Below are 53,657 nucleotides of genomic sequence, written 5' to 3' on the forward strand. Positions count from 1 at the left end.
ATAGCAAGAGTGAACCACCTGATCCCTTCCCGAACTCAGAAGTGAAACCTCTTAGCGCTGATGGTAGTGTGGGGTTACCCATGTGAGAGTAAGTCATCGCCAGCTCATTATTCTAAAAAGCCCCCTCACATGAGGGGGCTTTTTTTATGCGCAGGGGTTATATAAAATAATAGTTACTTTTAATAAATAAATTATTATATTGATTTTTCACTTATTTAAACTTCAGCTTATGAGCTGTATTTATAAAGCAGATAAATTGATAGGGATTATTATTAAATGAAAAGACAATTAAAATATGGCATAGGTATAGGTATATCACTTTTTATTTGTACTTCAATCAGTCATGCCGCCTCAGCTCAAGAATTAATAAAAGTAGCTGAGTCACAAAAGCAGCCTTTTTTAAATACTTTAAAAACTTTAGTAAATATTGAGTCTGGTAGCCGCGATATAGAAGGGCTGAATATAATTGCCAAGCAGGTAGCGCAACAACTTAAAAATACGGGTGCTCAAGTAGAAATTATTACTAATCACGATATTTATCGTATGGATGATACGCCCGAGCAAGTGGGACCAGTTGTGAAAGCAACCCATAAAGGTAAGGGGCAAACTAATATTATGCTAATTGCGCATATGGATACAGTTTATCCGAAAGGCTCGTTAGCAAAACAGCCATTTCGTATTGAAGGTGATAAAGCATATGGCTTGGGAATCATTGATGACAAGCAGGGAGTTGCATCGATTATTCATATTCTGTCTATACTTAAAAAATTAAACTATCAGGACTACGGCACCATAACAGTATTGATGAATTCAGATGAAGAAATCAGTTCGCCAGGTTCCCGTAAACTGATTAGTAAAATTGCTCAACAGCAGGATGTCATATTTTCATTTGAGGGTGGGGGAACAGATGGAAGTTTACGCTTGGCTACCAGCGGTATTGGCGCTGCCTATTTAGAGGTTAAAGGTAAGGCCTCTCATGCGGGTGTTAAGCCTGAAGATGGGGTAAATGCATTAACTGAGCTTTCTCACCAGATATTACAGCTGCAGGATCTGTCTGATGCTAAAACAGGTTTAAAATTAAACTGGACAGTTGCTACAGCTGGCAGAACCCGTAATGTAATACCAGAAGAGGCTCAAGCCCAGGCAGATGTACGTGCCTTAGACAATGCCGATTTTAAGAAAGTTGAAAGAATATTGGCTGAGCGGATAAAAAATAAAAAATTAAAAGACAGCCAAGTGGCAGTTAAATTTGAATTGCGCCGGCCTCCTTTATCTGCAAGTGAGCAAGCTCTATCAATTGCCAAGCAGGCCCAACAAATTTATTTGCAAGAATTCAAACAGCCGTTAAATATTCTAACTGAGGCAACAGGTGGAGGGACAGATGCTGCCTTTGCTGCGCTGGATTCCAAAGCAGCAGTCATCGAAGGAATGGGAGTTTCAGGATATGGAGCCCATTCCAATCAGGCCGAATATATTCTGGTAGAAAGTATTGTTCCACGTTTATATATGGCTACTCGGCTCATTATGGATATTTCAGAGCAGAAAAATAAATAGTTTTATATAAGACTAGAGTAAAGCCATGAATTCTTATTCATGGCTTTATTTAATTTAGGACATTTAATTGTCTGCGTGCGTGCTTTAATGCTGTTCTTAATCCTTCTTCCATAGTTGGGTGATAAAATGGTTTTGCAAGTAAGCGATCAACAGTTATATTTTCGGCCATCATCCAGTTTAGCAGATGGGCAAAATGTTCAGCATTGTTTACTAATAGTTCTGCACCCAGTAATTGTTTAGTCTGTTTATCTACGTATACCTCAACTTTGCCCATATTCTTTCCTAATACGATGGCTCTTCCCTGTTTCTCATAAAAAACTTCTCCAGTCACAAATTGAGAGCCTGCTTTAACCAGTTGTTGATAACTTTTTCCAACTATAGCCATTTCTGGTTGGCTAAATACAATAGATAGGGGCGTAAATAATTTTATAGGTTGAATATGGGGGTAACTTAAACAGTTATGTACAGCAAGCTTGCCTTCTTGTGCTGCCTCATGCTGAATGGGAGTATCTGTATATGCATCGCCTACTATAAAGATAGGGTACTCTGTAAGCTGTTTGGTTTCTGGATGAACAGGAAGATTTTTAATATCTTTAAAATCAGAGTGAATCTGGTCAAGTTTTAATGTATTTAGAAGACTTTTCCTTCCGGTAGCTACTAACAAATAATCAACTTCTAAGTCTTTAAATTTTCCATTCTGCTGATAACTTAACTTTACCCCATGCTCTGTTTTTACTACCTGTTCAGGTAAGGTGTTATATAAAATACATAACTCTTTAGCAAATTCCTGCTGGGCGATTTTCTGAAGTTCTGGACTGCTTAAATTACCTATCCGCTGACTACGTGCAAATATGGTTGTTTTTACATTTAAACGTTGCATGGCTTGTGCGAGCTCAAGGGCAATTACACCGCTACCCACTACGGCCAGTGAATTGGGTAGAGTCTCGAGCTCAAAAATATCATCTGATGTAATTAAACGATCCTGAAGTTCTTTTTTCCATTTAATATCGAAGCTTGGAGTTGAGCCAACTGCAAGAATAAAGCTTTTAGCCTGATAATGCTGGCTATTCACTTCTATGGTGTTGGCATTAATAAAATGTGCCTGTCCAGAGATTTTATGAGCTTCATTCCAGCTTTTTACATCCATCAGAGTAGCTTTTACAAATTGATCTCTGAGCCGTCGTACATGTGGCATGACGTGAGCTGTATTAATCTTACTTTTAGCTTTTAAGCCAACTTCATCTGCATGATGTATGTCATGCATCCGGTTAGCTGAAGAAATCAGAACTTTACTTGGCATACAACCTACACGGGCACATGTAGTATCCCAAGAGCCATCATTGATAATTAAAATATTTTGTGTATGTTTAATTGCCTCCTTATAGGCACCGATGCCGGCTGTGCCTGCCCCAACAATAATAAGATCGTACATTTATCTACCTATTTTAAAAGATTTTTTATATTCAAGGCTTCATCATATATTGTTGTAATTTTTGGTCTGTATCTTTTGTTAAAACTAATTAAAGAAAGGTATTAATAAAGAATCAGATTGATAAAAAATGTTATTTTAAGTAAATTTCACTTATAAGTAATCAATTTTTAAATGATTTGAATTTTACAAGAAATATAGGGTCTATAAATGTCTAACTATTTAATCAAATTAAAAAAACTTGGGGTAAATATAACTCTACTCACGAGTTCAATTGTATTGGTCGCTTGTGGTGGAGGTGGAAGTGACGGATATTTTAATCAAGATGGTGGGTCTGGAAATGGGTCAGGCTCGACCGATGGGGGGACTACAGCTGAAGTTCGTATAAGTAATATTGAGCTCTATGATACTAACAATTTATTGACCCGTACCGTTACAGTGCAAGGCGCTACAGCAAAAGTTAAAGTAACTAATGCTTCTGGTCAAGCTATAAGCAGTGCTTTAGTTACTTTTTCAGGTTCAGGTGTCACATTTGGCACCACTAATAATGCTGTCTTAACTAATGCTGAAGGTGAAGCCAGTATTTCTCTTAAACCATCAAATACTACAGATACAGGAAGTCACCAGATTTCTGCCACTGTAATTTATAATGGTATATCGTCAACTTCTTCTCCCTATTATTTCACTTTACAGGCTTCTAATATAACTTTAGCTAACATGACTGCAGAAAGTACACTATTGGAATCAGGTGCTTCTACAAATATTACTTTAAAAACTCAAGATGCAGTAACAGGTATTAATCAGAACGATGTAACTGTAAACTTTAGTGCAACTTGTGGAAAATTTGAACCAAGTTCTATGGTTTCTTCAAATCAAGGCGATATTACTACAACTTATACAGCAGTTAATGCAAATGGTAACTTGTGTGAAGGTTTACAGACTATCACTGCAACTGGCAGTAATACAGCTATAAGCAATAGTATTCAAGTTAATATTGCGAACATACAGGCTAACTCAATAGTTTACAGCTCAGATCCGGTAAATCTTGGCATACAAAGAAGTGGATCTGCATCTTCTGGCCAGATTGAATATACGATTTACTCTAATGGAAAACCGGCTACCAATCAGGATGTCAGAATTGAGCTTATGCGAGGGCCAGAAGATATAAGCTTCATTACGCCAGGTAATCGCTTAACTAAAATTGTCAAAAGTAACTCATCTGGTAAAGTAATTATTAATTTATATCCAGGTAATAAACCTGGGCCTGTAGAAATCAAAGCCTCATTAGCTTTAAATTCTAATATTTTTGCACTGTCTAAAAACGTTACTATCTCTACGGGGCGTGTGACTCAAGATGGACTAAGTCTCTCAGTAGATAAAAACTCGCTTCAAAATGATGTAGATGGAGATTCTGCTACAATTGTAGCTCGTATGGTTGATAGAGTCGGTAATCCTGTACCCGATGGTACGAGCATCAGTTTCGTTGCAGAAGGCGGAAGTATAATGCCTAATTGTTCTACAGTAGGGGGCGCTTGTACTGTAAAACTGATTACCCAGAATCCTCGTCCTGCTGACAATCGTGTGACTGTGTTAGCTTATGTAGAGGGAGATAAAACCTATGAGGATTTAGATGGCGATAACTTATATACAGCTGGCATAGATAAGCTTAGCTCTAATATTGGTGACTTCTTCCGCGATGATAATGAAGATAATATCTACAATTCTAACTTGGGCGAGTTTCTTTATAAACGCGGAGCTAGTGGTACAGCTTGTACTGATTCTAAATTTGTGCAACCTAATATACCTTCTACTTGTGACAATAACTTGGATGCAGTTATTCGTCAGCAATTATTATTTGCTTTTGCTACAGATACTCCTACTATTTCTGATATTAGTCTTTCAAATACGCAGTTCTCATTCAAGCTTTTTGGTAATAGTGCTAGATCAGTTCCGATGCCTACAGGAACCACAGTTGCAGTTAAAGTTGAGGATAATACTAAAAACAATGAGTTATCATGTTCAGCTGAATTAAGAGCAGGTGGAGCGACTGTACCTAATGTATTTGACTTAAAAACACCTTCAGCTTTTAGGAATAATGAACAAGTCAATTATGAATATCGCTTAAAAGAGTGTGCTGCAGGAGACACTATTATTCTGGGTATAACAGCTCCTAATGGAAAGATCAAATCAGTAGAATATACCATCCGTTAATTAAAAATAAAAAACAGCGCCTAGGCGCTGTTTTTTTATGAATGTCAGTATCTGAAAATTAAAGTGAGGTTCCCACACTTACCCCAACAGTTGGGCGTACATTCATAGAACTGCAGCCCATCAAGGTAAGTGAACATAAAAGAACGAGTAAAATTTTATTCACGTAATAATCCCTGTTGCTTGGCCTGATTAAATAGAGCAGTCGAGCGCCCCCCACTATGACAGATCAGCAGAATCGGTTTAGGCAGGCTATTATAATAACGAGCAAACTCAACAATATCCGGCTGTGAAACTTTTACACTTTCAACAGGCTGGTAAATCAGACTGACATGAGACTTTTCTGCAACAGTCCGGAGCTGATTTACGGTTACAGGATTGCCGAGCTCACCGTCGGGCCGGTTAACAATGACTGATTTAAAACCCTGCTTGAGTAACTGCTGAAACTTTACCAAATCCATCTGTCCGGCTACGCTAACCTCTTCATTTAAAGGTTTGCTGATGGCCTGGTCAGTAACAGCAGCATTGACTGAAGAGATGGCACTTCCACACCAGCCCAGACTGAGCAGAAGGGCGCATATGTATTTAGTCATCCAGCAGGTCCATCTGTTTTGCTAATTGATAGAGGTTATTTGAGCGATTGCCAGTACGGCAGAACATTAAAATAGGTTTTGGCAGTTCATTATAGTGATTTGCAAATGTGCGCACATCAAGTTCACTGATCTGGCCAGCAACAACAGGCTGATAGACATAATCTAGGCCCGCAGCTCGAGCGGCCTCTTCAATCTGTGCACTGGTAGGCTGTTCAGCACCACCTTCCATATCTGGACGGTTATTGATGATCGATCTGAAACCTTTTTCAACTACTTGGGACACATGATCAGGGCCAATCTGGCCTGCAAAACCTACATTCTCGCTCATTTTTTTACTCCATAGACTCATAAGGAATTTATGCAGACATGATAGCATTAAGCAAGATTATGCGTCGAAATCGGTAGAAAATTAATAAATTTTTCCCAACAAAATATTAATGGATCTGATGAATATTTTTGATTGGAAGGTTTTTTAATCATATATGGGCTGAGGGCAGATTTAGAGTTTCTGTTTTTATAAAATAATACCATTTGAAAAGTCGGGCATACTCGCATTAAAATTTTCATATACATTGACTGGATGAAAATGAATGATTCTTGTATGTCCAAGCTGTAGTGCAAAAAATCGTGTACCAGAGGAAAAGCTTGATGCAGCTCCGAATTGTGGACAATGTCATGCTGCCTTGCTTCCACGAGCACCAATTGAGTTAACTGAGCAGAATTTTAGTAATTTCATGAGTCATAGTGACCTGCCTGTACTGATTGATCTATGGGCCGACTGGTGTGGGCCATGCAAAATGATGGCGCCGCATTTTGCTGAGGCTGCCAAACATAACCCGCATGTTATTTTTGCCAAGATTAATTCCGAGACTTCTCCACGCTTAAGTGCTGCATTTAATGTCAGAAGTATCCCGACCCTGGTACTGATGAATAAAACCACAGAAGTTGCTAGAATAAGTGGCGCCCTTCGATCTGCCGAGTTACAACAATGGCTGGATCAGCAACTTAAAGTCCGGAGTTAATGTGTCAGATATTAATCTAAAACCTGAAGGGGTATTGTCTCTTCAAACAATTGCTATGCCTGCTGATACCAACTGGAGCGGAGACGTGTTTGGTGGCTGGATCGTTTCACAGATGGATTTAGCTGGTGCAATTCATGCTGAACGTTTTAGTAAAGGACGATGCGCCACTATTTCGATTAACCAGATGACTTTTCTGGTACCGGTTAAAGTGGGCGATGTAATTAGCTGTTATACCAAAATTTTAAAAGTTGGTAATACTTCAATCCAGATGCAGATTGAAGTCTGGGATAGCCATGATTCATCACGGCCAGCTAAACGTGTTACAGAAGGAGTTTTTACTTTTGTCGCTGTAGACGTAAAAGGTAATAAACGCATAATTCCAGAAGAGGTTAAGCAGAAGTTTTTAGAGTCACAACAGGTTTAAAATAAAAATCCCAGACATAATCTGGGATTTTTTATAATTGTCATTAAGACGGTTTAAGCCGATCTTTAGCGACCCAGGCCCACAGCATTTCACACTGAATGGGCTCTTCACCAGACTCGTCTACCACTGAGACTGTAACGAGCGTTTCGCCTTTCTCCGAGGTTTGCATCATCTGCTGCTGTTCAGCAGACAAAGTTGCTACAGCGGTCATCGCTCCTTGAGTGGGCCGTTTAAAGTCAATTTTAAAACTTTTAATCAGTACAATAGCATTTTGAGGAACATTCATTGCAGTTACAAAACCAGTAGCAGTTTCGGCAAGAAGTGTCATGGCACAGGCATGAATCTGACCAATATGGTTCTGCATGGTATGATGATTCGCCATAATGACTACCACTTTGGATGCGGTTACTTCAAGATAACGAATCTTTGCTGTACCTACCATTGGCACCACCCGACCAAATGCTCTACTCCACAAAGTACTGCGCAGGCCTTTAGGAAGCTTTGAGGTGGTCTTGATCAGTCTGGACAAGCGATTATTATGGGCCATGAGGTTTCTCTTGCAAGCAATAGTGTCTTAATCTTTGAAGTTGTTAAATTGTAGTGGCAAGCCAAACTGCTGCTCACGCAGAAAGTTCATTACCTGCTGCAGGGTATCGCGCTTTTTGTCTGTTACACGGATTTTGTCACCCTGAATCGATGATTGCACTTTAATCCCACTTTCTTTAATGGCTTTATTAATTTTTTTTGCCGTATCTGAGTCAAGGCCATCTTTAAGTTTGATCACCTGGACTACATTTTTTCCTGAAGCAGTCGCTTTTTGGGGATCGAGTGCCTGTACATCAATTTTACGTTTATAAAAGTGATTCTCTAACATGCTATACACTTGTTCACATTGGAAATCACTTTCTGTGATAATTTTAATTTCTTTATTTTTTTCATTTAGTTCGATGGAAACATCCTGGCCGCGGAAGTCAAACCGGGTTGCAATTTCCTTTTGGGTATTTTGAACAGCGTGATTAACTTCAAATAACTCTAATTCGGATACAATATCGAAAGATGGCATGGTTTAGACCTTTACAAAGGGAAAGAATATCTGAGATGCTAGGGATGTTTTCTTCATTTGCCAAGTATTGTTTACATCAAAGGAGTGCGCAATGATCCGTAAACAAGAAATTACTACATTTGAGTTCCCAGAAAATGCTGTTATCTGGGATGTCCGTGACACAGGTGCATATGCAGAAGGTCATATTCGAGGTGCGATCAATCAGCCTATCAATGATCTGAGCGCAGAAAGCTTGTCTCAGGTAGCAGCGGATCAACCGATTTATATCCTGTGCGGTGGTGGCAGTAAAGCCCCGCGTGCGGCTGAAATGCTTGAAAGCATTGATGACTCGCGTGAATACGTGGTATTGATGGGGGGGACCCGAGCAGCACGTGATGCAGGATTGCCTTTGGAACAAGAAGGATAGAAAAAAGCGCCCCAGAGAGGGCGCTTTTTTTCAGGCTATGAGTACTGTACTGTCCAGCTTCGCACAGGCTGGTTGATTCAAGAATTTCTTTGCTGTTTTAAACGTTTTTGAAACCGTTGAGGGTTGAGCTTCTGTACTACACTGGCCGGTACAGGGCAGGCTTCTTTAAATACCAATGCGGCCAGTATTTCACTGCATAAGGGTGCATACAGAAAACCTTTAGAGCCTAAACCGGAAAAAGTATAAATTTCTGTATCAGACTCTATTTTGCCGAGCAGGGGAAAGTAATCCATAGTTTGGGCACGAATAGAGGCACGGCCCTGCCAAGCTTCTATAGGTGGTAAAGTGGCTGCATATTCTGGAAATACTTTTGCAAGAAGTTCTGCATTATGCTGATGATCCTCAGCCAGGACTTCATCATCTTCACGGCCTGGTAAGAACGAAGCGCCAAGAAGCAGATTTTCAGGATCAAATTGCAGACAATAACCGCCATAACTGATGGCTTCCTGCATATTCAGAGGTTGTACCGTATTATTGACCCAGCTTACTTGCCCTCGAATTGGCCGTAGTTTCGGGCAATTGCTGAGCAGTGACTGGCTCTGTCGAGCACAGCACACCACCACATGGTCAAATTTACCCAGAGATTTACCGTTGGCATCATATAAGACGGTGTCTTGAGCTTGCGGAATAATACGTTCCACGGCTGCCTGCGCAAACTGGATCAGTGAATGTTCTAAAATCTGGTCACGTAACAGATGTGGAGAGACACCGCCAGCTTGATTAAGCCGTAGACTTTCAGACTGTGTAGAAAGCGGGTGACATTGAGCAGTTTGTACTGTAAGTAATTCATCCGGATATTGTTCTGCCAGACTCAAGAGCTGTTCGCCTTCTTTTAAAGCCATCTGGTGAATCTGTAATGGCCGGAAAGCTCTAAATTGCTGATAATAATTAAGTGCATATTGCCAAGTAACTGTCATTAAATGGGTATGACTTTTTTCGATCTGGCTGAGCTTCGGATTTAACAGGGCAAGTGGATTTCCAGAGGCACCAGCTAAAGGCGCATTGCGGTCAAACAGTTTAACCTGATGGCCACGCTGGGCAAAAGACCAGGCTACACTTAGTCCGGCAATACCTGCACCAATCACAGCGATCTGTTTTTGCCGATGAGTTGTTTTAACAGCTATTCGGGGGGGGAGTTGCCCTGAAGTCAGACTCTCTGGTTTTTCCTGCTTTTCAGTTGCAGCATCGGCAACGGACGGCTGCCAGATCGCTTTTAACATTTCACGCTTATGACCAAAACCACGTGGACGTGTAACCTGAATGCCGTGACTACGTAACCCCCGCTTGAGAACACCGGCGACGCTGAATGAAGCAAATGTAGTACCATGGTCAGATAAACGGATAATATGATTTAAAACCTGTTCTTCCCACATATCCGGATTACAAGAAGGCGCAAAGCCATCCAGAAACCAGGCATTTACAGATGCTGTCTTTTCCATAAGGGGGAACATATCATGTGCATCTCCCAGCCACAGGTCAAGGCTAAAGCGTTCTTCAGGAAATGACAGCCGGTGACAGCCTGCAATCAGTAAGGGATACTGCTGGAGCAGCTGCTCGGCTAAAGGAGCAAGTTCTGGCCAAGCTTTTAATGCACGGATCAGATCAGGTTTACCAAGCGGAAACTTCTCTACACTGACTGCATGCAGATGGCTATGATTATCAGGTCTGACCTGTTGCCAAAGTTGCCATAACGCTAGAATATTCAGTCCAGTACCAAAACCGGTTTCACCTACACAGAAATATTCAAAGTCGCTTAAGGTAGCGAGGCGTTCAGTCAAGTCATTGCCATTTAAAAAAACATGGCGTGTTTCCAGCAGACCGTTATCTTTAGAGAAATAGACATCTCCAAACTGTCGGGATACCGGTACCTCAATATTATCGATAAGTTGCCAGTCTAAAGCAGCTGTTTGAATCGGATAGGACAAACCATAAAACCCTTTATTTATGCAGAGAAAAAGTGGAAATTACCACTGACGCCGGCGCTTGGTGTATACATAACTTGCAATAAGAAAACCCATCAATACGCCTACAGCTAAAGTTGCTGCGCCGTAGAGAAACATCTGGGCACTACGTTCACTCTGTAAAACCTGAACCTGTACAGCAAGGCTATCATTTTTTAATTGCAGTTCCTGATTTTGTGCCAGCGCGTCCAGATTGGCTTTTTCCAGTTGTTGCAGGCGTATACCTTGATCTTTGATCAGTGTTTTAATCTTGGCATCTTGCAAGGCCTTATTTTTGGCGAGTTGTTCAGCTGTTAAAGGCCGGACTTCCTGAGGTTGGCCTGTAGGGGCAACTGTTGCAGCGACAGCCATAGCGGCTGGTCGGTTAGCCGTATTAGCATTTAGTGGGGCTGTTACAGGTGCAGCTGCTACAGGTTCACTGACTGCTTCAACAGCCCAGGCGGTAGAACAAAAAAATAGAATGCCCAGACAGCTTTGGACTACAACACGCATGAATTTATCCTTGAGGAAAGGCTTTATTGAAAGGCTTAATATCGATATGCGCATAAACACCAGCTTTTAGAAAAGGCTCTTCTTTAAGCCAGACATCCAGTGCTTCACGGCTATCAAACTCAACAATCATAGTACTGCCATAAAAACCTGCCTGAGGATCAGCAGGGTCTTTAGGCATCGCACCTGCTACGATCAGGCGGCCTTCGTCATTTAGCTTTTGTAACCGTTCAATGTGTTGAGGACGTGTGGCGAGACGTTTTTCAACTGTACCCTCGTGATCGGTACAGCTTAATACAAATAAAGGCATGAAATTTTTGACCTGTATGACACACCTTAAGCTTCGGGCGACTTAAAGTGTTTACGTAAGACTATGAACTGAATAATGATAAAGGAAAACATAACAATCATGTCACCAAATGCCGTAAATTCTCCCCAATATTTTCCATTCATCCAGATAAAGGCAAAGAAAATATGCAGGCAGGCCATGACTACAAACATGGCAGCCCAAGCAAAGTTCAGATTCTTCCAGCCTTTTTCGGTCAGGTTGAAAATAGGACCAAATAAACGCTGGATCAGGGGTTTACGTTCTTTACCGAAAAATGGCGACAAAAGGAAAGCTCCGGCAAAGACCAGATTCAAAATAGCTGCCTTCAGACGGATATAAAAATCATCGCTAAGCATTAAAGTGATACCACCAAAAATTACGGTCATAAACAGCACAATCCACTGCTGTTTATCCAGACGGAATTTTTGCATGACAAATAAAGCACCATACACCACCAACATGGAAATGATGAGTCCTGTGGTCGCCACCAGAATATTATTGTTATCTACACCGCCCGCAGAGCCGATCAGTTGTAAAAGTGGATGTTGGGTATCATCTGGTTCAACCGTCTTGTACAGATAAAAGAAAATAATCAGTGGAACAAAGTCCAGAAGCGCTTTCATGTTAGAGTATCAGTTCTGTTTAAATAAATAGCATAGTATAAGAGATGCACGGCATAGATTTACATACACACAGCAATATTTCTGATGGAACTTTGTCTCCAGAGGCGCTGGTGCATGCTGCTGTTGCAGCAGGTGTTCATACCTTGGCCCTTACAGATCATGACAATATGGACGGCATCCAGCGGGCTAAAGCCTGTAGCATGACACTTGAGGCTCCTTACTCACTCAGGATTATTCCTGGTGTAGAGATTTCAAGCCAGTGGTCACGCCCTGCCACCAAAAAGAGTTATGGTGTACATGTGGTCGCGCTGGGCATGCAAAATCCGGCCCCATTATTGCAAATGCTTGAGCAGCAAAAACGTATACGTGCAGCACGTGCCAGACACATTTGTCATCTGCTCACCGATATTATTCAGGTAGATATTTATGAGCAGGTTCTGGCGCTGGTTGAAGGTGAACCTGACCGGATTACCCGAACACATATTGCCAAAGCGCTGGTACAGCAACAGATTGTATCCCGGCCACAGCAGGCTTTTGACCGTTATTTAAAAGAGGGGAAAAAAGCTTTTGTAAATTTTGAAGGTCTAGGGCTGGCCGAAACCATTCAAGTTATACATGCCAGTCGTGGTTTTGCAGTTTTGGCTCATCCAACTCGTTATACCTTGTCGGCCACCAATATCCGTTATCTGGTCGAGTTATTTGCAGAGTCTGGCGGGGATGCCATCGAATTGCCACCGGCCAGTGACCCGACTTCTACTCGCCAGATGATTGACCGGCTGATTCAGCAGTATGCACTGAAAGTTTCAATTGGTAGTGATTATCATGGTGAAAACATGCCTTGGCTCAAACTGGGCAATGTACCTTCACTCCGCCCAGACCAGATTGGGATTTGGGAAAGTTTTTCGCTATAAACCTGTTTAAAGAAGATTATCGTCCTGTGCCTGAATTGGGGGAGGCGTAGGCTTACCTAAAGTGCCGAGCAGTTCAATTTCAATCAGTCGTACCATTGAGTCTAGCGGTAAGTCATTACTTTGGGTGCCAAACGGTTCTTCAAGTTCTGTACTCAGTGCGTCAAGCCCCAGGAATGTATAGGCCAGCAGCCCGACCAGAAATGGGGTAAGCAAACCTAAAGTCTGGCCCAGACTAAAAGGCAGCAAGAAACAGAAACAATAAACAGTACGGTTAAGCAAAACCGAATAGGCAAACGGAAGAGGCGTATTGGCAATCCGGTCGCAACCAGTCTGGACCTCACTCAGTGCTGCTACATTTTGATTCATCTGTGTATAGATGATGTCGGAAATTTCGCCTTCTTTTAAAGCCAGCAACAGTTCCCACTGAATCAGGCTCAAAGTATACTGCGGCGCATTATGGTGCTGATAAAGCTGGGTCAGTGCCTGTTGTGACATACCGCTGGTCTGCAAAAGTTCAGTAGGATTAGCAGTCTGATGACGCAAACGGTCACGTAATACATTGGCAAATACAATGACGTGCTGAATAATACGTTCACGACGTGCCTGTGGCAGTACACGGCAGTCACGGTCAAAATGGCGGGCATTGGCAATCAGAATACCCCAGAGACGCCGGGCTTCCCACCAACGGTCATAACAGGCGGTATTTTTGAAACCCAGAAAGATCGAAAGTACTACTCCAATTAAAGTAAAACCGGCTAAAGGAACTTCCGGAAAGCGATACAGATCAATATATTCAATTCCGCCTACAATGGCTGAGATGAGCATAACAATCCCAAGCGGCGGCAGAATTTTAGGTAGAATTGTACCGCGCCAAGAAAATAATAACTTTAAAACATCGGGTTGCTCGCGGACAATCATATCTGCTAAAACGTCACTGGGTTTAAGCTGATCTTTACGGCTTCAACCAGCTTTGTCAACCTTATTCTCGACCTGTTCTGAAGTATTGAATAAGCCCTGCTCAGCAAAGGAAAAACTGCATTCTGGAGAGATAATAAAATGATCAAGCAGGACAATTTCTACTAACTTACAGGCCTGAGATAATTGCCGTGTAAGTTCCAGATCAGCCGGTGAAGGTTGTGGCTGTCCAAAAGGATGGTTATGTGCAATAACCAGATGACAAGCATGCTGTTTTAAGGCATAGCGCAAAATCTGGTTGATAGATACGGCACAATGATTCAGTGAACCAAAAAATAATTTCTTGAAACTGAGCTTGCGCAGGTCATTATCCAGACAGAGCACTGCAAAAACTTCCTGCCGTTCTCCCAGCAGTTCGTAACGTAAATAGTCTAACACCTGAGCTGAAGAGTTAAGCTCGAGCTGGGGCTGGTGGAAATATTGCTGGAGGTAACGCCGTCCTAACTCTTTAACTGCCATGAGTTGTGAATATTTACTAGGTCCCATGCCATGGAACTGGCTTAGGTCACTTAGTTCGGCATCAAATACCGGACTCAGGCCACCAAAATGCTGAATCATCTGTCGTGCCAGCTCCACTGCTGAATGCTGTCTAGAACCGGAACGCAGGAAAATGGCCAGAAGTTCTGCATCGGAAAGGCTTTGTGCTCCTTGCTGTAATAGCCGCTCTCTGGGCCGTTCCTGTTCCGGCCAATGCTTGATTGAATTTTGCATAATAGTTCACTTTTCTTGTTTATTTTCGTTTTTATATTTCCAGCCGAGAGGCTTGGGTCAGCAGATATTTAATGCTATTGTGAGCGGCACTGCAACAGAGGATTACTGTTCGTGAGCTTTGATTTAAGTGTAATTTCAAATAAAAATATTATTGTCGCTGTCACGGGCGGAATCGCCGCCTATAAATCTGCTATTCTGGTCCGCCGGCTAAAAGACTATGGTTTTAATGTCAGAGTAGTGATGACGCATGGTGCCCAGGCTTTTATCACACCGCTGACTTTCCAGGCCCTCTCAGGTAATCCGGTATATACTGAACTTTTAGACCCTGAAGCTGAAGCAGGAATGGGGCATATTGAACTGGCACGCTGGGCAGATCTGGTTCTGGTTGCACCCGCCAGCTGCGATACACTGGCAAAATTCGCTGCCGGTCTTGCCGATGATTTGCTGAGTACCTTATATCTGGCGACTAAAGCTCCAGTCTGGGTAGCGCCAGCAATGAACCAGCAAATGTGGGCAGCAAAAGCTACACAACGAAATCTGGCGACACTGGTTGAAGATGGTGTTCATGTGGTTATGCCAGAAGCAGGTGCTCAGGCTTGTGGTGATGTCGGACTTGGTCGCATGCCGGAACCAGAAGATCTGGCCCGTCAGGTTAAAGACTATTTTCATAAAGCCCAGCGTGCCATTGCTGAAAAATTTGGTCTTCTGGCCAGCAAACATGTGGTCATTACAGCAGGTCCGACCCGCGAAGCGATTGACCCGGTACGCTATATTTCTAACCATAGTACCGGAAAGATGGGTTTTGCTCTGGCCGCGGCCTGCTATGCAGCAGGAGCTAGAGTTACCTTAATTGCTGGCCCGGTAAGTCTGGATACGCCTAATGGGGTAAGACGCATTAATGTATCTTCAGCAGTTCAGATGTTAGAACACAGTATGCAGATGCTGGAAGAAGGCTGTGATATTTTTATCGCCACCGCAGCTGTTGCCGATTATCGTGTAGCAGAAGTTGCTGAGCATAAAATCAAGAAAGCCGGCGATGAGCTGAATGTTTCCCTGATTAAGAATCCCGATATTGTGGCAACTATTGCCCAGCAGCAAAAGCGCCCATTTATGGTCGGTTTTGCAGCAGAAACCCGTAATGTAGAAGAGTATGCAGCTGGGAAGCTGATTGCGAAAAAGCTGGATATGATCGCTTGTAATGATGTATCACGGAATGACATCGGTTTTGCTTCCGATGAAAATGCCATGATTGTATTTTTTGCCGAGCAGTATCATCTGCAAAAACGTGAGCTGGAAAAGGCGTCTAAGCAGGAAATTGCCCAGCAGCTGGTTGAGGCTGTCGCTGATGCACTGCATCAAAATGCCGCTGTATCCTGATGTATAAAAAACAGTTAATAAAAAAGACCGCAGATTGCGGTCTTTTTTTTACAGGCTGGTAATTAAGCCTGACCTTCAGCATCGGCAGCCCGTTGCATATTAGCTTCAAACTCGGCATCAAAGTTGATTGGAGTTAAAAGCAATTGCGGGAAGCTACCTTTAGTAACCATATCATTTACAGCTTCACGCAGGAACGGAAATAGGATATTCGGGCAATAAGCACCCAGAATGTAAGGAAGACGCTCTTCCTCAACATTATCTACCAAAAAAATGCCTGACTGGGTTACATCGACAATAAACGCAGTATCGCCGGCATTGTTCGCTTGAACTACTACTTTGAGTGAAACCTCAAAATGAGTCGGATCAATTTTCTCTGCGGAAGAGGATAAATTGATATTCAGTTCAGGCTGCCATTCTTTAGTAAATACTTGTGCCCCTGGTACTTCAAAAGAAATATCCTTAGTATAAATACGCTCTAAGGCAAGTTGTGGTTGAGTTTGTTGTTCTTCACTCATTCTTTATATCCTTGATATGGAAACGGGTTAAGCTAAAAGACTATCGAGTTTACCTTCGCGCTCAAGAGCATAGAGCTGATCAAAACCACCGATAAACTGATCTTTAATAAAAATTTGTGGAACAGTACGATGATTAGTGCGCTGCATCAACTCCACACGTACTTCAGGTGCTTCATTTGATAAGTTAATTTCTTTGTATGCTACACCTTTACGCTCAAGAAGCTGTTTAGCACGTACACAGTACGGGCAGAAGGTGGTTGAGTAAATTGTTACTTCAGCAGCCATAAAATATCTCCTTAAGCTTTGGTGGTTTTATTACCTTTTACCAAGGGTAAACCTTGGGCTTTCCAGTTGCTAATGCCACCGTCGAGACGGTAACTGTCATTATGTCCAACTTTCTGTAGCGCACTACCTGCAACCTGACCCAGATTGCAGATAAAAACTAAAGGACGTTCTGTCGCTTTTAATTCATCAACATGATTGGCGATCTGGCTATAAGGGATATTTCGACTACCACTAATATGGCCTTCACGAAAATCTTTAGCATCACGCAGATCGATCAGCATGGCATTTTTTGCCTTGACCAGAATTCCAAGTGACTGCGGTGAAATTTTGCGGCCATTTCGCTGTCCTTCAAAAATGAAAAACAACACCAGCAAAACCCCTAACGTACCAAACAAAAAGGGGTGATTCCCCATAAATTCAAGCCAACGTTCCACAAGTCACCTAATTCAAATCAAAACTGATCTAGAGTATATCGTATATATATGGTGATCAAAATCATCCCTTCAAGGGATGGGCTTTAGAAAACCGTAATAAAACTAATTTTTTTGCTGAGCTTCAGCAATCTCATCCTGCAAGCGTAAATAGCTTTCCAGACGACGGGGCAGAATTTCTCCATTCTTCGCCGCCTCTCTAAGCGCACAATGTTTTTCATGTGTGTGAGTACAGTTACGGAACTGACAGTGCCCCAACAGATTTTCAATTTCAGGAAAACCGCGCTGAACCTTATCTGCATCCAGATGCCACAGGCCAAATTCACGAATTCCAGGCGAATCAATCAATGCGCCGCTAGTTCCAAAACGGATTAAACGCGTAGAAGTAGTCGTGTGCTGACCTAAAGCAGAATTCTCGGAAATTATATTGGTTTTCTGAGAGGCATCAGGAACAATTGCATTGATCAGGGAACTCTTTCCTACACCAGACTGGCCTACAAATGCGACAGTTTCACCATCCAGGCGTTGTGCCAAAGCAGACAGATCACCTTTAGACTGTGTTTGCATGACTTCATAACCCAGTGCTTCATATTCGGACACTAGCTGTAAAATAGGATCATTCTGACTGAGCAGATCAGTTTTGTTGAGTACTAGAAGCGCAGGTATCTCGGCATCTGCACATGCAACTAAATAGCGGTCAATTAGCATCGGGGCTGGTTCTGGCAAGACAGCAAAAACGACTACGATTAGAGAAATATTAGCTGCAACCGGTTTGACCTTATGATAGCGATCCGGACGGGTGAGTAAGGAAGACCGCGGATGAATCGCTGTGATAATACCTAAACCGGTATTGGGGTCGGCTTGCCATTTGACCCGGTCTCCTGTAACCAGTAATTCTAGATTGGTACGGGTATGGCAGCGCCAGATACTGCCCAGTTCCACCGGTTTCCAGAACGGCTCCGGTTCACCTGGCTGGGTCACAGGTTGTGGCGGATGTTCAACAGGAACAGACAAGGCTTCCACTTCAAGCTGGCGGCCATAATGCTGTACCACCAGACCTTCAAGGTCATTTGAAGTATCGATTTCTTCCTGACGTGTTTTTTGCTGTTTCTGAATCCGGCGTTGCTGTTGTTCAGTCAAGCGACGTTTACGAATTAATGCCATTCATATCCTGAGAAAAACCACCTGTTAAGGATGGCAAAAATAGCATGAAGCGGGGTTGAAGTTACAGCCAAGATACAAGAAATTTGCTACTATTATTGCTTTCCAAGTACATTAAGATGGTCTTTCATGAGTAGTACCCCAGATACACGGTTAATTTGGATTGACCTGGAAATGACCGGTTTAGATACCGATAACGATCAGATTATTGAAATTGCAACAATTATTACAGATGATCATTTAAATATTCTGGCTGAAGGTCCGGTACTGGCTATTCACCAGTCTGATCAGGTCTTAAATGCAATGGATGAGTGGAATACTCGCCAGCATGGACAATCGGGTCTGATTCAGCGTGTACGTCGTAGTACTTTAACTGCTCTTGAAGCAGAACAGCAGACAATAGATTTTCTAAAAAAATGGGTTAACCCGAAAACTTCACCAATGTGTGGTAACTCGATCTGTCAGGATCGCCGTTTTCTGCACCGGTTAATGCCAGAACTGGAACAATTCTTTCATTACCGTAATCTGGATGTTTCTTCAGTCAAGGAACTGGCGAAACGCTGGCGGCCAGAAATTATGAGTGGCCTTAAAAAGCAGGCATCACATCTGGCAATGGATGACATTCGTGACTCAATCCGTGAATTGAAATATTATCGCGAGTATTTCTTTATTACACATGATAACCAGCATTAAGATATTTTTAGACTCAAATATGCTGCTGAATTGAAATATCAGTCATAAAAAAACGCCTGAATTTACAGGCGTTTTTTTAGATATTGAATCAGGATTGTGATGTAAAGAACTCTTCACTAAATTCCATCACCAGGTCAGAGCCAGCATTAATCTTGGCAATACGCATAGACAGTTCAGGTAAAATGCGCTGTACAAAGTAATGTGCCAAGGTCAGTTTGTTCTGGTAAAACTCACCAGATTTATATTTTGCTGCCGCTGCAATACGTGCAAACATATAACTGAAGCTGAGCAGGCCAACTGCATGCAGGAAGTCAACTGCAACAGAGTTAGAGAAATCCGGTTTTTCTGATGCCTGTTCAATGATAAAACGACTTACCGCTTCAATATCAGTTGCCGCGTCTAGTGTTGCATCTTTAATGAAGTTGAGATGAGTATCCATATTGTTGGCAAAATCACGGATCTCTGCAATGTACTCTTCCAGGAAAGCACCATTATTTTTTATCAGCTTACGGCCAATCAGATCTTGTGACTGTACACCATTGGTGCCTTCATAGATCTGGGCAATACGCAGATCACGAACACATTGTTCCATACCCCATTCGCGAATATAACCGTGCCCGCCGAAAACCATTTGTGCATCCAGAGTTGCCTGGAATGCCGTATCCGTTAAATATGCTTTAGCAATTGGAGTGAGCAGGGCCACGCGATCATTGGCTTTTTTCACAGCTTCCGGGTCAGTAGAGAACTTGGTAATGTCCAGTTGCTGACCTACATACACCGCAAATGCACGTGATGCTTCATTGTTAGCACGAACATTAAGCAGCATACGGCGTACATCACCATGAACCAGAATACTGTCGGCAACCTTGTTTGGTGATTTTATACCTGAGGCGCTACGACCTTGAATACGGTCAGTAGCATACTGGGCTGCATTCTGATAGGCGAACTCGGAAGCTCCAATACCTTGAATGCCCATTGACAGACGTTCATAGTTCATCATAACGAACATGGCTGCCAAGCCTTCATTCTCTTTACCAACAATAAAACCTTTAGCGCCATCAAAATTCATTACACAGGTAGCGGAGGCTTTAATACCCATCTTATGTTCAATAGAGCCTGGTCCGACAGGGTTACGTTCACCTAGACTGCCATCTTCATTGACCAGGAATTTCGGAACAATAAAGAGCGAAATACCGCGTGAACCAGCAGGGGCATCCGGAGTTTTTGCCAATACCAGATGAATAATATTATCACTCAGGTCATGGTCACCACCGGTAATGAAAATTTTGGTACCGGTAATACTGTAACTGCCATCTTCATTTCGTTCTGCTTTGGTTTTAATAATACCCAAATCAGTGCCTGCATGCGGCTCAGTCAGACACATGGTCCCTGACCATTCACCTGAATAGATTTTTGGCAGATAGGTTTCTTTTTGTTCCTGCGAAGCATAACTGTTAAGTGCCATACCTGCACCTACAGAAAGCAGGGGATAGAGCATGAATGCCGGATTGGTCGCAAACAACATTTCATCTGCCAATACAGTCAGCATTTTTGGCATTGCCTGACCGCCCCATTCTTCATCGGCGCCCAAGCCAATCCAGCCACCTTCTGCATATTGGCGAAAAGCTTCCTTATAGCCCGCAGGAGTAGTGACTGCACCATTATTATATTGTGCACCTTCTTCATCACCACTGCGGTTTAATGGCAGAGTCACGTTCTGTGCAAACTTGGCCATTTCTTCAAGAATTGCTTCAGCAGTTGCTGCATCTACATGGTTTAGGTTTTCATTGGCTTGCCAGAATTGTTCTGCCTGAAAGACATCATTCAGAATAAAGCGCATATCTGCAAGAGGTGCATTATAAATTGGCATAGTTCACCTGTTTATTGTTCGAATCAGTAGATTTTAATCAAGTTAAGTAAAGTACCGTTATACCTTAACCGATTACGTACCAGATTTTGAGTATTTGATAAAAGAAAAGGACTGTCCAGAATAATGCTGTGCAGTCCTTTCCCATGAAAACTTGCTATAACAACGTTTTGTTAGAAGACGAAATGTTCAGCATCAAGTGCCATGAGTGAATCAAGGCCGCCTGCGATTACGTCAACATGTGAGCGTACACGTGGCAGGATTTTCTTGAAGTAGAACCGTGCAGTGGTAATTTTGGCATTGTAGAAATCAACTTCTGTACTGCCAGCTGCCAGCTGCTGCTGAGCCAGAAGCGCCATACGTGCCCATAGGTAAGCCAGTGTTACATAGCCCGAGAAGTACATGTAGTCAACTGCTGCTGCACCTACTTCATCCGGATTTTGCATTGCTTTCATACCAATTTGCATAGTCAGCTCACCCCACTCTTTATTAAGTTTGGCAAGTGGCTCGATGAACTCGGCAAGTTCTGCATTGTCTTTGTTGGCTTCGGCAAATTTATGAATGATCTTGGTGAAATCTTTCAGCATGGCGCCTTGAGTGCCCAGCACTTTACGGCCTAGCAGGTCAAGAGCCTGGATTTCAGTAGTTCCTTCGTACAGGCAGGCAATACGGGTATCACGTACAATCTGTTCCATACCATGTTCAGAAATGAAACCATGACCGCCATACACCTGAATACCTTTATTTGCAGCTTCCAGACCGGTTTCAGTCAGGAATGCCTTGGCGATTGGGGTAAGAAGTGACAGGATATTGTCAGAGAATTTACGCTCTTCTTCAGTTGCGCCTTTTTCAACAACATCAGCATGCTGGGCCAGCAGATAAACCAGTGCACGGCCACCTTCGGCAAATGCTTTCTGAGTCATCAGCATGTTACGTACTGCCGGGTGAACAATAATTGGATCAGCTTCTTTTTCTGGGGCTTTAGGGCCAGAAAGCGAACGCATCGCCAGACGGTCTTTTGCATATACAATAGACCCTTGGAACGCTGACTCAGATGCAGCCAGACCTTGTACTGCCGTGCCAATACGTGCCGTGTTCATGAATGTGAACATACAGTTCAGGCCGCGGTTTTCAGGACCGATCAGGTAACCGGTTGCGCGATCAAAATTGATAACGCAGGTGGCATTACCATGAATTCCCATTTTATGTTCAATTGAACCACAACGCACGGCATTACGCTCGCCAACTGAACCATCAGCATTTACATTGAATTTTGGCACAATAAACAGGGAAATACCTTTGGTACCTTTAGGCGCGCCAGGCAAGCGGGCAAGAACAATATGAATAATATTTTCTGCCATGTCGTGTTCGCCGGCAGAAATAAAGATTTTTTCGCCAGAGATTGCATAGCTGCCATCAGCATTTGGTTCAGCTTTGGTACGAATAATACCCAGATCAGAACCTGCATGTGACTCGGTCAGGCACATGGTGCCCGTCCATTCACCTGATACCAGTTTCGGCAGATAGGTCTCTTTTTGTTCATCAGAACCGTGATGCTCAAGAGTACGCACTGCACCATGAGACAGACCCGGGTACATGCCCCAAGCCCAGTTAGAACTACCTACCATTTCAGAAATAGCAATGCCCAGCGAGTTTGGCAGGCCCTGACCGCCGTATTGCTCTTCAGCAGAAAGAGATGGGAAGCCGAGTTCGATATATTTTTGATAAGCTTCTTTAAAGCCGGTTGGTGTAGTTACTACACCATCATTCCAGCTACAGCCTTCACGGTCACCAATCTGGTTTAACGGAGAGAGTTCGTTTTCACAAAAGTCTGCAGCCGCTTCAAGATACTGATCTACTAAATCACGGCTTACATTTTCCTGAAAAGCCGGTAATTTTGCATAATGTTCTTCGGCATTTAACAGTTCATGCAGAACAAATTGCATATCACGTAAGGGCGCTTGGTATTGTGGCATATCGGGTTCCTCAATACTGGTTAAACCAGATTTATAATCCTAATAAACGATTTACGTGCCAGCAGCGACACATATATTTGTATGCTTACATCGTGCAATAAGTTGCACTACCACACAAGCGTCGAAGGGGTATTGTTGGTGACTGTAAAGTCAAAGAAAAGGCTCTTGAAAAATCTAACCTGTTTGAGTGTAAACAGTTTTTATTATTTTAAGCTGACACAAATAGTCAAAATCGTAAGGGAATATGTATGGTATGAGCAAGGAATTAAATAAAAAAGACACCCGAAGGTGTCTTTAATAGTTTTACTTTCATGCTACCGGTTTAGCAGCAGGCTGCGGTGTTAATGGCTGAGCAGTTGAAGGCTGGGGCGCCACTGTTGCTGTCCGTTTAGGCTTAAAGCGCATTTCACAGGTGCCTTCAATGGTTTTGTCGGCCATCTTGAGCTGAACGGTTTGTCCGGCAGGCTTACCTGCGCAGGCCTGCTGGAGCTGCTGATAATGCATCTGCCGTTCAGTACGGCGCTTATCCCACTCTGCACGCTGTTCCGGTGTCATATTCCGATGATGGCGTTTCATATGATGACCTCTATCACCATCTTTGTGCATCATTGGGTGATGTGGTTTATCTTGTGGAGCTGTAGAGGATTGACAGGCAGTCAGACCCATAACAGCAGTCAACGCTGTACCCAATAATCCGGCCTTGATTAAAGATTTCATTATTATTACTCCTGAGCCAACTATATTTACCAATAGCTTAAGATTAAATAATAAAGATGTAGAAACAATGAAGAGTATTTTTGCCAGAGCTTGGTTACAATGATGAATCAGAAGAATAAATTGAGAAATTGTTTTGAAGATCCGCCGAGTTCCTATTGCCTTACGCCTGTTTCTGACCGTGCTGTTTACGACGTTATTCATTACGACGCTCAGCTTGGGGGTATTACATTGGACCATGCAGAAAAACTTTGCCAAGTATGTGGCAGATGTAGAAATGCAGAAGCTGGATCTTCTGATCAGTAATCTGGCTGGTGTATACGGTTTATATCAGGACTGGGGTAATGCTATTCAGGCGCAGATTTTACAGATTGAAGGTGAGGCTGCACCAGACGATTATGACCGTCTTTCGCGGTGGTGGCTGCGCCGTCAATACGATATTGCCTTGCAGCAGCGTTATTTTCAAGAACATTCCATGATGAATGTCGCTCCCCAGTTTCCGGCCAATGAACAGTTACGGCAAAAAATGGTGGATACTGAAGAACTGCGGTTTATTGAAGAAAATTTACCTTCCGAATATCAGCCTTTTGAAGGATTGCGTTTTCCGTTAAGTGCTAACCAGAGCATGACCCATAATCCGGAAAAGAAAACCAATCCCTCTACGCTTCAAAGCGTAGAAGCTCAAGCTGGTAAAAAACGGTTCATTTTTATGCCAGACCGTCTGGGGCTAAGTTCGCGGTTATCACTGTATGATGCCCAGCGGCAGTTTGTAGTCGGTGAGCCTTCTGATCAGGAAGTATCTTATCGTCCTATAGTGGTAGGTAATCAGGTAGTCGGCTATCTGGGCTTAAAACCTGTACTGGATCAGGATGATGCTTTAAGTATTAATTTCTTCAGTAACCAGAAGCGTTACCTGCTTTTAGTATATGCATTAACCATTTTGGCCAGTTTGATTGCTGCTATATTAATGGCAACCTATTTTAAAAAACCGATTCAGCGCCTGCTGCGTGCCACACAGGAATTAACTCGAGGTAATTATCTGCATCAGGTCAAAATTCGCCGTAATGATGAGTTAGGTGATCTGGCCAATGAGATTAACCAGTTAGCAATTATTCTTGACCAGCATGAGCAGTCACGCCGGCAATGGGTTGCAGATACTTCACATGAGTTAAAAACACCGTTAGCGGTACTACAGGCCCAGATTGAAGCCATGCAGGATGGCATCCGAAAAGCTACCCCTGAGCATCTTGCTGCCATGATGCGTCAGGTCAGCAGTCTGAAAAAACTTACTAAAGATCTGGCGGATCTGGCCCAGGCCGAGGCCCAGCAGCTCAAGTGCTATTTCTCTAATGTTGATCCGTGGTCTGTGGTACAGCAGGAAATTGAAAACTTCCGGCCGAACTTTGAACAGGCAGGACTCTCAGTACACTCAGAGGGAACAGGGGCTGAATTACAATTGGATGTAGACCGATTCAAACAAATTGTGGTCAACTTGCTTGGAAACAGTATTCGCTATACAGAAAGTGGTGGAGAAATCCGTATTCATACTGAACAGTCTGATACGCATTGGAGTCTGTATGTGGATGACAGCCCGTTTGGGCTCAGCGATGAGCAGCTGTCACGTCTGGGTGAGCGCTTTTACCGAGTAGATGATTCGCGTACGCGCAGTACCGGCGGAACCGGATTAGGTCTGGCCCTGTCCTGTAAAATTGCCCAAACCATGGGCGGAGAATTAACATTCCATCATTCACCACTCGGCGGTTTGCGTTGCAAGCTGACTTTTCCCAAATTAACCACTATATAAGGAAGCACACTCATGAAGCATGTCATGCTGGTAGAAGATGAAGTTGAACTTGCTGGACTGGTACGCGATTATCTTGAGGCTGGCGGTTTTGAAGTGAGCGTCTTTCATGATGGGCAAGAAGCCTATGACCATTTCCTTCAGCGCAAACCAAGTCTCATGATTCTGGATCTAATGGTACCGCGTATGGATGGGTTGACTATTTGCCGAAAAGTACGTGAACAGTCAGATATTCCTATTATTATGGTCACTGCCCGGACTGAAGAAATTGATCGTGTACTTGGCTTAAATATGGGTGCTGATGATTACATTTGTAAACCGTTTAGTCCTAAAGAGCTGGTAGCACGTGTACAGGCGGTACTGCGCCGTCTGGACTGCAAGGCTGAACCTGAACAAAATAGTCTTTTCAGAATCGATAAGGCGCAACAGCGTATCTGGTATCAGCAGAAATCCTTGAATCTGACACCCACAGAGTTCCGCCTGTTAGAGCTGTTTTTAGAACACGTGGGACAGGTATATTCACGTGCCCAGCTGTTAGATCATATTAATCCTGACAGTTTTGATGTAGCCGACCGTGTGATTGATAGCCACATTAAAAATCTGCGCCGTAAAATCACTGATGCAGCTAATACTGGTAACCGCCATGAGTGGATTCAGGCAGTTTACGGGGTAGGCTATCGTTTTGAATATCCAGATGAATAAATAGCACAGCTTTAATTTTCTCACTCAAAAGCGGAGAGCATATGATCCGCTTTTTTATTGATTAGCTCTGGTTAGAGGCTGTGGATGCTGAGGCTAAGAAGTTGTCTGATGATCAGTGCGGTGCAGAATATGATAAGTCTGCTAGCCATATATTATTCTCTTGTCTTTATACGACAAATACTCTATTTCTTATAAAACCCATTAGATAAATTGTTTTTAGAGAAATAGTTGCTGAACAAATACTTATAATTTCCTGTATTTTTTCTAATTAGTTGGCTCTAACCGGATTAGAGGTGTGGATAAAATGTATCTTATCCACACATCTACAGTTTCAGCTATGAAGAGCAGCTAACCATAATTTCGGGTATATCACTTGGTAGAGGCGCCAGGTCTTCTGATTTCTCGGTTTCTGGCTGAAAAACAAACGGCTGACTGAGTAAGGTGAATAAACGATCTACTTCAGAAAAGTCATCCTGTTCTGCCAGTTCAATCGCTTTTTGTGCCATGTGATTACGCAGAATATAGCGAGGATTAACCTGTTGCATGGCCTGATCCAGCTTATCTGTATCTTGATGCTCACGGATTTGCTGATATAGGGTCAAGAAGGTATCAAACTGCCGGATATCGAGGCAGTCATCACGAAGAGCCTTATATTCCTTTTGCTGTAAGCGGATAAAACTGTGAGTGTAGTCCAACTGTTCACTTTGCAGAATTCTTAAGAAGGCCATACCACATTCCATACTCTCTTTATGGAATTCGGGTAAGCCCATTTTCTGACATAAACCAAATTGATACTGTTCCAAAAAGGTCGGTTCAAACTGTTCCAGACATTTGGCAAGTTCTTCCTTGAATTGTTCCTTGTCGGTTTCTTCAGCCAAAGGAATAAGGTTATTTAACCAGATCCATAAGTTCCAGTGGGCAATACTTGGCTGGTTCTGGTAACTATAGCGCCCCTGATAATCCGAGTGGTTATTGATCCAACCCGGGCGGAAACGCTCCATAAAGCCATAAGGACCAAAATCAAGAGTTGAGCCAGTAATATTAAGATTATCCGTATTCATCACGCCGTGGGCAAAACCAACCAGTTGCCACTTGGCGATCATGCTGGCAGTTCTTTTAATCACTTCTTCAGCAAACGCCAGTACAGGTAATTGTGTTTTCAGACAATCCGGATAATGCCACTCGATACATTTATATGTGAAATCTCTAAGTAACTCTGGAGCATACTGGTTAATCCACTCAAAATGTCCGAAGCGGATATGGCTATCAGCAGTTCGCAGTAGCATGGCACCTGGTTCCAATGTCTCGCGCTGTATATTCTGGGTGGAACTGGTGAAACCTAGGGCATTGCTAGACGGCACACCCAAGGCATTAAGTGCATGACCAGCCAGATATTCGCGGATTACCGAACGCAATACCGCCCGGCCGTCACCCATGCGTGAATAGGGGGTAGGTCCTGCACCCTTAAGATGAAGATCAATCGTCTGGCCTTGTCGGTCAAGTACCTGTGCAATCAGCAGGCCGCGGCCATCTCCAAGTTGTCCGGCCCACTGCCCAAACTGATGTCCTGCATAGACCATGGCTAAGGGCGGACATTCCTGAAACGTTCTTTGTCCGCTGCAAATTTCAACCCAGCTTTGTTTTTCTTCTTCAGTCCATTGCAATTCTTCCGCCAGATGCAAGTTAAAGTGACCCGGCTTGGCACCTCGTAATGGTACAGGCTGTTGCTGATGATAAAGTCGGGAGTCGAGGGAAGAATATCTTGGATTAAACTGCATAAGGTACCAGACAAATAAAAATATAGATTTACTATAACAAATTTACTGTTCCTGCCTAGCACTAGTTAAGGCGTGATAAGAATTGGATACAAATACCTTAAAAACATAACTGCTTTAAAAGAAAAAAGGCTAAAACCCATTTCCGGTTTTAGCCTTTTTTAAAGTTTTAAAAATCAGGTGGTCTGTTTTTTCAGGCCACGCATAACTTCTTCTAACGATTTACGGTGATGAGCCAGACGCTCCTCTACCTGCTGGAATTCACCTTTTAGGCGGTTATCCATCTGGTGGATTTTTTCTGCTACAGCAGCTTTCTTGGCATGAAGCTCCTGTTCCTTGAGTTTAGCCCAGTCATTTAAGGTATGAGTAAAAGCTTCGTATTCCTGAGCAAGCCGCTGTTTAACAGTACTGATATCTGTATTCACATCATGGCCGTAGATAGCAAGATCTTGTTCAGCATATTTAAACTTCATTGCCAGTTCAGCTTTCTTGATATTAAAGCTTGGTATGCGGCGCAGATTTTTAGCAAGTCCCAGTTTTGAACAGCTCCAGATGAGCCACTTGGTAGGGTCGTATTGCCACCACTTTACACCATTACGATAGTCGTACTGGAAAATGTGGTGATAGTTATGATAACCCTCACCCCAGGTAGCAATTGCCAGCCAGAAGTTATCACGTGCTGTATTTTCATCTGTATAGGGACGTTTGCCCCACATATGACAAAGAGAGTTAATAAAGAAAGTCACATGATGACTTAGAACCAGACGTAACAACCCACCCAGTAGAACTACTCCCCAGATATCACCTACAGCCCAGCCAATCCCGCCCAGAATTGCAACATGTACGGCGATTACCAGCGGTACATAGTACTTGTGCTGAAACATAACCAGTTTGTCATTCAAGAGGTCAGGTGCATTTTTATAGTTAGGTGCTGCAGCCGGATAGTCACGAATCATCCAGCCCAAGTGGGCATACCAGAAACCATTATTGATGGAATACGGATCTTCTTCTACATCATCAACATGACGATGATGGGTACGGTGGCCAGAAGCCCAGTATAAAATACTATTTTGTACTGCAAACGTTCCACCAATCATCAGGAGGATTTTTAAAGGCAGGGAGGCTTCATAGGCACGGTGCGCCCATAACCGATGGTAACCTGCAGTAATACTTAAGCTACTAAATGCTAACAAGAAAAATAAGCTGAGCCATGCACTTAAGCTAAAATCATGATGATACGCGTAAAGCGGAATCAGAACAGCGGCAGCAATGGGAGTCCCAAGTAGAGTAATACTGGCGGTCCAGTTAATTGGGGCTTTGGTTAGGGGAGGATTATTCATCTCCAGTAACGCTCCTACAAGCCTTTGCAACAAAGGCAAAAACGAAACAGCGCAGCTATTTTTTGACAAAAATAGCCATAAGACCCGCATCTTAACATGTGAGTACAGCTGTTCACTAGCATTATTGTACGCTTGTACACCTTAAACCGTAACAGAATGAATGTTTGTTTTTCACGCGTAAGTAGCAGAGTACAATATGAAGAAATATACTGATAAAGCGTTTAAAAAATATACCTTTTTGAATCTAAGGCTTAGCGTGTTTACAGGCAGTTTAATGTTCTTGATTGGGCTTGCAGGCTGCCAGTCATCACAACCTTCCACTTCTCTAGAATCCCGCACAGTCTCAAAACAGAAAGTAGTGACTCAAGCGTCATCTAAGCAGCTCAGCCGTGACGGTGTTCAGGATGTAAATTGGCGTATTGTCAAAATTAAAAGCCAGCCAGCCAAATTTTTCAATCAGGTACCTTTTATCCGTTTAAACTCTGTATCAAGAACCGTGACCGGACATACAGGGTGTAATACTGTCTTTGGGCGTTATGACATTAATACGGCCCAGAAAACCCTGAACTTGACTATTAAGGCAGGACATCAGAGTTGTGATCAGGCACTGGCACAGGAAGCTGATCTGGCTGATGCTTTAGAGCGGATCAGCCGTTTCCAGCTGAATAATAAGCAGCTGTATTTGCAGGACCGGGCTGGCCAGATTCTGATTCAGGCCGAGAAAAACTAGTCGACTGGTTTAAAGCTGGCTCTGCATGGTTTTGGGAATGTCGGTAATAAGACCTTGTACACCTGCATCACGCAGGGCTTTTGCCCGCTCAATACTGTTGACTGTCCAAACACTAATATTCAGTTGAGCTAAATGAGACAGTTGAATCATTTCAGGAGTAGCCAACTGGTCCATCCAGCCAATATGCGAGCAGCCTAAATGATGGGCTTTTTCGATTGCCTTGCTTTTAATATCATCTTCTACCAGAAGGCCGCGTTTAAATCTGCTGCGTTGCTGCTGCAAGCTACTTAAGACTTTTTCATCAAAGCTGGTGATAGTAACCTGTTGCTCCAGACCCTGTAGCTGTTGTTCTAGGCTCAGTGTCAGTTTTTCTGCTTCTGGAAGTGTAGTAACCGGTTTAATCTCAACTTCAATATGCTCAAAGTCATTTACCAGACTAAGCACCTGCTGTAATTTTGGCGTGTTTTCCGTTTTAGGCCAGTTGGCCCACTGATGCCGGTGGTCATAACGTACCAGATCACTTTCAACACATTCATACAGGGGGTGAGGCAAGCCTGCAGTTCTCAGAAAGTTATCATCATGAATAACAGTAAGACAGTTATCCTTGAGCTGCCGTACATCAAACTCGACAGCACGGACTCCCAAATCACGTAAATACTGGAAGCCCCCTAGTGTATTTTCAGGAGCTTCACCACGGGCACCACGATGGCCAATAATTTTCATGAAACAACTCGAACGAGTTTTGAACTTAACTGAATATTATAAACCTAAATTGTGTCATTTATATTTTTTTGCCACAGAACCTCATTGCCACCCTCAGCCCGTTGCAAGGCACGTGAAGCCACGAACAACCAGTCCGATAAACGGTTCAGAAGTTGTAAGGACGTTGGTTGGATATTCTGGTCACGGCTATGTACAGACATCAGGGTGCGCTCGGCACGACGGCAAACAGCACGTGCCTGATGGGCATAACTACAGGCTAAAGTGCCTGCCGGTAAGATAAAGTCCTTTAACATCGGTAGATCTTCATTCATCCGGTCAATTTCCTTTTCAAGAAATTCCACTGAAACTTGTTGTAGCAGGTTGAAATTTGGAATACAGACTTCACCCCCTAAGTCGAACAGCCAGTGTTGAATTAAACTCAGAGATTTATCCCAGCAGCTTTTGTCTTTGATTGTACTCACTGCAATTTGTGCACGTAAGACGCCTATACATGCATTCAATTCATCCACATCCCCTAAAGCGTCTATACGCAGATCATCCTTGGCGACGCGTGAGCCATCTCCAAGGCCGGTAGTACCTGAGTCGCCTGTACGGGTATAAATTTTACTTAAACGGTGGCCCATAAGTTTTCCTTAAACTGAAAGCAATAAAAAAGGATAATGCCGGTCAGAACATTATCCATAAACTGCGCTGTTTTAAATATATTTTTTAGAGTTCAAATATTAATAACGGAATGTAACACCGGCTGAGGCGAGGCGGCCGCCATTTACATAATAGTAGCCTTGGTCTTGATAAGCTGTTTTATAATCGACATCTCCAATATTTTGAATATTGGTAAACAGTTTAATATTTGGATTCATATTCCAGTAGGCATTAACATCTACTGTTGCATATCCTGGATTGTGGTAGTTGCTATTCCAGTCTTTCGATTTTGATTTTGCAACGAGCGAAGCACTGATGCCGTAAATTTCATTTTGCAGACCTGTTGTTAGGGTCAAACCTTGACGAGGACGGCGATTTAAATCCTGATGAGTCTCTTCGTTCTCAGGTTTGACATAGCTATAAGTTGCTTTTGCAAATAGATCTTCTTTCTGCCAACCAATATAAAATTCACCGCCTTGGTAAGTTGCTTTATTAATATTGGTTAATTTACCGAAGTTCACTGAACCTATAAGGTCTTCAACTTCAGTATAATAAGCAGATAAACCTGTTTTAAAACCTAATGGTAGATTTTGATCTATACCAATTTCATAAGATGTACTTTCTTCTGGTTTTAAATTTGGGTTGCCATTAAATGAGTTAAAGAGTTCATTAAGCGTTGGTGATTTGAAAGCAGTGCCAATATTAGTATAGATACTTGTTTTATCTAGAATTTGGTAACGTGCAGCAAGCTGACCAACAGTATGCGAGCCGTATTTTTCATTATCTTCTATACGAACACCAACTTGAGTATTTAATTTACTACCATTAAATTGATGTTGTAGATAGTATCCTGTAGAGTCGACATTCTCATTATAAGGCGTTCCATAGGAGAGAATATCTCCGTCCAGTGAGCGGTGGGTAACGCCAGTTAAAAGTATTTGTTGCGGTAAAAAATTCCATTTACTATATAATTCTAGTTCTTGAGTTTTACTATGAACAAAGTCAGCAGAATCTTTTTGATTAACTTCATCTTTAAATTGAGATAAACGAGTATTTAATTCGAAGTTATCTGCTACATTTAAACGACTGCGTAAATTAATAATTTCATTTTCGAAGTCTTGTTTTAGTAATGCGCCATTAAATGTGTACGCATCATAAAGACTTGAACCTTCATTATGACTATAGTCAACAGAAATACCGTAATCTTTCTGCTTAACTCCAATCTTTGTACTAAAACCTTTTTGATCAAAGGATGCAGTGTCAGTCGTATCAGTTTTTTGGTTAGTTACTTTAGTTGCATCAGATTCTAAACGTTGTCCACGAATTTGAGCGTAAAAACCTTCCTCATATAAATCGGCACCAATAACTCCTTTATAAGTTTTATTTTCCCCAACTTCACCTGTTATAAAGGCACTATTTTTTTCTGGTATTTTTGATACAAGTTGAATAACACCACCAATTGCATCAGTACCGTATAAAACAGAGGCTGGTCCTTTTAGTACTTCAATCTGCTGAATATCTGTTGTATCAATAAATGCAAGACTTGCACTTCCTGAAGATGCATTATTTAGCCGAATTCCATCTCGTAATACAAGAATATGGTCGGATTCTGTACCTCTTAGATAAATCTCTGCAAGTTGGCCATAACCTCCGCTTTGTACCATATTGATAGCAGCATCTGTCTGTAATAATTGTGGTAAAGATGCGATGGGTGACTGTTCAAGAACCTCAGGTTCAATAATCGTAATTCGAGCGGGAACTTCACTCGCTTTTTCAGCACTTTTTGACGCAGTCACTACAATTGGGTCAAGTTGAGCCGATATAATCGTATCTTCAGCAAAAATGGCAGGAGAATACCCCATCGCAATAGCGATAGCTCCTACCAGACGGGTAGGTTGAAATAAAATAGACATGACTTTATGCTCCATACATTCACCCCCCGTGAATGATTGAGTTGACAGGCGCAACAAGCAGGTCTCCGGACTCAAATATAAATATTGCTTTGCAATATTGGCATATTCGCCTTCCCACACTTTATGCAGTGGCGTAAGTTAAAACTCAAATAATATGCGGTTCATTTTACCGTTGCGGGGGCAGTGTTGGATTTGCACCAACTTCCCTAAAGCTCTAAGCTAGACTTGTTGCAATCGCGCGCAGTATAAAGTTTGCCTGTCAATTAAACAATCCATATCAAGAATATTCAGGATGAACTTTACGCAAGCCAAAAAAATTGCATTACAATGAACGGCCCGTCATATTTATAGATGAACTATAAACCAGGCAGTCTAAGAGCCAGAACTGTATGCGTACCCGTGCTAAAATTTGTGGAATTACCCAAACTTCTGATATTCAGGCCGCTGTAGAGGCGGGTGCAGATGCTATCGGGCTGGTGTTTTATGCACCAAGCCCCCGATATGTCAATATCATACAGGCTAAAAATCTGATAAAACATATACCTGCTTATGTCCAGATTGTTGGACTATTTGTTAATGCTACTGCAAGTGATGTCTGTCAGGTACTGCATGACATTCCATTAGATGTGCTTCAGTTTCATGGTGATGAAACGCCTGAACAGTGCCAGAATATTGCAAAGCAGGCTAAACGGCGCTGGTATAAAGCAATTCAGGTCAAACCTGATCTGGATATATTGGCCCAGATCAGTCATTATCAGCAGGCAGGTGCAAGTGCTGTATTACTGGATGCCTGGCATCCTGTACTTAAAGGTGGTACAGGACACCAGTTTGACTGGTCAAAATTTCCTAAAATCGATGTACCTTTAATCCTGGCAGGCGGTTTAACGCCTGAAAATATTGAAGAAGCTATTCAGACTACCGGAGCATTTGCGGTAGATGTCAGCGGAGGCGTAGAGTCCGCAAAAGGTATTAAAGACCAGCAACTCATTGAACGATTTATGCAAGGAGTCCAACGTGGATCAGCAAAATAATGTGATTGACTACACCCGGTACCCGGATGCCCGTGGGCATTTTGGTATCCATGGCGGACGTTTTGTGTCAGAAACGCTGATGGCGGCTTTAGAAGATTTAGAAAATCTATATAACCGCATGAAAAATGATGAGCAGTTTCTGGCAGAATTCGACCGTGATCTTGCCTACTATGTAGGTCGTCCTAGTCCTTTATATTATGCTGAGCGATGGTCGAAAGAATTAGGTGGTGCGCAGATTTATCTGAAACGTGAAGACTTGAATCATACCGGCTCTCATAAGGTGAATAACACGATCGGACAGGCTCTGCTTGCTAAGCTTTCTGGTAAAAGACGGATTATTGCAGAAACTGGCGCCGGTCAGCATGGAGTAGCTACCGCTACAATTGCAGCACGTCTGGGAATGGAATGTATCGTTTATATGGGCGCAGAAGACGTTAAACGACAGGCCATGAACGTGTACCGTATGCGTTTGCTGGGCGCGACTGTAGTACCGGTAGAAAGTGGCTCTAAGACACTCAAAGATGCCATGAATGAAGCCATGCGTGACTGGGTTACCAATGTCGATTCTACTTATTATGTAATTGGTACAGTAGCGGGTCCGCATCCATATCCACAACTGGTTCGTGACTTTCAGTCGATTATTGGCCGTGAAGCCCGTCGTCAAATTCAGGAGCAGGCCGGACGTTTACCCGATGCACTGGTTGCCTGTGTAGGAGGCGGCTCTAATGCTATGGGACTATTTTATCCGTTTTTAAATGATGAAAATGTCCAGATGTATGGTGTAGAGGCCGCAGGACACGGTATCGAGACAGGCAAACATTCAGCGCCATTGAATGCTGGTCATGTTGGTGTATTGCATGGTAACCGTACTTATTTGATGTCAGATGCACAGGGCCAGATTATTGAAACCCATTCTATTTCGGCAGGTCTGGATTATCCGGGAGTAGGGCCGGAACACAGTTTTCTAAAAGACATGAAACGTGTGAATTATGTGCCCATCAATGATACAGAAGCCTTGCAAGGTTTTCGTGATCTGACCCAGATTGAAGGAATCATTCCTGCACTGGAAAGCTCACATGCCATGGCTTACGTTTCCAAGCTGGCACCGACCATGTCAAAAGACCAGATTATCATTGCAACCGTATCAGGACGTGGTGACAAAGACCTGATGACTGTTGCCCGTATTGACGGTGTAGAAATGGTTGAGATGTAATTCTCTTTTTTTTCTTACACCTAAAATAGCTCGTGCTGGATTAAACTCCAGCACGATTTTTTTTATTTATCAGATCAATTAATGCTTTTATCAATTTTAGAATATTAAAAATATTTATAAGTAGAATGGCTATTAATATAACTTGGTATTTCAATGATTGATTGCTAAAAATATAAGATCTTTTTCTGGTTGGTCCGACTTTATCAAGACAGGATAAAATTATGGCCAATACAGCTCATCTATAGATATTTTGACAGGAGTATCAATGCCTAGTCTATTTATTGTTATGCTTGGCGGACGACATGCACGTGCCAATACTGAAGTACATGATGTGGTGCTGGCAGTCGGGGATACACTTGAAGAAGTTTACCCCCAACTTAAGCAGTCGTGGTTTGGAGAACAGAAAGGCCTGCACATAGATGCATGGGCTAAAATCAATGGTATAACGTTTGAAGAAAAGAATTATCAGATCCATTTTACCCAAGCTCAGCCTCAGGCTTCTGAACAGAAACTCTATTTAATTAACCTTGGCGGTTACGATGCGCAGGAATTTGGGGAACTTCATCGTTATGTACTGGTCGTAGCACAGAACCATATGATAGCCAAACAGCGGGGGAAGCAGTATTTTGCCAGCCATTGGAAAAAACAGCATACAGACCGCGTATTAGATATTGATGACTGTATTGCCATTGATCAGGTTTATGGCCGTTACATACAATTGATAGAAGGTAATTTTTTTGGTAATTGTTGGGAAAATACCTATCTAACCATTTAATCAAAAAATTGGTAAAAGAAGTTCTGGATATTTTCTGGAAAAGCATAATTGACTGTTAAACCCAACTGTTTAATACTTGAACAGTGTTTTTTCTATATTGTTTTGAAATTTATGGAAGAGCCTCCTTAAGCTGTTTAAATGAGCAAAAAAAATAAAGGGAAATATAGAGAGTAAAATGATCTTAGTAGGCAGATTATAATTTTTAAAAGCTTGAATAAGCTGATATAGCTTAGGTTTGGGAGCAGGGGAAATAAAATGGATTTGATTCAGGCAAATGGACAGCCGCGTTATGGGCGATTTTCTCAATTGCCGAGTAGTATCAGCCTTGACCAGTACGAGTACAAAACACCTTATGGGGATGTGCTTCAAGGCTGGCGTAAAAAGCTAAAATATAAAAAGTTTAAATTCTGTAGTATTCAGCATGAACATTATTCAATTGGTCTGGCAATTGTTGATATTGGCTGGGCCGGCCATGCTTTTTTCTATATTTATGATCATGCAAATGAGCAGGTGCAGCAGTGGAATGCAATCCAGCCTTTTGGCTATAGAACCCATCTGGATGAGCAACCACTTTATAATCAGAGTCATTTCTACAAATCACCCTTCGCAATTGAAATCCAGCATGCCAATGGGGTGCGTTATATCCGTATAACCAGACATGGCGAAGTTAAATTAAGTGCACGAATGTTTTGTGCCGGTACCCAGCCCTTGAGTTTGTGTAGTCCAAATGGAATCAATGGGTGGACTTATACCCAGAAACTGACCACCTTGGCCGTAGAAGGTTATTTTGTTAATAAACAGAAACAGACCATTCAGTTTAATGAAACCAGTTTTGCTTCACTGGATGACACCTGTGGTTTTCTAAGACCGGAAACTGCTTGGTACTGGCTGTCATGCAGTTTCTGGGATGCTAAAAAACGGCGAATTGGATTGAATCTGGCCTCTGGGGTGAATGAAAGCTTTGGTAATGAAAACTCGCTCTGGATTAATGGTGAGCTTTTTGCTTTAAGTGATGTATTATTTGAACCGATTGATGACAAAAGCTGGAGTATCCGGGCATTAGATCAGCGTTTAAATCTGGTGGTCCAGACCAGCTGGCGTCGTTATGAAAGTATTAACTTACGAATGGTAGGAAGCCAGTTTAGCCAATGGCAGGCAAAAATAAGTGGAACAATCCGGACTGAAGAGGATGAAACTATAGAACTTCTATTTGAACATGGCTTATTAGAACAGCACTATGCAAAATGGTAATGTTCGCTTATTTATAGTGACTCAAAAATGAAAAGGCCAAGATGACTCAGCTTTTCCATTTTCTATATATAGCTTCAGTCTTGCGCTGCCTGCCAGAAAGCCTCTCCTGCCAGAACCGGATCACCCGTTTCTTCTAGTGTTTTTACCCATACATCATATTGCGCAATAATAGGATGCTGACTGGGATGAAAGTCTTTTTTAAACCAGTCCCGGTACTGTTTGCCCATACGTGTTAATGTACCGTGACGGCCAAAAAACCAGGGTAAACCCCGAACATTCATCTGCAAGCGTTGCCAGGCAGAAAAGCCGTCATGCCTTAACATGACGTTGGCACGATAAAGAGTAAAACCAAACATCAGGCCGGTAGTCCACGCTAAAGTAAATTTACGGGTCATTTCTGGCACATTGGCGATATCATGCATGACATCAAATGCAACATCACGATGTTCCATTTCTTCAATAGCATGCCAGGCAAACAGAGCACGGACATAGGGATGCGCATCTTTTAAAGTTGATTTGTATGCAAAAAAAGTCTCGGCCATTAACGCGGTGAGATGCTCGGCAGCAGCAGTCATGGCAATATTATATTCAGGAGAACGCTGTTCGAGTTCAAATTTGAAAATTCTGGTTAAACGCTGAATAAACTGGTCTACGGGCATACCCTGTGCTTTCATGAGCTGGTTCATCTGATCATGGGCAATTCCATGCTGTGCTTCCTGACGGATAAAATCAGCCACCCGGTTCTTCAGCTCAGGGTCGGTAATCTGATCACGAAACAGGCGTACACTCTGAATAAAATAACGCTCACCATCAGGAAAGGTCAGACTTAATGCATCAAACATACGGGTAATAAACGGATCACCGCCAAACCAGAAACGTGGTATCTCATTCAGTTTGAAATTCAGGTGAGAGCGTACCACCGGACGGGCTTGATACTGGACTACTGCATTCATATTATTTTACTTCATATAGCCATTTATACTGCTCAGTATGTCGGGCTTTATCGCTTTTGTTTTGACAGTTCTTGCCAATTTTTATACTTTTTACGACAGCAGGACAGTTAATGGATTAAGCTGCACATGTCAGTATTCAAAATATCAAATGGTTATTTCCATTTATGGAAAACCTGCTTGCAGAGCAAAAACCTGAACTGGCGCCAGCTGGACTTATCTGCTGAACAGCAGCAACAGCTTGAGCATATTTTAAGTCTGCCGATTGATACCCAGTCAGACATGCAGTTTTTTCTTGATTTGATTGAGGTAAGCCGGCAACAGTGGCTCCTTCCGAATCTGGTACTCGATATGGCCTACTGTATTAGCCCGGCAAATTTCGGTGTACTAGGCTATATGGCTTCCAATAGCGCTACCTTGGCACAGGCAATTCAATACGTGATGCGGTTTCATCGTTTAGTGATTGACAGTGAGCAGGTATTACCTCTGCATATTACCGAATATAAAAATAAAATCCGCCTCTATTGGCCTTTGGTTGATGAGCAGATGACGGTATTATGCGAACTGACTCTAGCTGCAATGGTACATTTGGCCCGTCAGATCATCCCTGAACAGCAGCTTTTTTTACAGGCTGTGGAGTTTGTCCATTTTCCAAAAGTTTCCTTTCTTAATTACCAGAAGTTTTTTCAGTGTACGCTAAAGTTCCAGCAGCCTTATTATGCTATTACCTTTGCACGGGAAAGTTTAAATAGCCGGCCATATCAGGCAGATTCTACCCTTATACAGTTGCTGGTCAGGCAGGCAGAAGAAGCGCTGGCCTCTAAATCGACAGCGCAGGATCTTACCCAGCAAATTCACTGGATTGTAGGTGAATATATGAAACAGCAGCAACGGGCACCTTTACTGGAATGGATTGCAGACGAGTTGCATCTATCTGTGCGAAGTCTGCAGCGCGCCTTAAAAAAGCAGGATACTTCCTTTAAGGAAATTGTAGACCTGCAGACGATGAAGCGCTGTGAGCTATTACTGGTACAAAATGAAAGTCTAAACCGGATTGCTGAGCAGCTGGGCTATTCGGACCAGTCAGCATTAGCACGCGCCTATAAACGGGTGAGAGGCTCTACACTGCTGGCATTTCGTAGAGCACAGCAATGAGACCATTTATATAATAACTGTTTACAATATAGGCTGATTCAGACTGTTTTCAGGCGTGGATAACGGAACAGGATGGAGAGGATGGCAAAAATTGCCAAGACCCAGCAGTAATAAATATGGCCAAGCAGCTCAACAGGCGACAGTTTGGCAATGGAGCAGGCCAATAGCAATTGAGCTCCATAAGGAATCAGACCCTGAACAACACAAGAAAAAATATCCATTAGAGCAGCCACACGTTTTGGATCAAGTCCATATTCTTTGCTGACTTCACGTGCCATGTCACCTGAAAGGATAATTGCTACGGTATTATTTGCCACAAACAGATTGGAGAAAACTACCAGAAAACTGACCCCCAGTTCACCGGCCCGTTCACGGCTAATCCTGAATAGACGCGTAACGCTATAGATCCGCTCAATCAGCCACTGCAGTCCGCCTTCCTTTTGCATGATGGCAGACAAACCGCCTAAAAACATAGACAGCAAGGCAACTTCAAACATGCCGACAAAACCGTCATATATTGCAGTGTTTAGCTTCAATAGATTAAATTCAGGCTGTACAAACAAACCGATAAGACCTGAAAGCAAAATTCCTGTACCTAAAGTAACCAAAACATGCAAACGGCTAAAAGCCAGCAAGAAAACAGCCAGATACGGTAAAATGAGCCATAAATTATAAGAAGTATGCTCAATGGTCTGGGAGTCATGCGTGGTTAGAATATAGATCATCAAAGTAATTACCGAAGCGGGGACGGCAATCCAGACATTCACCCGGAACTTATCGCGCAATTCAACATTCTGACTACGGGTAGCGGCAATTGTAGTATCTGAAATCATTGAAAGGTTATCACCGAACATTGCGCCACCTACCACTGCACCAATGGCGTAAACCACTTCAATATCGGTAACTTGGGCAAATCCAAAAGCAATGGGTGCACAGGCAGCAATTGTTCCCATTGAGGTGCCCATCGCCGTAGCGATAAAAGCTGAAATAATAAACAGCATGGGTAAAACAAAAGAAGGCGGAATAATAGAAAGTCCGAGCTGTACGGTTGCATCTACGCTGCCAATAGTACTGGAAACACTGGCAAAAGCTCCTGCAAACATAAACACCATGAACATGAGAATCAGGTTCGGATGACTGGCACCTTTTAGAAATTCTTCAATAGCTTCATTAATCTGGCCGCGATAGATCAGCAATGCAAGAATAATCGCTGGGAGGGCTGCAACAGGAGCTTTAACTTGATAAAAGGCAAATTCGGTTCCGATAATTGAATGGTAAATACCACTGCCTAAAAAGATGGCCAAAAATACAATAAGCGGAAGCAGTGCAAGCACGCGAGCCTGCACCTTGCTAGAAAGGTCGGAGGTCATAAAGTATAAGAGAGAATAAGAAAACCCTTATAGTATAAGGCAGGTTTCAATATTTCAGTAAATTTAAACAACCGTGCAGGAAAACTGCAAAATATAAAAAATAAAGGCTGTAAAAATTAGGTCTAACTCATTTAAGTTCATTTCAGACAGCCCAAAAATAGGAAGCTTTGATCATTGAGAAAAAAACGAAAATATTGATAAATGTAGACCTCGGGTTGTTCTGGAATAGATCGCCACAATGCGCTGCTTGCTTGCTCTATCTATTGAGTAAAAAATAGCGTTACAATGCAGCGTCTTGTATTTCTACAAAACCAAATTCTCAGTTTTCAATGATTCAAGGAATGCACAACCCTATGTCACGTTTAGCCACCCGTTTTGAGCAGCTTAAATCACAACAGCGTAAAGCTTTGGTTTCTTATGTGATGGCTGGTGATCCAGCACCGCATGTAACAGTCCCGCTGTTACATCGTATGGTGGAAGCAGGGGTAGACGTGATTGAACTTGGGTTGCCATTTTCAGATCCAATGGCGGATGGTCCAGTCATTGCTTTGGCTGCAGAGCGGGCACTGGCAGGCGGAACCAATACGCTAGATGCACTGAATATGGTAAAAGAATTCCGTGAGACAGATCAGGAAACACCGGTCGTACTTATGGGTTATCTGAATCCGGTCGAAGTAATTGGCTATGAGCAGTTTGTTTCAACAGCCAAAGCTTGTGGTGTAGATGGCATATTGCTAGTCGACTTGCCGCCTGAAGAATCTGATCGTCTGGTGACGATCCTGAAACAGCATGAGATGGATCAGATCTTCCTGCTTGCTCCGACTTCAACCGACCAGCGTATTCAGCACGTAGTAAAACAGGCTAGTGGCTTTATTTACTATGTTTCGCTCAAAGGTGTAACTGGAGCTGCCAGTCTGGATGTCACTGCAGCTGCAGAACGTATCGAAAAAATCAAAAAAGCCACCGATGTTCCAGTCGGAGTAGGCTTTGGAATTAGCGATGCGGCTTCTGCAAAAGCAATGGGCAGTGTGGCAGATGCAGTAATTGTGGGAAGCGCTTTTGTAAAAACTTTTGCAACTTTGGCCCCAGAACAAGCCGTTGAGCAAACGGTCAATAAAGTCAAGGAGCTTCGAGCAGCGCTCGATGAATTAGTATGAATCAAGAAGTGAAACCAGGGAAAATCCTTAGTACACCAACACCATGGACGGAACGTTCAGTTCCGGGTATTGAGGTACCTGACGAACAGCAGGCTTTAAAAGCCACCTTTACCGAGCCAACTATTGAGTGCCCGGAATGTCATGCCCTGGTTACACGTACGGCTATGTCTTTTAATGCGTATGTTTGTCCACAATGTGATGAACATTTGCGTATGAAAGCCCGCGAACGCCTGACTTGGTTCCTGGATCAGGTCACAGCTGAACTTGGCCAGGAATTTACTGCTAAAGATCCATTACATTTCGTCGACAGTCGTCCTTATCCGGAGCGTATGCGTGAAGCACAGGATAAGACCGGTGAAAGTGAAGCTCTGATTGTCATGCAGGGTACGCTTAAAAATCTTCCGCTAGTGGCTTGTGCTTTTGAGTTTGATTTTATGGGCGGTTCCATGGGTACGGTTGTGGGCGACCGCTTTGTGCAGGCCGCTGAGCGAGCAATCGCACAACGTCAGCCGCTGATCTGTTTTGCAGCTTCAGGTGGTGCCCGTATGCAAGAAGGGATGTTGTCTCTTATGCAGATGGCTCGTACTTCTGCAGCGATCCAGCGACTTAAGGATGCCGGTTTACCTTATGTTGTGGTCTTGACTCATCCAGTATATGGTGGTGTTACTGCATCTCTAGCTATGCTGGGCGATGTACATATTGCTGAGCCTAAAGCCATGATTGGTTTTGCCGGTAAACGCGTTATTGAGCAAACTGTTCGAGAAAAGCTTGAAGAGCCGTTCCAACGTGCTGAATACTTGCTTGATCATGGTGTAGTCGATCAGATTGTCCACCGTCATGCATTACGTGATACTGTATATCGCATTGTAGCTAAACTGATGAACTTGCCTTGAACAATGCTCCATATGCAACCGATACATTAAACACATGGCTCGATTATTGGAGCCATGTTCACGTTACAGGGATTGATTTAGGTCTTGAACGGGTCATCCCTGTTGCTGAAAAACTGGAAGTCACCCAACCTATTGCCAAGGTATTTACTGTCGCTGGTACCAATGGCAAGGGATCAACTACCACCACTCTGGCCGCAATTCTCAATGCCCAGGGTTATAAGGTGGGTTTATATCAATCTCCTCATATTTACCGTTTTAATGAACGGGTCAAACTGGCTGGTCAGGAAGTTGATGACCAGACCCTGATCAATGCATTTGTAGCTGTAGATCAGGCCCGCCGTGAATGTGGACTGAGCCTGTCTTTTTTTGAAGCCACTACACTGGCCGCTTTTGTCATCTTTAAGCAGCAGCAATGTGATGTCTGGGTACTAGAAGTCGGGTTGGGTGGACGCCTCGATGTGGTTAATGTGGTTGATCCGGATATTGCTGTCATTACCAATATTGGACTCGATCATACTGACTGGTTAGGTGATACTATTGAAAAAATTGCCTATGAAAAGGCCGGGATTATCCGTCCCGGTATTCCTGTAGTATTTGGTGGTTTACAGACTCTGCCTCAAGCCATCCAGACAAAAGCCGAAAGTTCGCAGGCAACGCTATATACCGCTAATCGGGATTATTTCTTTAAATATAGTGAAGATGGACAGTACTGGTTTTTTGCTTCATCGGGCCTGACCGTGAAATTGCCAGTCGGCTCACTGGCACTGGAAAATATTGCGCTGGCTGTTGCGGCAGTTCTGCTGAGTGGCCTTGATGTTACTCAAACTGCTATTGCTCAGGGAATTCAAAAAGCTCGCCTGTCGGGGCGTTTTGAAATACGTAAATTGCAGGATCGCACTATAATTTTAGATGCAGGACATAATCCTCATGGTGTAGAATTTTTGTTAAAGCAATTGCGAAAATTTCTGGAATACAATAAACAATACACGGAAATTATAACTGTCTTTTCAATGTTGGCAGATAAAGATATTGAAACCGTGGTGGATATACTCAAACCTGCTGTTTTAAGTTGGAATATTGCCCCGTTAACCGTACCGCGTGCAGCTTCTTTGGAGCAGCTTGGCTTTGCATTACAGGAAGAGACAGTTAAACAGTTCAGCAGTGTGCAAGAAGCATTTCACTCGGCAGTGGCCGAAGCTCAACAGCACCAGCTGATTTTGGTTTGCGGTTCGTTTCATACCTTAGAAGCGGTTTGGGAGTATCTGGAAGAATGTCAATGAATAGCAAACAGCGCTGGATGGGAGGCGTTGTTTTATTAGGTGGTGGTGTTTTATTGGCAGCATTACTCTTAAAGGGTAAAGAAGAGATTGACCAAAAACATGTTCAGGTTCCCCCAACTGAACAAGTACAACAACAACGTAAAAATCCTGCTAACCAAGATCTGGTTCAGCTACAACCTTTAGCTGTAGATGTCGAAACTGAAAAGCGTCTGCTTGAGGAGCAACGTCGCGCGCGTGAGAGAGCAGTTGCCGAACAGGAAGCACGTGCTGCAGAATTTTTACAAATGCAACAACAGGCCGAAGCAGAGGCTGCAAGAAAAGCTGCTGAGGAATATGCAACGTTAAATGCCTTGCGTAATGGAAATCAGGAAAGTTCAGATAATATTCCACCTGAACTGGTTGATGAGAAAGCTAAATCAGCACCTAATACACAAAATAAACCACAGAATACTCTGAACGCACAGCAGTCAGAAGCTCAGAAGAAGGAAGCTCAGCGCAAGCAGGAAGCTGAGCGTCAGGTGGTTGAAAAAAAGCGCAGTGAGCTAGAGGCCAAACAAAAGGCTGAGGCAGAACGCAAAGCGACGGCAGAGAAAAAGGCCCAAGAAGAGCAAAAACGTAAAGCAGCAGAGAAAAAAGCTGCCGAGGAAAAAAACTTAAAAGCTGAAGCTGAAAGGAAAAAATCTCAGGAAGAGGCCAAGAAAAAAGCCGAAGCTGAAAAAGCTCGTAAATTACTAGAGGAAGGAGATGATGACCGGCAGTGGATGGTCCAGGTGGCTTTGGCAGCTAATGAAGCTAATGCAGATGCCATTGTCTCCAAATTACGTGCTAAAGGCTATAAAGTTACCCGTAGCCCAACTTCTAAGGGAATCCGGATTATGGTCGGACCGGCTAAAGACCGGGACACGGCAGATGAAGCCCGTAAAAAAATTGTTAATGATGCCAGCCTGAATATGAAATCTGCTTGGGTTATTGACTGGGTGCCACTCGATAAACGCTAATCCTATCATTATTTTTGTTCTGGACTCTGCAGCTGTTGCCGGGTCCATTGAATATTTTCTATACTAAAAAGTCTCTCTATATTCTTCCAGATAACATGGTAACCATAACCCCCATGCTTCATTTCAAGTAAAGCCTGCTCTGTGCTCCAGTTTTCAAATACAATACGGTACATTGCAATACTGGCACCAGTACGGTCTGAGCCGTGATAGCAATGAATCAGTACCTTCTGTCCAGAGTGTTGAGCTTGCTTTAGATATCGCATAATTCCCAGCAACTGTTCACGGTTCATTGCCCAGGTGCGAATGGGCAGATGTATGACTTGAATATTCTCTCCCTCTAAAATACCGCTATCCCGGTCGTGTGTACGCAGATTAATTACAGTCTTGATATTTTTCTGTTTTAATAAAGGTAATAAACCGGAACTGGGCTGTTCGCTACGGTAGACCCATGAACTGACCTGATAAAAATTATGTGCTGCTGAAAGCTGGTTGCCCCAGTGCTCAGGTCGCTGATGGTCAGGCAGCGCAGGAGCAGTCATGCATCCATTAAGTATCAAAATGCTGCTGCATAGACCTGTGAGAATGTATCTGTTTTCTATCATCCTGCTCTTCTTTAAATGGAGTAGCCATTTATAACAAAAAAGCCTATCTGCAAGAGATAGGCCTAAGAGAATATAAACAGATTAAATTTAGTCTTTATCAGGTTGTGGAGTTAAGCGTAGATAAGGTTTAACCGCCTTATAACCCTTTGGAAAACGTTCTTTCAGTTCGGTTTCATCCTGAAGAGATGGAACAATCACAACATCTTCACCTTGTTGCCAGTTTGCTGGAGTGGCGACTTTGTGATTGTCGGTAAGTTGTAATGAATCTACAACGCGCAGGATTTCATTAAAATTACGACCAGTAGATGCAGGATAGGTAATAATCAAACGTACTTTTTTATTCGGATCGATAATGACCAGAGAGCGGACAGTTGTAGTTTCACTGGCATTCGGATGCAGGAAACCATAAAGTTCAGAAACCTTGCGATCCTGATCTGCAATAATCGGAAAATTTACTGTAGTGTTCTGGGTCTCATTAATGTCATTGATCCAGCCTTTATGTGATTCCACATCATCTACAGATAAAGCAATCGCTTTCACTCCGCGGCGTTCAAACTCGTCTTTAAGCTTTGCAGTATAGCCCAGTTCAGTGGTACAGACCGGAGTATAGTCGGCAGGATGTGAAAACAGAATTCCCCAGCTATCTCCAAGAAATTCATAAAAATCAATAATTCCTTCACTAGACTGCTGCTGGAAATTTGGTGCGGTATCGCCTAGGCGTAATGTCATGATTATTGCCTCTAATTCTGATTGGTAAGTATAGTCTTTATATAATATGGAACAGATCTTTAGTATTGAGAACCACTGTTTACATATTTTCTTATGAAAATTTTGTATATGAATATTTTAATTTTCATCAGTAATTCTGATGGAAAACTCTTTTCTGTGCTAGGTGAAACTGTTGTAAGTTTGCTAAATTAGCAGCATTTTCGTGCAGCGATATGAAAGCCATTCAACAATTTTTTTTACAGGTTTTGTGCAAAGCCCTTGTACTTGTAAATTCTGGCATCATAATAACGACTGAGAAAAAATTACCATTTGACAAGCAAGATTTAGAGAGTCTATTACATGTTGGCAAGTCTGATCGGAGGTATCTTCGGTACAAAAAATGAGCGCGAACTCAAGCGGATGCAGAAAATTGTCGAGAAGATCAATGCGCTCGAGCCGACCATATCTACCTTAAATGATGCAGACTTATCTGCAAAAACCCAAGAATTCAAACAACGTTATAATAAGGGTGAAACGTTAGATAACCTTCTGCCAGAGGCTTTTGCTGTCTGTCGTGAAGCTGCAAAGCGTGTAATGGGCATGCGTCATTATGATGTGCAGCTGATCGGTGGTATTACCCTGCATGAAGGCAAGATTGCCGAGATGCGTACCGGTGAGGGTAAGACCCTGATGGGAACACTGGCATGTTATCTTAATGCCATCAGCAGTCAGGGCGTGCATGTTATTACTGTCAATGACTATCTGGCGCAGCGTGATGCTGAGTTAAACCGTCCTTTATTCGAGTTTCTCGGCTTGTCGATTGGTGTCATCTATTCGATGCAGAATCCGGTAGAGAAATCTGAAGCTTATAAAGCTGATATTACTTACGGAACCAACAACGAGTTTGGCTTTGACTATCTGCGTGACAACATGGTGTTCTCGCTGCAAGAGAAAAAACAGCGTGGTCTGGTGTATGCCATTATCGATGAAGTTGACTCAATTCTGATTGATGAAGCACGTACACCACTGATTATTTCTGGTCAGAGTGAAGACTCGTCACAGCTTTATGCAGCAATTAATACGATTCCACCAAAACTGCGTCCACAAAAAGAAGAAAAAGTGGCCGATGGCGGTCATTTTTGGATCGATGAAAAACAGCGCTCAGTAGAGATGACTGAAATTGGTTATGAAACGGTAGAGCAGGAACTGATCCAGATGGGCTTGCTGGCAGAAGGTGAAAGCCTTTACTCCGCAGCAAACCTGAACCTGGTACATCATATTACTGCTGCGATCCGTGCACATTACCTGTATCAGCGAAATGTACATTACATCATCAATGATGGTGAAGTAATTATTGTTGATGAAAATACTGGCCGTACCATGCCGGGACGCCGCTGGTCAGAAGGTCTGCATCAGGCAGTAGAAGCTAAAGAAGGTTTGGAGATTCAGCCGGAAAACCAGACACTGGCAACCACGACTTTCCAGAACTATTTCCGTCTGTATCAAAAACTTTCCGGTATGACCGGTACAGCTGATACTGAAGCTGCGGAGATGAAAGAAATTTATGGACTGGATGTGGTGATTATTCCAACTCACCGCCCAATGATCCGTAAAGATCTCAACGATTTAATCTATCTGAATCGTAATGGTAAATATAATGCCATTATCGGAGAGATCCGAAATATTCGTGAAGCTGGTGTAGCACCAATTCTGATTGGTACCGCTACCATTGAAGCCAGTGAAATTCTGTCTGAGAAATTAACGCAGGCAGGTATTCATCACGAAGTTCTAAACGCTAAGCAGCATGAGCGTGAAGCAGATATCATTGCGCAGGCGGGTTCACCAAATGCTGTTACCATTGCTACCAATATGGCAGGCCGTGGTACAGACATTTTGCTTGGTGGTAACTGGAAAGCTAAACTGGCAAAACTTGAAAACCCGACAGCAGAAGATGAAATACGGCTCAAAGCAGAGTGGGACCAGTACCATGAAATGGTACTAAATGCCGGCGGCCTGCATATTATTGGTTCCGAGCGTCACGAATCACGCCGTATTGATAACCAGCTGCGTGGTCGTGCCGGACGTCAGGGTGACCCGGGCGTGTCACGTTTTTATCTGTCACTAGAAGATGATCTGATGCGTATCTTTGCAGGTGACCGTGTAGTGGCAATGATGCGTGCTATGGGGTTGCAGGAAGATGAAGCAATTGAGCATAAAATGGTATCGCGCTCTATTGAAAATGCGCAGCGCAAGGTAGAAGCACGTAACTTTGATATTCGTAAAAATCTGCTCAAATATGATGATGTTAACAATGAGCAGCGTAAGATTATTTATTCTCAGCGTGACGATATTCTCGCAGAGAATAGTCTGCAAGATTATATTGAAGAGATGCATCGCGATGTCATGCAGGGACTGATCGGTAATTTTGTACCCCCTGAATCGATTCATGATCAGTGGGATATTGATGGTCTAGAAAATGCATTGCGTACAGATTTAGGAATTGATCTGCCAATTCAGCAATGGCTGGAAGAAGACCGCCGACTGGATGAAGAAGGTTTGGTTGCACGAATTACGGATGAAGTCATTAACCGTTACCGGGCCCGCCGTGAACAGATGGGTACTGAGTCAGCAGCAATGCTAGAACGTCATTTCCTGCTCAGTTCACTAGACCGTCACTGGAAAGAGCATCTTGCGGCAATGGATTATCTGCGACAAGGTATTCACTTACGTGGCTATGCCCAGAAAAACCCTGAACAGGAATACAAGAAAGAAGCCTTTAACCTGTTTGTAAATATGTTGGGTACCATTAAAGCTGACGTGGTAACAGATCTGTCACGTGTACATGTGCCGACTGCTGAAGAGCTGGCAGAAATGGAAGCACAACAACAGGCACAAGCGGAATCTATGCAGTTAAACTTCGCTCATGATGAAGTAGATGGCCTAACAGGTGAAGTAACTCATGAAGAGACTTCTTCTGTACCAGAGCGTTCACGTCCAGCTCAGGGGAATATTACTCCGCCAGCAAGTCGTAATGCTCCTTGTCCGTGTGGTTCAGGCCTGAAGTATAAACAGTGTCATGGTAAAATCTAAATATTAGCACGTTAAGCTTAAAGCAGAACTTCGGTTCTGCTTTTTTACAAGGTGTTACATATTATGTATTCGATTGCAGATGCTGCATTTAAATGTTATTTACTTGCTCATGATGAGTTGAAAAACTGGAAAAATATGAAAAAAGTACTCAACCTTTTAGTGGCTGCTACGCTCGCTTTACCTGCTCTAGCTTTTGCCGAAACGGGTCAATTAAGTCAAGCTACCCCTGCGCAAGTACAAGCTGCCCAAGGAACAGCTACGGCTCAGGCTGAATTAAAAAATGATACCATTACCCTGATCAGCCCTCGTACTGGTATTCGCTATACCATGAAAGCTACTGAACGCCCGATTATTTTGAGAACAGCGGCTATTGCAGCAGTAAATAACGTTACAGTGAACCGCATTGTAGCGTCAAATCCTGCATTATCGGCTGCCAGTCAGGAACAGGCCAAACAGTCACTTCTAGGTACAGAAACAGCTCTTGCTTCAAATTAATTTTATGATTCACATATTAAAAGCCGGATTCTATTCGGCTTTTTTGTATGTATTTAATAAAGCTTAATATAAAAATCACCAATTCATTTAGAGTCTCTCGATTTTTAGAAAAATTTGCACTAAGCTGTTGTGTTTTCAATAACCATATCACTGGAAATTCAAAAATGACTGTGGGTGACGTATCAATGCCACAAATGCATGTGGTGCAAGGCGTAAAAATTGGTTCAACTGAAGCATATATACGTTATCCGAACCGACGAGATCTGGTTATTTTTGAATTTGCAGAAGGGTCAAATGTTGCGGGCGTATTTACCCAAAATGCTTTTTGTGCTGCGCCAGTGCATATCTCTAAAGCGCATCTTTTAAAAAGTAATGCCCGTTACCTGGTGATTAATACAGGTAATGCCAATGCCGGTACTGGTAAGCTGGGGATGCAAAATGCGCTAGAGACCTGTAACAAGCTTGCCGAATTAGCTGGGGTTCAGACATCTGAAGTGCTGCCCTTTTCTACAGGCGTCATTGGTGAGCAGTTACCAATGCAGCGTTTACTTACAGGCTTGCAGCCTGCACTTGATAGTTTGAAAGCAGATGCGTGGCTGGATGCAGCAAGTGGAATAATGACCACCGATACTACACCTAAAGGTGCATCGGAACAGTTCGAACTTGATGGCATTACCTACAGCATGACTGGTATTTCTAAAGGTGCAGGTATGATTCGGCCCAACATGGCGACTATGCTAGGGTTTATTGCCACTGATGTACCTATTAGTTGTGAGCTGGTACAGCATCTGTTGAAAACTACTGTGGAACAGTCCTTCAACCGCATTACTATTGATGGCGATACATCAACCAATGATTCATGTATTTTGGTGGCTACCGGTCAGGCTGGCGGAGCAGAAATTACCAGTCTGGAAGATGAGCGCTATCAAACTGTACTTGAGGTTTTAACCCGCATCATGAAACGGCTGGCCCAACTCATCATTCGTGATGGAGAAGGGGCAACCAAGTTTATGACTGTGGCGGTCGAAGGCGGGGCAGATACCCAAGAATGTTGTGACGTTGCCTATAGTATTGCTCATTCACCTTTGGTAAAAACGGCTTTCTTTGCATCTGATCCGAACTGGGGACGAATTCTGGCCGCGATTGGCTATGCAGGTGTTAAAAACCTGGAGGTAGAAAAAATTCAGGTTTGGCTGGATGATGTCCAGATTTGTAAGGATGGCGGAGCTGCTGCTGACTATACCGAAGAAGCCGGAGCAGAAGTGATGGCGCAACAGGAAATTACGATTCGTGTTGATTTAGGTCGCGGCGAGGCGAAAGATACGGTTTATACCTGCGATCTGTCTTATGATTATGTCAAGATTAATGCAGATTATCGTTCTTAATATCATGAATAAAAAAAGCCCTCCATGTGGGGGCTTTTTTCTAAAATAAAGGTTTTTATCAACTGTATATTTAATATGGTTGAGATGATGGATCAAATGCCAGCGAAAAGGCTAGCAGCAAAAACAGAGAAGGCATGGTTATGACTGATGCGACATTAATTGCCAATGAAGCAAAAAATATTGTGCAGGCGCATTTGGACCGTTTAGGGGAACCCAAAAGTACTTCCCTGACTGAACAAGTGAAACAGGATAAATTTGAACAGATCAGGGCCGAACTGAACAAGCGTGATGCTGTACTGGTGGCACATTATTATTGCGATCCTGAAGTTCAGGAACTGGCTGAAATGACGGGCGGCTGCGTATCCGATTCACTGGAAATGGCACGTTTTGGTCGTGATCATGCTGCTTCTACCTTGGTAGTAGCCGGTGTAAAATTTATGGGTGAGACAGCTAAAATTCTGTCACCAGAAAAAACTGTGCTCATGCCTACACTGGAAGCTACCTGTTCACTGGATCTAGGTTGCCCTGAAGATGCGTTTACGCGGTTTTGCGATGAACACCCTGACCATACTGTTGTGGTATATGCCAATACTTCAGCTGCGGTCAAAGCACGTGCTGACTGGGTAGTGACTTCAAGCTGTGCAGTTGAAATTATTGAGCATCTAGATAGCTTGGGTGAGAAAATCATCTGGGCACCTGATCAGCATCTTGGTCGTTATATCCAGAAGAAAACCGGTGCAAATATGTTGCTCTGGGATGGGGCTTGTATTGTTCATGAAGAGTTTCGCGCACGTGGTATTGCCACCTTGAAAGCTCTCTATCCAGATGCAGCCGTTCTGGTGCATCCTGAATCCCCTGAATCGGTGATTGAGGTGGCTGATGCAGTAGGAAGTACATCACAATTGATTCAGGCAGCAAGGTCTTTGCCACATACCCATCTGATTGTGGCAACAGATCGTGGTATCTTCTATAAAATGCAACAGGTCGTGCCTGACAAGATCCTGCTTGAGGCACCAACAGCAGGTGAAGGGGCAACCTGCCGTTCATGTGCACATTGTCCTTGGATGGCTATGAATGAACTCGATGGAATTTTGCAGGTTTTACAAAAAGCTGACCAGAAAATAGAGGTTGACCTTGCACTTGCGCAGCGTGCAAAGTTGCCTTTAGACCGTATGTTAGCCTTTAGTGCCAGCTTAAAGCGTTGAAAATGATTAAAAAATGTCTAAAGTGCCTGATAAATATACATTTGAGGTGTTTTTTAATATTTTTTTAAATATAGGTGTTGACGTGACCATGCGTCACGCCTAGAATGCACACCGTACCGCACAAAGTGCGATACAATAAAAGCTGAGATGAATCGGAGTATGGCGCAGCCTGGTAGCGCATCTGGTTTGGGACCAGAGGGTCGTAGGTTCGAATCCTACTGCTCCGACCAATTTAAATCGGCGAAGTATCGCATGATATTTTTATCATCGGTCATGCGCCTGTAGCTCAGTTGGATAGAGCATCCGCCTTCTAAGCGGATGGTCACAGGTTCGAATCCTGTCAGGCGCGCCATTTGGTAGCTTGGTATTTAGAATCAAAGATGTTATGGTGGATGTAGCTCAGTTGGTAGAGCCCTGGATTGTGATTCCAGTTGTCGCGGGTTCGAATCCCGTCATTCACCCCATACTCGGAGTATGGCGCAGCCTGGTAGCGCATCTGGTTTGGGACCAGAGGGTCGTAGGTTCGAATCCTACTGCTCCGACCATTTAAAGAATCCGCGTCAAGCGGTTTTTTTATGCTTGAAATTTAGAAAAATAAATCATAATCTCTAATCTCTAATCTCTAATCTCTAATCTCTAATCTCTAATCTCTAATCTCTAATCTCTAATCTCTAATCTCTAATCTCTAATCTCTAAT

The 53,657-nt window shown here is 43.0% G+C and carries 51 protein-coding genes, 4 tRNA genes, 1 rRNA gene and 1 riboswitch; of the genes, 29 read left to right on the forward strand and 27 right to left on the reverse strand.

The window, feature by feature from the left end:
* Both rrf and N518_RS0109395 read left to right on the forward strand, forming a co-directional pair.
* Nucleotides 1–105, forward strand: a 5S ribosomal RNA gene (gene rrf, locus N518_RS0109390); the annotation flags it as partial.
* Nucleotides 106–276: 171 nt separating this feature from the next.
* Nucleotides 277–1,554 carry a M20/M25/M40 family metallo-hydrolase gene (locus tag N518_RS0109395; protein WP_005021312.1) on the forward strand — a complete coding sequence of 426 codons (1,278 nt, stop codon included), beginning with the start codon at nucleotides 277–279 and terminating at the stop codon, nucleotides 1,552–1,554.
* A 49-nt stretch (nucleotides 1,555–1,603) separates the two neighbouring features.
* Here N518_RS0109395 and N518_RS0109400 read toward each other — a convergent pair whose 3' ends face one another.
* Nucleotides 1,604–2,986 carry a dihydrolipoyl dehydrogenase gene (locus N518_RS0109400; RefSeq protein ID WP_005021313.1) on the reverse strand — a complete coding sequence of 461 codons (1,383 nt, stop codon included), beginning with the start codon at nucleotides 2,984–2,986 and terminating at the stop codon, nucleotides 1,604–1,606.
* 207 nt (nucleotides 2,987–3,193) lie between these two features.
* Between N518_RS0109400 and N518_RS0109405 the strand changes: the two genes are divergently transcribed.
* Entirely contained in the window at nucleotides 3,194–5,194 is a 2,001-nt protein-coding gene (locus tag N518_RS0109405; protein ID WP_005021314.1) for an Ig-like domain-containing protein, read from the forward strand.
* A 155-nt stretch (nucleotides 5,195–5,349) separates the two neighbouring features.
* On the opposite strand, the gene N518_RS0109410 is transcribed toward N518_RS0109405, so the two are convergent.
* Entirely contained in the window at nucleotides 5,350–5,784 is a 435-nt protein-coding gene (locus N518_RS0109410) for a beta-lactamase hydrolase domain-containing protein (protein WP_005021315.1), read from the reverse strand.
* Nucleotides 5,777–6,112 (reverse strand): TIGR01244 family sulfur transferase, encoded by a 336-nt coding sequence (locus tag N518_RS0109415; RefSeq protein ID WP_005018435.1) that lies wholly within the window; start codon nucleotides 6,110–6,112, stop codon nucleotides 5,777–5,779. Before N518_RS0109415 ends, N518_RS0109410 begins: the two co-directional genes overlap by 8 nt.
* Before the next feature lie 262 nt (nucleotides 6,113–6,374).
* On the opposite strand from N518_RS0109415, the gene trxC reads away from it, so the two are divergent.
* Nucleotides 6,375–6,806, forward strand: coding sequence for a thioredoxin TrxC (gene trxC, locus N518_RS0109420; RefSeq protein ID WP_005021316.1), 432 nt, complete (start codon nucleotides 6,375–6,377; stop codon nucleotides 6,804–6,806).
* 55 nt (nucleotides 6,807–6,861) lie between these two features.
* Complete coding sequence (locus N518_RS0109425) at nucleotides 6,862–7,230, forward strand: acyl-CoA thioesterase (protein WP_171071758.1); 369 nt, start codon at nucleotides 6,862–6,864, stop codon at nucleotides 7,228–7,230.
* A 43-nt stretch (nucleotides 7,231–7,273) separates the two neighbouring features.
* Here N518_RS0109425 and N518_RS0109430 read toward each other — a convergent pair whose 3' ends face one another.
* Nucleotides 7,274–7,777 carry a DUF4442 domain-containing protein gene (locus N518_RS0109430; RefSeq protein WP_017401159.1) on the reverse strand — a complete coding sequence of 168 codons (504 nt, stop codon included), beginning with the start codon at nucleotides 7,775–7,777 and terminating at the stop codon, nucleotides 7,274–7,276.
* Nucleotides 7,778–7,804: 27 nt separating this feature from the next.
* A complete protein-coding gene (locus N518_RS0109435; protein WP_005021321.1) occupies nucleotides 7,805–8,293 on the reverse strand; it encodes a YajQ family cyclic di-GMP-binding protein in 489 nt (162 codons plus the stop codon).
* 91 nt (nucleotides 8,294–8,384) lie between these two features.
* On the opposite strand from N518_RS0109435, the gene N518_RS0109440 reads away from it, so the two are divergent.
* Nucleotides 8,385–8,699 (forward strand): rhodanese-like domain-containing protein, encoded by a 315-nt coding sequence (locus N518_RS0109440; protein ID WP_005018447.1) that lies wholly within the window; start codon nucleotides 8,385–8,387, stop codon nucleotides 8,697–8,699.
* A gap of 77 nt (nucleotides 8,700–8,776) precedes the next feature.
* Here N518_RS0109440 and mnmC read toward each other — a convergent pair whose 3' ends face one another.
* Genes mnmC through N518_RS0109460 form a run of 4 tightly spaced genes read right to left on the reverse strand, consistent with a single transcriptional unit; the run spans nucleotide 8,777 to nucleotide 12,160 of the window.
* Entirely contained in the window at nucleotides 8,777–10,684 is a 1,908-nt protein-coding gene (gene mnmC, locus N518_RS0109445; RefSeq protein ID WP_005021323.1) for an FAD-dependent 5-carboxymethylaminomethyl-2-thiouridine(34) oxidoreductase MnmC, read from the reverse strand.
* A 39-nt stretch (nucleotides 10,685–10,723) separates the two neighbouring features.
* The gene (locus tag N518_RS0109450) at nucleotides 10,724–11,212 is read right to left on the reverse strand and encodes a hypothetical protein (protein ID WP_005018451.1); all 489 of its coding nucleotides are present in this window, start codon (nucleotides 11,210–11,212) and stop codon (nucleotides 10,724–10,726) included.
* Between the two features lie 4 nt (nucleotides 11,213–11,216).
* Entirely contained in the window at nucleotides 11,217–11,519 is a 303-nt protein-coding gene (locus N518_RS0109455) for a YciI family protein (protein WP_005018454.1), read from the reverse strand.
* Between the two features lie 26 nt (nucleotides 11,520–11,545).
* Nucleotides 11,546–12,160 carry an inner membrane-spanning protein YciB gene (locus tag N518_RS0109460; protein WP_005018456.1) on the reverse strand — a complete coding sequence of 205 codons (615 nt, stop codon included), beginning with the start codon at nucleotides 12,158–12,160 and terminating at the stop codon, nucleotides 11,546–11,548.
* Between the two features lie 44 nt (nucleotides 12,161–12,204).
* Between N518_RS0109460 and N518_RS0109465 the strand changes: the two genes are divergently transcribed.
* The gene (locus tag N518_RS0109465; RefSeq protein ID WP_005021326.1) at nucleotides 12,205–13,071 is read left to right on the forward strand and encodes a PHP domain-containing protein; all 867 of its coding nucleotides are present in this window, start codon (nucleotides 12,205–12,207) and stop codon (nucleotides 13,069–13,071) included.
* Between the two features lie 6 nt (nucleotides 13,072–13,077).
* Here the strand turns inward: N518_RS0109465 and N518_RS0109470 are convergent, their stop codons facing one another.
* The gene (locus N518_RS0109470; protein WP_005018461.1) at nucleotides 13,078–13,989 is read right to left on the reverse strand and encodes a bestrophin family protein; all 912 of its coding nucleotides are present in this window, start codon (nucleotides 13,987–13,989) and stop codon (nucleotides 13,078–13,080) included.
* A gap of 42 nt (nucleotides 13,990–14,031) precedes the next feature.
* Nucleotides 14,032–14,757, reverse strand: a complete 726-nt coding sequence (gene radC, locus N518_RS0109475; RefSeq protein WP_005021340.1) for a RadC family protein — start codon at nucleotides 14,755–14,757, stop codon at nucleotides 14,032–14,034.
* Nucleotides 14,758–14,868: 111 nt separating this feature from the next.
* Between radC and coaBC the strand changes: the two genes are divergently transcribed.
* Entirely contained in the window at nucleotides 14,869–16,134 is a 1,266-nt protein-coding gene (coaBC, locus tag N518_RS0109480; RefSeq protein WP_005021342.1) for a bifunctional phosphopantothenoylcysteine decarboxylase/phosphopantothenate--cysteine ligase CoaBC, read from the forward strand.
* Nucleotides 16,135–16,196: 62 nt separating this feature from the next.
* On the opposite strand, the gene secB is transcribed toward coaBC, so the two are convergent.
* The 4 genes from secB to rsgA all read right to left on the reverse strand — a co-directional run bounded on the left by secB (nucleotide 16,197) and on the right by rsgA (nucleotide 18,529).
* Entirely contained in the window at nucleotides 16,197–16,649 is a 453-nt protein-coding gene (secB, locus tag N518_RS0109485) for a protein-export chaperone SecB (RefSeq protein ID WP_005018466.1), read from the reverse strand.
* Nucleotides 16,650–16,676: 27 nt separating this feature from the next.
* A complete protein-coding gene (grxC, locus tag N518_RS0109490) occupies nucleotides 16,677–16,934 on the reverse strand; it encodes a glutaredoxin 3 (protein ID WP_005018469.1) in 258 nt (85 codons plus the stop codon).
* Between the two features lie 11 nt (nucleotides 16,935–16,945).
* Nucleotides 16,946–17,368: a rhodanese-like domain-containing protein gene (locus N518_RS0109495; RefSeq protein WP_005018472.1), complete on the reverse strand. Its 423-nt coding sequence runs from the start codon at nucleotides 17,366–17,368 to the stop codon at nucleotides 16,946–16,948.
* 102 nt (nucleotides 17,369–17,470) lie between these two features.
* A complete protein-coding gene (rsgA, locus tag N518_RS0109500; RefSeq protein ID WP_005407018.1) occupies nucleotides 17,471–18,529 on the reverse strand; it encodes a small ribosomal subunit biogenesis GTPase RsgA in 1,059 nt (352 codons plus the stop codon).
* A gap of 126 nt (nucleotides 18,530–18,655) precedes the next feature.
* Between rsgA and orn the strand changes: the two genes are divergently transcribed.
* Entirely contained in the window at nucleotides 18,656–19,219 is a 564-nt protein-coding gene (orn, locus tag N518_RS0109505) for an oligoribonuclease (protein WP_005018477.1), read from the forward strand.
* Nucleotides 19,220–19,307: 88 nt separating this feature from the next.
* Here orn and N518_RS0109510 read toward each other — a convergent pair whose 3' ends face one another.
* The 3 genes from N518_RS0109510 to N518_RS0109520 all read right to left on the reverse strand — a co-directional run bounded on the left by N518_RS0109510 (nucleotide 19,308) and on the right by N518_RS0109520 (nucleotide 23,779).
* Nucleotides 19,308–21,089 carry an acyl-CoA dehydrogenase C-terminal domain-containing protein gene (locus N518_RS0109510; protein WP_005407045.1) on the reverse strand — a complete coding sequence of 594 codons (1,782 nt, stop codon included), beginning with the start codon at nucleotides 21,087–21,089 and terminating at the stop codon, nucleotides 19,308–19,310.
* Between the two features lie 170 nt (nucleotides 21,090–21,259).
* Nucleotides 21,260–23,062 carry an acyl-CoA dehydrogenase C-terminal domain-containing protein gene (locus N518_RS0109515; protein WP_005407022.1) on the reverse strand — a complete coding sequence of 601 codons (1,803 nt, stop codon included), beginning with the start codon at nucleotides 23,060–23,062 and terminating at the stop codon, nucleotides 21,260–21,262.
* A 309-nt stretch (nucleotides 23,063–23,371) separates the two neighbouring features.
* On the reverse strand, nucleotides 23,372–23,779 hold the full coding sequence (locus N518_RS0109520; RefSeq protein ID WP_005018481.1) for a hypothetical protein: 408 nt from the start codon (nucleotides 23,777–23,779) through the stop codon (nucleotides 23,372–23,374).
* A gap of 133 nt (nucleotides 23,780–23,912) precedes the next feature.
* Between N518_RS0109520 and baeS the strand changes: the two genes are divergently transcribed.
* The gene (gene baeS / locus N518_RS0109525) at nucleotides 23,913–25,580 is read left to right on the forward strand and encodes a sensor histidine kinase efflux regulator BaeS (RefSeq protein ID WP_026056667.1); all 1,668 of its coding nucleotides are present in this window, start codon (nucleotides 23,913–23,915) and stop codon (nucleotides 25,578–25,580) included.
* A 12-nt stretch (nucleotides 25,581–25,592) separates the two neighbouring features.
* Complete coding sequence (locus N518_RS0109530) at nucleotides 25,593–26,279, forward strand: response regulator (RefSeq protein WP_026444183.1); 687 nt, start codon at nucleotides 25,593–25,595, stop codon at nucleotides 26,277–26,279.
* Nucleotides 26,280–26,614: 335 nt separating this feature from the next.
* Here the strand turns inward: N518_RS0109530 and N518_RS0109535 are convergent, their stop codons facing one another.
* Together N518_RS0109535 and N518_RS0109540 are read right to left on the reverse strand one after the other, a co-directional pair.
* Nucleotides 26,615–28,057: a protein adenylyltransferase SelO gene (locus tag N518_RS0109535; RefSeq protein ID WP_005407026.1), complete on the reverse strand. Its 1,443-nt coding sequence runs from the start codon at nucleotides 28,055–28,057 to the stop codon at nucleotides 26,615–26,617.
* Between the two features lie 173 nt (nucleotides 28,058–28,230).
* On the reverse strand, nucleotides 28,231–29,394 hold the full coding sequence (locus N518_RS0109540) for an acyl-CoA desaturase (protein ID WP_005018486.1): 1,164 nt from the start codon (nucleotides 29,392–29,394) through the stop codon (nucleotides 28,231–28,233).
* Nucleotides 29,395–29,590: 196 nt separating this feature from the next.
* Between N518_RS0109540 and N518_RS0109545 the strand changes: the two genes are divergently transcribed.
* The gene (locus tag N518_RS0109545) at nucleotides 29,591–30,124 is read left to right on the forward strand and encodes an META domain-containing protein (protein WP_005021355.1); all 534 of its coding nucleotides are present in this window, start codon (nucleotides 29,591–29,593) and stop codon (nucleotides 30,122–30,124) included.
* A 9-nt stretch (nucleotides 30,125–30,133) separates the two neighbouring features.
* On the opposite strand, the gene N518_RS0109550 is transcribed toward N518_RS0109545, so the two are convergent.
* The 3 genes from N518_RS0109550 to N518_RS0109560 form a co-directional block, all read right to left on the reverse strand.
* Complete coding sequence (locus N518_RS0109550; protein WP_005018491.1) at nucleotides 30,134–30,847, reverse strand: glycerophosphodiester phosphodiesterase; 714 nt, start codon at nucleotides 30,845–30,847, stop codon at nucleotides 30,134–30,136.
* Between the two features lie 44 nt (nucleotides 30,848–30,891).
* Nucleotides 30,892–31,470 (reverse strand): cob(I)yrinic acid a,c-diamide adenosyltransferase, encoded by a 579-nt coding sequence (locus N518_RS0109555; RefSeq protein WP_005021357.1) that lies wholly within the window; start codon nucleotides 31,468–31,470, stop codon nucleotides 30,892–30,894.
* Between the two features lie 99 nt (nucleotides 31,471–31,569).
* Nucleotides 31,570–33,402, reverse strand: a complete 1,833-nt coding sequence (locus N518_RS0109560; protein ID WP_005021359.1) for a TonB-dependent receptor plug domain-containing protein — start codon at nucleotides 33,400–33,402, stop codon at nucleotides 31,570–31,572.
* Nucleotides 33,403–33,440: 38 nt separating this feature from the next.
* A riboswitch (cobalamin riboswitch) is annotated at nucleotides 33,441–33,646 on the reverse strand.
* A gap of 145 nt (nucleotides 33,647–33,791) precedes the next feature.
* Here N518_RS0109560 and N518_RS0109565 point away from each other — a divergent pair.
* From N518_RS0109565 to N518_RS0109580, 4 genes are all read left to right on the forward strand, one after another.
* Complete coding sequence (locus N518_RS0109565) at nucleotides 33,792–34,433, forward strand: phosphoribosylanthranilate isomerase (RefSeq protein ID WP_005021360.1); 642 nt, start codon at nucleotides 33,792–33,794, stop codon at nucleotides 34,431–34,433.
* Complete coding sequence (gene trpB, locus N518_RS0109570; protein ID WP_005018505.1) at nucleotides 34,417–35,646, forward strand: tryptophan synthase subunit beta; 1,230 nt, start codon at nucleotides 34,417–34,419, stop codon at nucleotides 35,644–35,646. The genes N518_RS0109565 and trpB overlap by 17 nt, the downstream gene beginning before the upstream one ends.
* A 265-nt stretch (nucleotides 35,647–35,911) precedes the next feature.
* Nucleotides 35,912–36,421 carry a DUF1543 domain-containing protein gene (locus N518_RS0109575; RefSeq protein WP_005018507.1) on the forward strand — a complete coding sequence of 170 codons (510 nt, stop codon included), beginning with the start codon at nucleotides 35,912–35,914 and terminating at the stop codon, nucleotides 36,419–36,421.
* 255 nt (nucleotides 36,422–36,676) lie between these two features.
* The gene (locus tag N518_RS0109580; protein WP_017401162.1) at nucleotides 36,677–37,672 is read left to right on the forward strand and encodes a DUF2804 domain-containing protein; all 996 of its coding nucleotides are present in this window, start codon (nucleotides 36,677–36,679) and stop codon (nucleotides 37,670–37,672) included.
* A 74-nt stretch (nucleotides 37,673–37,746) separates the two neighbouring features.
* Here N518_RS0109580 and N518_RS0109585 read toward each other — a convergent pair whose 3' ends face one another.
* On the reverse strand, nucleotides 37,747–38,625 hold the full coding sequence (locus N518_RS0109585; RefSeq protein WP_017401163.1) for a metal-dependent hydrolase: 879 nt from the start codon (nucleotides 38,623–38,625) through the stop codon (nucleotides 37,747–37,749).
* A gap of 126 nt (nucleotides 38,626–38,751) precedes the next feature.
* Between N518_RS0109585 and N518_RS0109590 the strand changes: the two genes are divergently transcribed.
* Entirely contained in the window at nucleotides 38,752–39,777 is a 1,026-nt protein-coding gene (locus tag N518_RS0109590; RefSeq protein WP_010700225.1) for an AraC family transcriptional regulator, read from the forward strand.
* A 38-nt stretch (nucleotides 39,778–39,815) separates the two neighbouring features.
* Here the strand turns inward: N518_RS0109590 and N518_RS0109595 are convergent, their stop codons facing one another.
* Nucleotides 39,816–41,147 (reverse strand): Na+/H+ antiporter NhaC family protein, encoded by a 1,332-nt coding sequence (locus N518_RS0109595; protein ID WP_005021370.1) that lies wholly within the window; start codon nucleotides 41,145–41,147, stop codon nucleotides 39,816–39,818.
* A gap of 353 nt (nucleotides 41,148–41,500) precedes the next feature.
* On the opposite strand from N518_RS0109595, the gene trpA reads away from it, so the two are divergent.
* Genes trpA through N518_RS0109615 form a run of 4 tightly spaced genes read left to right on the forward strand, consistent with a single transcriptional unit; the run spans nucleotide 41,501 to nucleotide 45,475 of the window.
* The gene (gene trpA, locus N518_RS0109600) at nucleotides 41,501–42,304 is read left to right on the forward strand and encodes a tryptophan synthase subunit alpha (protein WP_005021373.1); all 804 of its coding nucleotides are present in this window, start codon (nucleotides 41,501–41,503) and stop codon (nucleotides 42,302–42,304) included.
* Complete coding sequence (accD, locus tag N518_RS0109605; RefSeq protein ID WP_005018522.1) at nucleotides 42,301–43,197, forward strand: acetyl-CoA carboxylase, carboxyltransferase subunit beta; 897 nt, start codon at nucleotides 42,301–42,303, stop codon at nucleotides 43,195–43,197. The genes trpA and accD overlap by 4 nt, the downstream gene beginning before the upstream one ends.
* Nucleotides 43,194–44,477 (forward strand): bifunctional tetrahydrofolate synthase/dihydrofolate synthase, encoded by a 1,284-nt coding sequence (gene folC, locus N518_RS0109610; RefSeq protein ID WP_005018524.1) that lies wholly within the window; start codon nucleotides 43,194–43,196, stop codon nucleotides 44,475–44,477. The genes accD and folC overlap by 4 nt, the downstream gene beginning before the upstream one ends.
* Nucleotides 44,468–45,475 carry an SPOR domain-containing protein gene (locus tag N518_RS0109615; RefSeq protein ID WP_171076399.1) on the forward strand — a complete coding sequence of 336 codons (1,008 nt, stop codon included), beginning with the start codon at nucleotides 44,468–44,470 and terminating at the stop codon, nucleotides 45,473–45,475. Before folC ends, N518_RS0109615 begins: the two co-directional genes overlap by 10 nt.
* An 8-nt stretch (nucleotides 45,476–45,483) precedes the next feature.
* On the opposite strand, the gene N518_RS0109620 is transcribed toward N518_RS0109615, so the two are convergent.
* Both N518_RS0109620 and N518_RS0109625 read right to left on the reverse strand, forming a co-directional pair.
* Complete coding sequence (locus N518_RS0109620) at nucleotides 45,484–46,014, reverse strand: dual specificity protein phosphatase family protein (RefSeq protein ID WP_005021377.1); 531 nt, start codon at nucleotides 46,012–46,014, stop codon at nucleotides 45,484–45,486.
* A gap of 150 nt (nucleotides 46,015–46,164) precedes the next feature.
* Nucleotides 46,165–46,806: a peroxiredoxin gene (locus tag N518_RS0109625; RefSeq protein WP_005018543.1), complete on the reverse strand. Its 642-nt coding sequence runs from the start codon at nucleotides 46,804–46,806 to the stop codon at nucleotides 46,165–46,167.
* A gap of 339 nt (nucleotides 46,807–47,145) precedes the next feature.
* Between N518_RS0109625 and secA the strand changes: the two genes are divergently transcribed.
* The 8 genes from secA to N518_RS0109670 all read left to right on the forward strand — a co-directional run bounded on the left by secA (nucleotide 47,146) and on the right by N518_RS0109670 (nucleotide 53,505).
* Nucleotides 47,146–49,875, forward strand: a complete 2,730-nt coding sequence (gene secA, locus N518_RS0109630) for a preprotein translocase subunit SecA (RefSeq protein ID WP_005018545.1) — start codon at nucleotides 47,146–47,148, stop codon at nucleotides 49,873–49,875.
* Nucleotides 49,876–50,010: 135 nt separating this feature from the next.
* A complete protein-coding gene (locus N518_RS0109635) occupies nucleotides 50,011–50,370 on the forward strand; it encodes a hypothetical protein (RefSeq protein ID WP_026444185.1) in 360 nt (119 codons plus the stop codon).
* A gap of 164 nt (nucleotides 50,371–50,534) precedes the next feature.
* A complete protein-coding gene (gene argJ, locus N518_RS0109640) occupies nucleotides 50,535–51,755 on the forward strand; it encodes a bifunctional glutamate N-acetyltransferase/amino-acid acetyltransferase ArgJ (RefSeq protein WP_005021380.1) in 1,221 nt (406 codons plus the stop codon).
* A gap of 140 nt (nucleotides 51,756–51,895) precedes the next feature.
* Nucleotides 51,896–52,960 (forward strand): quinolinate synthase NadA, encoded by a 1,065-nt coding sequence (nadA, locus tag N518_RS0109650; protein WP_005021382.1) that lies wholly within the window; start codon nucleotides 51,896–51,898, stop codon nucleotides 52,958–52,960.
* Nucleotides 52,961–53,113: 153 nt separating this feature from the next.
* Nucleotides 53,114–53,190: transfer RNA gene (locus N518_RS0109655), tRNA-Pro, on the forward strand.
* A gap of 45 nt (nucleotides 53,191–53,235) precedes the next feature.
* Nucleotides 53,236–53,312 (forward strand) — tRNA-Arg (locus N518_RS0109660).
* Nucleotides 53,313–53,348: 36 nt separating this feature from the next.
* Nucleotides 53,349–53,424 (forward strand) — tRNA-His (locus N518_RS0109665).
* Between the two features lie 4 nt (nucleotides 53,425–53,428).
* Nucleotides 53,429–53,505: transfer RNA gene (locus N518_RS0109670), tRNA-Pro, on the forward strand.
* The last annotated feature ends 152 nt before the right edge of the window (nucleotides 53,506–53,657 follow it).

Source organism: Acinetobacter sp. UNC436CL71CviS28, from assembly GCF_000620525.1.
Lineage (GTDB): Bacteria > Pseudomonadota > Gammaproteobacteria > Pseudomonadales > Moraxellaceae > Acinetobacter > Acinetobacter radioresistens.

Bases quoted from the DNA above. Each gene is read 5' to 3' on its own strand.
- N518_RS0109395 (WP_005021312.1), top strand. From the start codon at position 277: ATGAAAAGACAATTAAAATATGGCATAGGTATAGGTATATCACTTTTT.
- N518_RS0109400 (WP_005021313.1), bottom strand. From the start codon at position 2,986: ATGTACGATCTTATTATTGTTGGGGCAGGCACAGCCGGCATCGGTGCC.
- N518_RS0109405 (WP_005021314.1), top strand. From the start codon at position 3,194: ATGTCTAACTATTTAATCAAATTAAAAAAACTTGGGGTAAATATAACT.
- N518_RS0109410 (WP_005021315.1), bottom strand. From the start codon at position 5,784: ATGACTAAATACATATGCGCCCTTCTGCTCAGTCTGGGCTGGTGTGGA.
- N518_RS0109415 (WP_005018435.1), bottom strand. From the start codon at position 6,112: ATGAGCGAGAATGTAGGTTTTGCAGGCCAGATTGGCCCTGATCATGTG.
- trxC (WP_005021316.1), top strand. From the start codon at position 6,375: ATGATTCTTGTATGTCCAAGCTGTAGTGCAAAAAATCGTGTACCAGAG.
- N518_RS0109425 (WP_171071758.1), top strand. From the start codon at position 6,862: ATGCCTGCTGATACCAACTGGAGCGGAGACGTGTTTGGTGGCTGGATC.
- N518_RS0109430 (WP_017401159.1), bottom strand. From the start codon at position 7,777: ATGGCCCATAATAATCGCTTGTCCAGACTGATCAAGACCACCTCAAAG.
- N518_RS0109435 (WP_005021321.1), bottom strand. From the start codon at position 8,293: ATGCCATCTTTCGATATTGTATCCGAATTAGAGTTATTTGAAGTTAAT.
- N518_RS0109440 (WP_005018447.1), top strand. From the start codon at position 8,385: ATGATCCGTAAACAAGAAATTACTACATTTGAGTTCCCAGAAAATGCT.
- N518_RS0109450 (WP_005018451.1), bottom strand. From the start codon at position 11,212: ATGCGTGTTGTAGTCCAAAGCTGTCTGGGCATTCTATTTTTTTGTTCT.
- N518_RS0109455 (WP_005018454.1), bottom strand. From the start codon at position 11,519: ATGCCTTTATTTGTATTAAGCTGTACCGATCACGAGGGTACAGTTGAA.
- N518_RS0109460 (WP_005018456.1), bottom strand. From the start codon at position 12,160: ATGAAAGCGCTTCTGGACTTTGTTCCACTGATTATTTTCTTTTATCTG.
- N518_RS0109465 (WP_005021326.1), top strand. From the start codon at position 12,205: ATGCACGGCATAGATTTACATACACACAGCAATATTTCTGATGGAACT.
- N518_RS0109470 (WP_005018461.1), bottom strand. From the start codon at position 13,989: ATGATTGTCCGCGAGCAACCCGATGTTTTAAAGTTATTATTTTCTTGG.
- radC (WP_005021340.1), bottom strand. From the start codon at position 14,757: ATGCAAAATTCAATCAAGCATTGGCCGGAACAGGAACGGCCCAGAGAG.
- secB (WP_005018466.1), bottom strand. From the start codon at position 16,649: ATGAGTGAAGAACAACAAACTCAACCACAACTTGCCTTAGAGCGTATT.
- grxC (WP_005018469.1), bottom strand. From the start codon at position 16,934: ATGGCTGCTGAAGTAACAATTTACTCAACCACCTTCTGCCCGTACTGT.
- rsgA (WP_005407018.1), bottom strand. From the start codon at position 18,529: ATGGCATTAATTCGTAAACGTCGCTTGACTGAACAACAGCAACGCCGG.
- orn (WP_005018477.1), top strand. From the start codon at position 18,656: ATGAGTAGTACCCCAGATACACGGTTAATTTGGATTGACCTGGAAATG.
- N518_RS0109510 (WP_005407045.1), bottom strand. From the start codon at position 21,089: ATGCCAATTTATAATGCACCTCTTGCAGATATGCGCTTTATTCTGAAT.
- N518_RS0109515 (WP_005407022.1), bottom strand. From the start codon at position 23,062: ATGCCACAATACCAAGCGCCCTTACGTGATATGCAATTTGTTCTGCAT.
- N518_RS0109520 (WP_005018481.1), bottom strand. From the start codon at position 23,779: ATGAAATCTTTAATCAAGGCCGGATTATTGGGTACAGCGTTGACTGCT.
- N518_RS0109530 (WP_026444183.1), top strand. From the start codon at position 25,593: ATGAAGCATGTCATGCTGGTAGAAGATGAAGTTGAACTTGCTGGACTG.
- N518_RS0109535 (WP_005407026.1), bottom strand. From the start codon at position 28,057: ATGCAGTTTAATCCAAGATATTCTTCCCTCGACTCCCGACTTTATCAT.
- N518_RS0109540 (WP_005018486.1), bottom strand. From the start codon at position 29,394: ATGAATAATCCTCCCCTAACCAAAGCCCCAATTAACTGGACCGCCAGT.
- N518_RS0109545 (WP_005021355.1), top strand. From the start codon at position 29,591: ATGAAGAAATATACTGATAAAGCGTTTAAAAAATATACCTTTTTGAAT.
- N518_RS0109550 (WP_005018491.1), bottom strand. From the start codon at position 30,847: ATGAAAATTATTGGCCATCGTGGTGCCCGTGGTGAAGCTCCTGAAAAT.
- N518_RS0109555 (WP_005021357.1), bottom strand. From the start codon at position 31,470: ATGGGCCACCGTTTAAGTAAAATTTATACCCGTACAGGCGACTCAGGT.
- N518_RS0109560 (WP_005021359.1), bottom strand. From the start codon at position 33,402: ATGTCTATTTTATTTCAACCTACCCGTCTGGTAGGAGCTATCGCTATT.
- N518_RS0109565 (WP_005021360.1), top strand. From the start codon at position 33,792: ATGCGTACCCGTGCTAAAATTTGTGGAATTACCCAAACTTCTGATATT.
- N518_RS0109575 (WP_005018507.1), top strand. From the start codon at position 35,912: ATGCCTAGTCTATTTATTGTTATGCTTGGCGGACGACATGCACGTGCC.
- N518_RS0109580 (WP_017401162.1), top strand. From the start codon at position 36,677: ATGGATTTGATTCAGGCAAATGGACAGCCGCGTTATGGGCGATTTTCT.
- N518_RS0109585 (WP_017401163.1), bottom strand. From the start codon at position 38,625: ATGAATGCAGTAGTCCAGTATCAAGCCCGTCCGGTGGTACGCTCTCAC.
- N518_RS0109590 (WP_010700225.1), top strand. From the start codon at position 38,752: ATGTCAGTATTCAAAATATCAAATGGTTATTTCCATTTATGGAAAACC.
- N518_RS0109595 (WP_005021370.1), bottom strand. From the start codon at position 41,147: ATGACCTCCGACCTTTCTAGCAAGGTGCAGGCTCGCGTGCTTGCACTG.
- trpA (WP_005021373.1), top strand. From the start codon at position 41,501: ATGTCACGTTTAGCCACCCGTTTTGAGCAGCTTAAATCACAACAGCGT.
- accD (WP_005018522.1), top strand. From the start codon at position 42,301: ATGAATCAAGAAGTGAAACCAGGGAAAATCCTTAGTACACCAACACCA.
- N518_RS0109615 (WP_171076399.1), top strand. From the start codon at position 44,468: ATGTCAATGAATAGCAAACAGCGCTGGATGGGAGGCGTTGTTTTATTA.
- N518_RS0109620 (WP_005021377.1), bottom strand. From the start codon at position 46,014: ATGACTGCTCCTGCGCTGCCTGACCATCAGCGACCTGAGCACTGGGGC.
- N518_RS0109625 (WP_005018543.1), bottom strand. From the start codon at position 46,806: ATGACATTACGCCTAGGCGATACCGCACCAAATTTCCAGCAGCAGTCT.
- secA (WP_005018545.1), top strand. From the start codon at position 47,146: ATGTTGGCAAGTCTGATCGGAGGTATCTTCGGTACAAAAAATGAGCGC.
- N518_RS0109635 (WP_026444185.1), top strand. From the start codon at position 50,011: ATGAAAAAAGTACTCAACCTTTTAGTGGCTGCTACGCTCGCTTTACCT.
- argJ (WP_005021380.1), top strand. From the start codon at position 50,535: ATGACTGTGGGTGACGTATCAATGCCACAAATGCATGTGGTGCAAGGC.
- nadA (WP_005021382.1), top strand. From the start codon at position 51,896: ATGACTGATGCGACATTAATTGCCAATGAAGCAAAAAATATTGTGCAG.